At 63.0% G+C, this 54,854-nt stretch carries 55 protein-coding genes and 1 riboswitch (2 of these 56 running past the window's edge); of the genes, 35 read left to right on the top strand and 20 right to left on the bottom strand.

From position 1 onward, the window contains the following. Positions 1-270, top strand: partial view of an MFS transporter gene (locus tag PVW51_RS08915; protein WP_274574616.1) — the 3' end only. The gene continues 933 nt to the left of window position 1, outside the view; the window shows 270 of its 1,203 coding nt (coding positions 934-1,203); its start codon lies beyond the left edge, outside the window; its stop codon occupies positions 268-270. A 6-nt stretch (positions 271-276) separates the two neighbouring features. Here PVW51_RS08915 and PVW51_RS08910 read toward each other — a convergent pair whose 3' ends face one another. From PVW51_RS08910 to PVW51_RS08900, 3 genes are read right to left on the bottom strand one after another with little or no spacing between them, the layout of a single operon-like run. After that, entirely contained in the window at positions 277-1,071 is a 795-nt protein-coding gene (locus PVW51_RS08910) for a metal ABC transporter permease (RefSeq protein ID WP_274574615.1), read from the bottom strand. After that, on the bottom strand, positions 1,071-1,844 hold the full coding sequence (locus PVW51_RS08905) for an ATP-binding cassette domain-containing protein (protein WP_274574614.1): 774 nt from the start codon (positions 1,842-1,844) through the stop codon (positions 1,071-1,073). Before PVW51_RS08905 ends, PVW51_RS08910 begins: the two co-directional genes overlap by 1 nt. Beyond that, positions 1,841-2,359: a transcriptional repressor gene (locus PVW51_RS08900; protein WP_274574613.1), complete on the bottom strand. Its 519-nt coding sequence runs from the start codon at positions 2,357-2,359 to the stop codon at positions 1,841-1,843. Before PVW51_RS08900 ends, PVW51_RS08905 begins: the two co-directional genes overlap by 4 nt. A 56-nt stretch (positions 2,360-2,415) precedes the next feature. Between PVW51_RS08900 and PVW51_RS08895 the strand changes: the two genes are divergently transcribed. The 8 genes from PVW51_RS08895 to PVW51_RS08860 all read left to right on the top strand — a co-directional run bounded on the left by PVW51_RS08895 (position 2,416) and on the right by PVW51_RS08860 (position 10,736). After that, positions 2,416-3,468, top strand: a complete 1,053-nt coding sequence (locus PVW51_RS08895; protein ID WP_274574611.1) for a zinc ABC transporter substrate-binding protein — start codon at positions 2,416-2,418, stop codon at positions 3,466-3,468. Between the two features lie 167 nt (positions 3,469-3,635). Continuing rightward, positions 3,636-4,553, top strand: coding sequence for an NAD(P)/FAD-dependent oxidoreductase (locus tag PVW51_RS08890; RefSeq protein ID WP_274574610.1), 918 nt, complete (start codon positions 3,636-3,638; stop codon positions 4,551-4,553). After that, the gene (locus tag PVW51_RS08885) at positions 4,550-5,761 is read left to right on the top strand and encodes a GTP-binding protein (RefSeq protein ID WP_274574609.1); all 1,212 of its coding nucleotides are present in this window, start codon (positions 4,550-4,552) and stop codon (positions 5,759-5,761) included. Before PVW51_RS08890 ends, PVW51_RS08885 begins: the two co-directional genes overlap by 4 nt. Further along, positions 5,668-6,048 (top strand): DUF6525 family protein, encoded by a 381-nt coding sequence (locus PVW51_RS08880; protein ID WP_338019754.1) that lies wholly within the window; start codon positions 5,668-5,670, stop codon positions 6,046-6,048. Before PVW51_RS08885 ends, PVW51_RS08880 begins: the two co-directional genes overlap by 94 nt. After that, the gene (locus tag PVW51_RS08875) at positions 6,045-7,550 is read left to right on the top strand and encodes an ABC transporter substrate-binding protein (RefSeq protein ID WP_274574607.1); all 1,506 of its coding nucleotides are present in this window, start codon (positions 6,045-6,047) and stop codon (positions 7,548-7,550) included. The genes PVW51_RS08880 and PVW51_RS08875 overlap by 4 nt, the downstream gene beginning before the upstream one ends. Continuing rightward, positions 7,547-8,476, top strand: coding sequence for an ABC transporter permease (locus tag PVW51_RS08870; protein WP_274574606.1), 930 nt, complete (start codon positions 7,547-7,549; stop codon positions 8,474-8,476). Before PVW51_RS08875 ends, PVW51_RS08870 begins: the two co-directional genes overlap by 4 nt. Continuing rightward, entirely contained in the window at positions 8,473-9,291 is an 819-nt protein-coding gene (locus PVW51_RS08865) for an ABC transporter permease (protein ID WP_274574605.1), read from the top strand. Before PVW51_RS08870 ends, PVW51_RS08865 begins: the two co-directional genes overlap by 4 nt. Further along, entirely contained in the window at positions 9,288-10,736 is a 1,449-nt protein-coding gene (locus PVW51_RS08860) for an ABC transporter ATP-binding protein (RefSeq protein WP_274574604.1), read from the top strand. The genes PVW51_RS08865 and PVW51_RS08860 overlap by 4 nt, the downstream gene beginning before the upstream one ends. Here PVW51_RS08860 and PVW51_RS08855 read toward each other — a convergent pair. Further along, positions 10,722-12,362, bottom strand: a complete 1,641-nt coding sequence (locus tag PVW51_RS08855; RefSeq protein ID WP_274574603.1) for a XylR N-terminal domain-containing protein — start codon at positions 12,360-12,362, stop codon at positions 10,722-10,724. The genes PVW51_RS08860 and PVW51_RS08855 overlap by 15 nt on opposite strands. Positions 12,363-12,602: 240 nt before the next feature. Here PVW51_RS08855 and PVW51_RS08850 point away from each other — a divergent pair, with 240 nt between their 5' ends. From PVW51_RS08850 to PVW51_RS08810, 9 genes are all read left to right on the top strand, one after another. Then, on the top strand, positions 12,603-13,118 hold the full coding sequence (locus PVW51_RS08850) for a 2,4'-dihydroxyacetophenone dioxygenase family protein (RefSeq protein ID WP_269360504.1): 516 nt from the start codon (positions 12,603-12,605) through the stop codon (positions 13,116-13,118). A gap of 30 nt (positions 13,119-13,148) precedes the next feature. Beyond that, a complete protein-coding gene (locus PVW51_RS08845; RefSeq protein ID WP_274574602.1) occupies positions 13,149-13,985 on the top strand; it encodes an SDR family NAD(P)-dependent oxidoreductase in 837 nt (278 codons plus the stop codon). Between the two features lie 90 nt (positions 13,986-14,075). Beyond that, positions 14,076-15,374, top strand: coding sequence for an ABC transporter substrate-binding protein (locus tag PVW51_RS08840; protein WP_269360506.1), 1,299 nt, complete (start codon positions 14,076-14,078; stop codon positions 15,372-15,374). A 10-nt stretch (positions 15,375-15,384) separates the two neighbouring features. After that, positions 15,385-16,113, top strand: a complete 729-nt coding sequence (locus PVW51_RS08835; protein ID WP_274574601.1) for an ABC transporter ATP-binding protein — start codon at positions 15,385-15,387, stop codon at positions 16,111-16,113. Beyond that, positions 16,110-16,844: an ABC transporter ATP-binding protein gene (locus PVW51_RS08830; RefSeq protein ID WP_274574600.1), complete on the top strand. Its 735-nt coding sequence runs from the start codon at positions 16,110-16,112 to the stop codon at positions 16,842-16,844. Before PVW51_RS08835 ends, PVW51_RS08830 begins: the two co-directional genes overlap by 4 nt. Next, on the top strand, positions 16,831-17,691 hold the full coding sequence (locus tag PVW51_RS08825; protein WP_269360509.1) for a branched-chain amino acid ABC transporter permease: 861 nt from the start codon (positions 16,831-16,833) through the stop codon (positions 17,689-17,691). The genes PVW51_RS08830 and PVW51_RS08825 overlap by 14 nt, the downstream gene beginning before the upstream one ends. Positions 17,692-17,700: 9 nt before the next feature. After that, positions 17,701-18,702: a branched-chain amino acid ABC transporter permease gene (locus tag PVW51_RS08820; RefSeq protein WP_274574599.1), complete on the top strand. Its 1,002-nt coding sequence runs from the start codon at positions 17,701-17,703 to the stop codon at positions 18,700-18,702. Between the two features lie 2 nt (positions 18,703-18,704). After that, positions 18,705-19,730, top strand: coding sequence for a zinc-dependent alcohol dehydrogenase (locus tag PVW51_RS08815; RefSeq protein WP_274574598.1), 1,026 nt, complete (start codon positions 18,705-18,707; stop codon positions 19,728-19,730). Positions 19,731-19,789: 59 nt separating this feature from the next. Further along, positions 19,790-20,545, top strand: a complete 756-nt coding sequence (locus PVW51_RS08810; RefSeq protein ID WP_269360514.1) for an alpha/beta hydrolase — start codon at positions 19,790-19,792, stop codon at positions 20,543-20,545. A gap of 82 nt (positions 20,546-20,627) precedes the next feature. On the opposite strand, the gene PVW51_RS08805 is transcribed toward PVW51_RS08810, so the two are convergent. The 11 genes from PVW51_RS08805 to PVW51_RS08755 all read right to left on the bottom strand — a co-directional run bounded on the left by PVW51_RS08805 (position 20,628) and on the right by PVW51_RS08755 (position 34,890). Then, complete coding sequence (locus PVW51_RS08805; RefSeq protein ID WP_274574597.1) at positions 20,628-21,728, bottom strand: SAM-dependent methyltransferase; 1,101 nt, start codon at positions 21,726-21,728, stop codon at positions 20,628-20,630. Between the two features lie 10 nt (positions 21,729-21,738). Further along, on the bottom strand, positions 21,739-22,710 hold the full coding sequence (locus tag PVW51_RS08800) for a glycosyl transferase family protein (protein ID WP_274574596.1): 972 nt from the start codon (positions 22,708-22,710) through the stop codon (positions 21,739-21,741). After that, complete coding sequence (locus tag PVW51_RS08795) at positions 22,707-25,349, bottom strand: nitrate reductase (RefSeq protein WP_274574595.1); 2,643 nt, start codon at positions 25,347-25,349, stop codon at positions 22,707-22,709. The genes PVW51_RS08800 and PVW51_RS08795 overlap by 4 nt, the downstream gene beginning before the upstream one ends. Next, complete coding sequence (nirD, locus tag PVW51_RS08790; RefSeq protein WP_269360520.1) at positions 25,349-25,684, bottom strand: nitrite reductase small subunit NirD; 336 nt, start codon at positions 25,682-25,684, stop codon at positions 25,349-25,351. The genes PVW51_RS08795 and nirD overlap by 1 nt, the downstream gene beginning before the upstream one ends. Next, complete coding sequence (gene nirB / locus PVW51_RS08785) at positions 25,681-28,125, bottom strand: nitrite reductase large subunit NirB (RefSeq protein WP_274574594.1); 2,445 nt, start codon at positions 28,123-28,125, stop codon at positions 25,681-25,683. The genes nirD and nirB overlap by 4 nt, the downstream gene beginning before the upstream one ends. 3 nt (positions 28,126-28,128) lie before the next feature. Beyond that, a complete protein-coding gene (locus PVW51_RS08780) occupies positions 28,129-29,808 on the bottom strand; it encodes an ABC transporter ATP-binding protein (protein WP_274574593.1) in 1,680 nt (559 codons plus the stop codon). Between the two features lie 5 nt (positions 29,809-29,813). Beyond that, positions 29,814-30,896 carry an ABC transporter permease gene (locus PVW51_RS08775; protein ID WP_037926870.1) on the bottom strand — a complete coding sequence of 361 codons (1,083 nt, stop codon included), beginning with the start codon at positions 30,894-30,896 and terminating at the stop codon, positions 29,814-29,816. Between the two features lie 63 nt (positions 30,897-30,959). Next, a complete protein-coding gene (locus tag PVW51_RS08770) occupies positions 30,960-32,312 on the bottom strand; it encodes a CmpA/NrtA family ABC transporter substrate-binding protein (protein ID WP_274574592.1) in 1,353 nt (450 codons plus the stop codon). Positions 32,313-32,574: 262 nt separating this feature from the next. Then, on the bottom strand, positions 32,575-33,681 hold the full coding sequence (locus PVW51_RS08765; RefSeq protein WP_269360528.1) for an ABC transporter substrate-binding protein: 1,107 nt from the start codon (positions 33,679-33,681) through the stop codon (positions 32,575-32,577). Next, the gene (locus PVW51_RS08760) at positions 33,678-34,262 is read right to left on the bottom strand and encodes an ANTAR domain-containing response regulator (RefSeq protein WP_114276893.1); all 585 of its coding nucleotides are present in this window, start codon (positions 34,260-34,262) and stop codon (positions 33,678-33,680) included. The genes PVW51_RS08765 and PVW51_RS08760 overlap by 4 nt, the downstream gene beginning before the upstream one ends. Before the next feature lie 223 nt (positions 34,263-34,485). Next, the gene (locus tag PVW51_RS08755; protein WP_274574591.1) at positions 34,486-34,890 is read right to left on the bottom strand and encodes a winged helix-turn-helix transcriptional regulator; all 405 of its coding nucleotides are present in this window, start codon (positions 34,888-34,890) and stop codon (positions 34,486-34,488) included. A gap of 71 nt (positions 34,891-34,961) precedes the next feature. On the opposite strand from PVW51_RS08755, the gene PVW51_RS08750 reads away from it, so the two are divergent. Continuing rightward, on the top strand, positions 34,962-35,765 hold the full coding sequence (locus tag PVW51_RS08750; RefSeq protein WP_274574590.1) for an NAD(P)H-binding protein: 804 nt from the start codon (positions 34,962-34,964) through the stop codon (positions 35,763-35,765). A 30-nt stretch (positions 35,766-35,795) separates the two neighbouring features. Here the strand turns inward: PVW51_RS08750 and PVW51_RS08745 are convergent, their stop codons facing one another. Beyond that, the gene (locus PVW51_RS08745; RefSeq protein ID WP_274574589.1) at positions 35,796-36,851 is read right to left on the bottom strand and encodes an SDR family oxidoreductase; all 1,056 of its coding nucleotides are present in this window, start codon (positions 36,849-36,851) and stop codon (positions 35,796-35,798) included. 1 nt (position 36,852) lies between these two features. After that, positions 36,853-37,269, bottom strand: a complete 417-nt coding sequence (locus PVW51_RS08740; protein ID WP_274574588.1) for an ester cyclase — start codon at positions 37,267-37,269, stop codon at positions 36,853-36,855. Between the two features lie 94 nt (positions 37,270-37,363). Here PVW51_RS08740 and PVW51_RS08735 point away from each other — a divergent pair, with 94 nt between their 5' ends. The 11 genes from PVW51_RS08735 to PVW51_RS08685 all read left to right on the top strand — a co-directional run bounded on the left by PVW51_RS08735 (position 37,364) and on the right by PVW51_RS08685 (position 45,926). Next, entirely contained in the window at positions 37,364-38,218 is an 855-nt protein-coding gene (locus tag PVW51_RS08735; RefSeq protein ID WP_274574587.1) for a LysR family transcriptional regulator, read from the top strand. A 121-nt stretch (positions 38,219-38,339) separates the two neighbouring features. Next, a riboswitch (TPP riboswitch) is annotated at positions 38,340-38,440 on the top strand. A 58-nt stretch (positions 38,441-38,498) separates the two neighbouring features. After that, positions 38,499-39,308: a bifunctional hydroxymethylpyrimidine kinase/phosphomethylpyrimidine kinase gene (gene thiD / locus PVW51_RS08730; protein ID WP_274574586.1), complete on the top strand. Its 810-nt coding sequence runs from the start codon at positions 38,499-38,501 to the stop codon at positions 39,306-39,308. Then, positions 39,305-40,300 carry an FAD-dependent oxidoreductase gene (locus PVW51_RS08725; RefSeq protein WP_274574585.1) on the top strand — a complete coding sequence of 332 codons (996 nt, stop codon included), beginning with the start codon at positions 39,305-39,307 and terminating at the stop codon, positions 40,298-40,300. Before thiD ends, PVW51_RS08725 begins: the two co-directional genes overlap by 4 nt. Beyond that, on the top strand, positions 40,284-40,481 hold the full coding sequence (gene thiS, locus PVW51_RS08720) for a sulfur carrier protein ThiS (RefSeq protein WP_067298097.1): 198 nt from the start codon (positions 40,284-40,286) through the stop codon (positions 40,479-40,481). Before PVW51_RS08725 ends, thiS begins: the two co-directional genes overlap by 17 nt. Positions 40,482-40,484: 3 nt before the next feature. Then, positions 40,485-41,258, top strand: a complete 774-nt coding sequence (locus tag PVW51_RS08715; protein ID WP_274574583.1) for a thiazole synthase — start codon at positions 40,485-40,487, stop codon at positions 41,256-41,258. Next, positions 41,255-41,851, top strand: coding sequence for a thiamine phosphate synthase (locus PVW51_RS08710; RefSeq protein ID WP_274574582.1), 597 nt, complete (start codon positions 41,255-41,257; stop codon positions 41,849-41,851). The genes PVW51_RS08715 and PVW51_RS08710 overlap by 4 nt, the downstream gene beginning before the upstream one ends. After that, entirely contained in the window at positions 41,848-42,834 is a 987-nt protein-coding gene (locus PVW51_RS08705; protein WP_274574581.1) for a HesA/MoeB/ThiF family protein, read from the top strand. Before PVW51_RS08710 ends, PVW51_RS08705 begins: the two co-directional genes overlap by 4 nt. Positions 42,835-42,839: 5 nt before the next feature. Then, the gene (locus PVW51_RS08700) at positions 42,840-43,778 is read left to right on the top strand and encodes an ABC transporter substrate-binding protein (RefSeq protein ID WP_274574580.1); all 939 of its coding nucleotides are present in this window, start codon (positions 42,840-42,842) and stop codon (positions 43,776-43,778) included. Next, positions 43,778-44,458: a thiaminase II gene (gene tenA, locus PVW51_RS08695; RefSeq protein ID WP_274574579.1), complete on the top strand. Its 681-nt coding sequence runs from the start codon at positions 43,778-43,780 to the stop codon at positions 44,456-44,458. Before PVW51_RS08700 ends, tenA begins: the two co-directional genes overlap by 1 nt. Then, positions 44,455-45,180 (top strand): ABC transporter ATP-binding protein, encoded by a 726-nt coding sequence (locus PVW51_RS08690; protein WP_274574578.1) that lies wholly within the window; start codon positions 44,455-44,457, stop codon positions 45,178-45,180. The genes tenA and PVW51_RS08690 overlap by 4 nt, the downstream gene beginning before the upstream one ends. Further along, a complete protein-coding gene (locus tag PVW51_RS08685) occupies positions 45,177-45,926 on the top strand; it encodes an ABC transporter permease (protein ID WP_269360550.1) in 750 nt (249 codons plus the stop codon). Before PVW51_RS08690 ends, PVW51_RS08685 begins: the two co-directional genes overlap by 4 nt. 51 nt (positions 45,927-45,977) lie before the next feature. Here the strand turns inward: PVW51_RS08685 and PVW51_RS08680 are convergent, their stop codons facing one another. Both PVW51_RS08680 and PVW51_RS08675 read right to left on the bottom strand, forming a co-directional pair. Then, positions 45,978-48,131 carry a TonB-dependent siderophore receptor gene (locus tag PVW51_RS08680; protein WP_274574577.1) on the bottom strand — a complete coding sequence of 718 codons (2,154 nt, stop codon included), beginning with the start codon at positions 48,129-48,131 and terminating at the stop codon, positions 45,978-45,980. Positions 48,132-48,242: 111 nt separating this feature from the next. Continuing rightward, positions 48,243-49,184, bottom strand: a complete 942-nt coding sequence (locus tag PVW51_RS08675) for an ABC transporter substrate-binding protein (RefSeq protein ID WP_274574575.1) — start codon at positions 49,182-49,184, stop codon at positions 48,243-48,245. 178 nt (positions 49,185-49,362) lie between these two features. Here PVW51_RS08675 and PVW51_RS08670 point away from each other — a divergent pair, with 178 nt between their 5' ends. The 4 genes from PVW51_RS08670 (at position 49,363) to PVW51_RS08655 (ending at position 53,007) form a co-directional block, all read left to right on the top strand. Beyond that, the gene (locus PVW51_RS08670) at positions 49,363-50,352 is read left to right on the top strand and encodes a FecCD family ABC transporter permease (RefSeq protein ID WP_274574574.1); all 990 of its coding nucleotides are present in this window, start codon (positions 49,363-49,365) and stop codon (positions 50,350-50,352) included. Then, positions 50,349-51,293 carry a FecCD family ABC transporter permease gene (locus PVW51_RS08665; protein ID WP_274574572.1) on the top strand — a complete coding sequence of 315 codons (945 nt, stop codon included), beginning with the start codon at positions 50,349-50,351 and terminating at the stop codon, positions 51,291-51,293. The genes PVW51_RS08670 and PVW51_RS08665 overlap by 4 nt, the downstream gene beginning before the upstream one ends. Then, positions 51,290-52,072 carry an ABC transporter ATP-binding protein gene (locus PVW51_RS08660; protein ID WP_274574570.1) on the top strand — a complete coding sequence of 261 codons (783 nt, stop codon included), beginning with the start codon at positions 51,290-51,292 and terminating at the stop codon, positions 52,070-52,072. Before PVW51_RS08665 ends, PVW51_RS08660 begins: the two co-directional genes overlap by 4 nt. Before the next feature lie 62 nt (positions 52,073-52,134). Next, complete coding sequence (locus PVW51_RS08655; protein WP_274574569.1) at positions 52,135-53,007, top strand: alpha/beta hydrolase; 873 nt, start codon at positions 52,135-52,137, stop codon at positions 53,005-53,007. A gap of 120 nt (positions 53,008-53,127) precedes the next feature. Here PVW51_RS08655 and PVW51_RS08650 read toward each other — a convergent pair whose 3' ends face one another. Next, positions 53,128-53,601, bottom strand: coding sequence for an Lrp/AsnC family transcriptional regulator (locus PVW51_RS08650; RefSeq protein WP_269360560.1), 474 nt, complete (start codon positions 53,599-53,601; stop codon positions 53,128-53,130). A 135-nt stretch (positions 53,602-53,736) separates the two neighbouring features. On the opposite strand from PVW51_RS08650, the gene PVW51_RS08645 reads away from it, so the two are divergent. After that, positions 53,737-54,854, top strand: the 5' portion of a protein-coding gene (locus tag PVW51_RS08645) for a transketolase-like TK C-terminal-containing protein (protein WP_274574567.1). 1,255 nt of this gene lie beyond the right edge of the window; the window shows 1,118 of its 2,373 coding nt (coding positions 1-1,118); the start codon lies at positions 53,737-53,739; its stop codon lies off the right edge, out of view.

Below are 54,854 nucleotides of genomic sequence, written 5' to 3'. Positions count from 1 at the left end.
GGATATCAGATGTTCCAATCTGCCAACAACACGATGGTCATGGCAAATGTCCCTGACGGCGCGCGCGGCGCGGTGTCGGGCCTGCTTGGCCTGTCGCGCAACTTCGGGCTTGTCTGTGGCGCCTCGGTCATGGGCGCCGTTTTCTCCTTCGGTGCGGGGACAAGCATCGTCGAAGCCGCGGCACCCGGTGCGATTGGCAACGGCATGCAACTGACATTTGCCCTTGCCGGAGCAACCATGGTCGCAGCCCTATGGGTGACGCGGCACTGACAGGCCCTAACCTTGGGTTCGCACCCCCTTGAGGATGCTTGTAAGCAGAAAGATGATGGCCGCAACGCAAACGATGGAAGGGCCCGCGGGTGTGTCCAGGGCATAGGCGGCACGCAAACCGGCTATGGCTGATCCGCCACCGATCACGGCGGCGATCAGGGCCATTTCTTCCGGCGTGCGCGACAGCGCGCGCGCGGCGGCGGCGGGGATGATCAGCATCGCCGCGATCAGCAGGACGCCGACAACCTTGATCGCAACGGCGACGGTGATGGCAAGCGCCAGGGTCAGAACCAGTTGTTCGCGCTTGGGGTCGATGCCCCCGGCATAGGCAAGCTCTTCGCTCAGGGTTGCTGTCAGCAGCGCGGACCAGCGCCAGCCGATCAGCCCGACGACCAGAACGGCACCGCCCCAGATCACAGCCAGATCGCCGCGCGACACCGCCAGAATGTCGCCGAACAGATAGGCCATCAGGTCGATGCGGATGCCGGACAGGAACGAGACGGCGACCAGCCCGAAGGCCAGGGCGGAATGAGCCAGGACACCCAGAAGCGTGTCCATTGCGTAACCACGACCGGTCAGCAGCGTGACGGTCAGGGCCATGGCCAGGGCCACAGCCACGGCGCCCGCAAAGATCGACACCTGGAGCGCCAGGGACAATGCCACGCCAAGGATCGCGGCATGGGCCGTTGCATCGCCGAAATAGGCCATGCGGCGCCAGACGACGAAACTGCCCAGAGGGGCGGCGGCACAGGCCACACCGATACCGGCCAGTGTTGCACGGGTCATGAAATCGTCCAGCATTATTCAACGGCCTCGGTTTTGGTCTGTGGTGGATGGTCGTGCCCGTGGTCGTGGTTGCAGGTTTCATCATGCGCGTGATCATGGTCGTGGCGGTACAGCGCAAGTGCCCCGCCGGTGCCGGAGCCGAAAAGGGCACGGTATTCCGGCGCGGCCGATACGATTTCCGGCGTGCCCTCGCAGCAGACATGTCCGTTCAGGCAGATGACCCGGTCTGATGCGCTCATCACCACGTGCAATTCGTGGCTGATCATCAGGACGGCGCACCCGGTGTCTTTGCGCACGTCCTCGATCTGACGATAAAAGGCGGCGGAACCGGGTTGATCGAGACCCTGCGTTGCCTCGTCCAGCAGCAGGATTTCGGGCTCATTGATCAACGCGCGTGCCAAGAGAACACGCTGCATCTGGCCGCCGGACAAGGCTGACATCTGGCGCCGCGACAGGTCCGGGACACCGGCCCGGGCCAGCGCCCGAGCACAGGCGTCGCGCGCGATCCCGCCCGGAAGCCGCAGGAATCTCTCAACCGTGATGGGCAGGGTCGGGTCGATGTGCAGTTTCTGCGGCACGTAGCCGATGCGCAGCGCAGGCTTGTGCGTGATCCGCCCCGATGCGGGGCGCACCGCGCCGATCAGCGCCCGCAGGAGCGTGGTCTTGCCGGAGCCGTTCGGGCCGACAATGGTCACGATTTCACCGGGTTCGATGGCGAGCGATACATGGGCCAGTACCGTTTCGGCCCCGTAGCCGACGCTGATGTCTTCAACGGTGACAAGGCTCATGGTGCGGCATTCTCCGCACAGGCGGGGCATAGGCCGACGGCCTCGACCACGGTCCGTTCGATCTGAAACCCCGTTGCGCGCGCTGCCTCTCCGAGGGAGCCGCGTGCGGGTGCCGATTGTGCTTCGGCAACCGAATCGCAGACTCTGCAGATCATGAAGGCAGGCGAATGGTTGGCACCGGGATGTGCACAGGCAACAAAGGCGTTCAGCCGCTCGATCTTATGCGCGAAACCATTGGCAACCAGGAATTCAAGCGCACGATAGGCGACAGGAGGCTGTGACCCGAAACCGGCGTCACGCAGCCGGTCCAGTGTTTCATAGGCACCTAGGGCGCGATGTTCCTGCAGCAGAATCTCCAGCGCCTTGCGCCGGACCGGGGTAAAGCGCAGCCCGTTGTTGGCGCAATGCGCCTCGGCCGCGGCCACTGCGGTATTGATGCAATCGGCATGGTCGTGCTTGTCGAAACCGACCGGATCTGACGGTGTTTCATGATCTGTCTGCGACCCACTTGTCATGTTATTACATTTCCTGTATCCGACCTGTAACGTTATAAAATCACATGGAGTTGGAGATGTCCAGAAACCTCGCGCCCTGGTCCCTGGCGGCTGTGCTGCTGGCCGGAACGGCCCTCGCGGATGTGCCGAATGTGGCCGTCGATATCGCACCGGTGCATGCGCTGGTCGCCCGCGTAATGGAAGGGGTGGGGGAGCCGTCGCTGATCGTGGCACCCGGTGCCAGCCCGCATGAATACAGCCTGCGCCCCTCCGAGGCGAAGGCCCTGCAGGATGCGGAGCTGGTGTTCTGGGTCGGTCCCGAACTGACCCCCTGGCTGGACGATGCAATCGACACGCTGGCGGACGATGCCACAATTGTGGCGCTGATGGAGTCCGAGGGCACCACGGAGCTGCCTCTGCGCGAGAATGCATTGTTCGAGGCGCATCACCATGGCGATGAGCAACATGCCGAAGATCATGAAGGGCATGATCATGCAGAACATGAAAACCACGATGACCACGCGGATCATGCCGAAGAACACGACGGTCACGATCATGCCGGTCACGAACATGGGGAGCACGATCATGGAGAGCAAGAACATGCAGGCCACGACCACGGCGATCACGACCCGCATGTCTGGCTGTCCCCGGACAATGGTTCGGCCTGGCTGAACACGATTGCTGCCGCGCTTTCAGCGGCTGATCCGGACAATGCCGGAGCGTATTTTGCAAATGCCGCTGCGGGACGCGAGGAACTGGCGGATCTGCGCATTGAAATCAACAGCATCCTGGAACCCCTGCGCGGTGCCAACTTCATCGTTTTCCACGATGCCTACCAATATTTCGAAGCGGCCTTCGATTTTCCGGCATCAGGCGCAATTTCCGTTTCTGATGCCACAGATCCGAGCCCGGCGCGCATTGCCGAGATTCAGGAGCGTGTCGCGGACCAGAAGGTGACCTGCATCATGTCCGAGCCGCAATTCAATCCGGGCATTGTCGCCTCGGTCATGGAAGGCACGGCGGCGCGCACGGGAATTATGGACCCATTGGGTTCTGACCTTGAACCGGGTGCGGACCTTTATCCGCAACTCTTGCGCAACCTGGCGACCTCGCTGGCGGAGTGTCTCTGACGCATCAGGCGTTTCCTGCTGCGGACACCCTGTGGCGCAGCAGGAGGCTCGCGGATTTTCGGGCCTCCAAGATGTGATGTAATTACATAATGAATGGAGCGCGCGGAGGCGTCCCCCAAACAATCAGATGTGGCTTTGGCCGCAGGATCCATGACGAAAGGTAACAGATGTACGATGTAATCGTTATTGGCGGAAGCTTCGCGGGCCTCACCGCTGCCCTTCAGCTTGGGCGGGCCAGCCGGTCGGTTCTGGTGATAGATGCCGGTTTGCCGCGCAACCGAACTTCGGCGGGGGCGCATGGGGTCGCGGGATGGGATGGCATTGCGCCCGCTGAAATCCTTGGCCGGTTCCGAGATGATCTGAAGGCATATCCCCATTTAAGCCGGCGCGGCGGCAAGGTGACGGCCATCGGCGGCCAGATGGGTGGTTTCTCCGTGACGCTGGAAAACGGCGAGGATTTTGCCGCAAAGCGCCTCATCCTGGCCCATGGCGTGCGTGACATCCTGCCGGATGTTCCCGGACTTGCAGAGGGCTGGGGCCGTCAGGTGCTGCATTGTCCCTATTGTCACGGTTACGAGGTGAAAGGCGAACCAATGGCCGTCCTTGCCACCTCTCACATGGGTGCCCATCAGGCGCTGATGCTGCGCGCCGACTGGAGCGACCGCGTAACGCTGATCACGGGCGGGATGGACGGTCTTGACCACGCGGCACTTGAACTGGCCGGTGTCCAGATGGACAGCAGGGCATTGGAAGCCGCGCAGATTGACGAGAGCGGCATTACCCTGAGCCTGTCCGGCGGCGACAGTCAGAGATTTGCCGCCCTGTTCCTGGGGCCCCGGACCACCCTGGCGGAAAGTCCGGCGGCGCATCTGGGATGTGCCCTGTCCGACGGGCCGATGGGGCCTTTCGTGAAAGTGGGGCCGATGGCGCAGACCAGTATTCCGGGCGTCTTCGCCGCAGGAGATGTCGCACGTCCGATGCCCAACATAAACTTCGCTCTTGCCGACGGGGCGCAGGCAGGAAGCGGTTGCCACGCCTCGCTGCTGTTTCCCGAAATCGTCACACCCGTGGAGGCCGCCCAATGACTGACCCGCGTCTGCCCGTAACTGTCCTGTCCGGCTTTCTGGGGGCCGGAAAGACCACCTTGCTCAATCGCGTGCTGAACAACCGCGAGGGGCGGCGTGTGGCCGTCATCGTCAACGACATGTCCGAGGTGAACATCGACGCCGATCTTGTCCGCGAGGGCGGCGCAAACCTGAGCCATACCGATGAAACCCTGGTCGAGATGTCGAACGGCTGTATCTGCTGCACCCTGCGCGATGATCTTCTGCAGGAGGTCCGGCGCCTGGCCGAGGATGGTCGCTTTGACTATCTGCTGATTGAATCCACCGGCATTTCAGAGCCGCTGCCCGTGGCGGCGACTTTCGATTTCCGGGACGAGGCGGGGAACAGCCTCTCGGATGTGTCGCGCCTCGACACGATGGTGACGGTGGTCGATGCGGTGAACCTGCTGCGCGACTACGGCAGCCACGATTTCCTGCGTGACCGTGGCGAGACGCTGGGCGCAGACGACGAGCGCACGCTGGTCAACCTGCTGGTCGAGCAGATCGAGTTCGCCGATGTGGTGATCCTGAACAAGGTCGCGGATGCCGCACCGCATCAGGTTGACGCGGCGCGCAAGATCATCCGCAGTCTGAACGCCGATGCGCGCATCATCGAGACCAGCCATTCCGAGGTGCCCGCCAGTGCCATCCTGGACACGGGGCTGTTCGACTTTGAAAAGGCACATGAACATCCGATGTGGGCAAAGGAGCTATATGGCTTTGCCGACCATGTGCCGGAGACCGAGGAATATGGCGTGGCCAGTTTCGTCTACCGCGCAAGGGCACCCTTCGAGCCAGAGAAGATCCTGTCGGTCCTGAACGGTGCGCTTCCCGGTGTGATCCGCGCCAAGGGGCACTTCTGGATTGCCACCCGTCCCGATTGGGTGGCTGAATTCAGCCTCGCCGGGGCATTGTCATCGGTCAAGCCTCTGGGCACCTGGTGGGCCTCCGTTCCGCGTGACCGCTGGCCGGATCACGAGGGCGCGCGCCAGTACATGGCTTCGCATTGGTCGGAACCCTGGGGCGACCGGAGGCAGGAACTGGTGTTCATTGGTGCCGGTATCGACTGGCCGGTGATCAAGGCGCGGCTTGATGCATGTCTCGTGCCCGAAAACCTTGCACCCGGTCCCGACGCCTTGCCCGAGATGTCCGACCCATTCCCGGTCTGGCGATCTGCGGAGGCAGGGTGATGGCCCCAACCAACCGCGGTGCAACCAGCCTCAGAACCAGGCGCCGTGCCGAAGACCCGATGCAGGTCTTTGATGCGCTGCCGGCCCCGATCCGATCCTGGCTATCCCAGGCGGCGCTGCCGTGGTCCCCGGCGTCCTGCCGGATGATCCTGCGGCGGGCGCGGGCCTGCGGCGAAGGCATTGAGGGCGCCATCGCGCGGCTGAATCGCGCCCAACAGAGAACCCTTTCCCGCGACCGCCACGTCGCACTACCACGCTCTTTCTTCAAACAGGATACCAACAGATGACCAGAACTTTCCTCAAGACGGCCGTGGCTCTCGCATGTTTCGCGATGCCGGTGCTGGCGCAGGCGGACAACAGGCTTGATGTCGTCGCACAATTCGAGATCAAGGCGCCGGAGACCGCGACCAGCGGTTACATCTTTACGCGGATGGGGGTGGCCGAAACACTGGTGAACGCAAATGCCGATGGTGAACTGACCCCCGGTCTCGCCACCTCCTGGGAGGTTTCGCAGGACGGGCTGACTTGGGACTTTGCCCTGCGCGAAGGCGTGGTTTTCCACGACGGCAGCGCGATGAATGCAGAGGCCGTGGTCAATGCGCTTGAGATTGCGCGCGCCAAACCCGGTCCGTTGCAGGACTTGCCGATTACAGGCATCGCGGCGGGTGACGGCGAAATCACTGTCACCCTGTCGGAGCCAATGGCGGCTTTGCCCGCGTTCCTGGCCGAATACCGGTCCCAGATCCTGTCGCCCGCATCATATGCTGCGGATGGCACGGGGGTCGCGATCATCGGCACCGGCCCCTACCGGATCACCGCGATGGAGCCGCCGCTGAGCCTGGATGCGACGGCCTTTGCCGAATATTGGGGGAATGCGCCGCATATCGCGGATGTCAGCTATTCCGGTGTCAGCCGGGTCGAAACACGGGCGCTGATGGCAGAATCCGGCGAAGCCGAATTCGTTTTTGGTCTTGATCCTGCCAGCGTCTCGCGGCTGGGCATGCTGGATGATGTCGAGGTACTCTCGGTTGCCATTCCCCGCACGCTTCTGATCAAGGTCAATGCGGGTCACCCGTTTCTGGCCGAACCCGATGCCCGCCGCGCGCTGAGCCTTGCGATTGACCGTGCCGGTATCGCACAGGCGGTGCTGCGCTATCCCGAAGGGGCCGATCAGTTGTTCCCGCCTTCCACCGCAGACTGGCACAACGATGCGCTTGCCCCTCTCGCCTATGAGGTGGAGGAGGCCAAGAAGTTGCTCGCCGGCCTGGGATGGGAACCGGGCAGCGACGGTATCCTCACACGGGACGGGGCGCGTTTCGCGGTCACCCTGACAACCTATCCTGACCGGCCGGAACTGCCGCTGGTTGCCGCGGTGCTGGAACAGCAGTTCCGCACGATCGGTATTGACCTGACCGTCAACACGACCAACTCCTCAGAAATTCCCGCAGGGCATCAGGATGGCTCGCTGGAGCTTGGCCTGATCGCGCGCAACTTTTCTCTTGTCCCAGATCCGATTGGCACAATCCTGTCCGACTACGTTGGCAATGGCGACTGGGGGGCGATGAACTGGCAGAACGAAGAATTCGCAACGCTTCTGCGTGGTCTGGCGCGGGGTGACGGCGGAAACGCGGAACGTGCCAGGGCATCTGAAATCCTGCAATCGGAGCTGCCGATCATCCCGATTGCCTGGTATCGGCAGACGCTGGCCGTATCAGACAGGGTGACAGGCGCGGAAATCGACCCGTTCGAGCGCAGCTTCGGCCTGGAGAACATCCGGTGGGCGGAATGAAGGTGCTTGTTTCGCGCCTGGTGCAGGCGGTGATGGTCGCGATCCTGATCGGCACCGCCACATTCATCATGATGCGCAGCCTGCCCGGCGATGCGGCCTGGCGCATTGCTGCGGGCCGTTACGGCTATGACAACGTCGATGCCGCTGCCGCCGATACGGTGCGTGGGGAACTGGGCATTGACGGCCCGGCGCTGCCTGCCCTGCTGCAATGGCTGAGCGATCTGGCGCGGTTCGATTTTGGAAATTCGCTTGTCAGCGGCCAGCCCGTGATGGACGAGATCGTGCATCAGCTGGGCGCGTCGGCCTCCCTCGCGCTGGTGGCGCTTCTGCTGTCGCTGGTCATCGGGCCACCCCTTGGCATTCTTGCGGGGCTCAGGCCGGGCGGGATGCTGGACCGTGTGCTGTTGGTCGCCTCGACCGGGGTAAAGGCCGTTCCGCAGTTTCTCATGGCGCTTGTCCTGATCGTGCTGCTTGCCGTGCACCTGCGATGGCTGCCCGCGGCAGGACACGGCGAGCTGCGCCATTTCATCCTGCCGGGCCTGACACTTGCCCTTGGACTGGCGGCGGTCAATGCGCGCATCACGCGGGACGCCATGGCACGTATTGCGGATATGCCTTTCTGGCGGTTCGCCCAATGGAAGGGGCTGTCCGAACGGCAAACCCTGCTGCGGCACGGGCTGCGCAACGTCTCTGTGCCGCTGATCACCTATCTTGGCCTGCAATTCGTGACACTTGTCGAAGGGGTGATCATCGTTGAATCGATCTTTGGCTGGCCCGGCATCGGACACGCACTGGTTCACGCCATATTCTCACGGGATGTGCCGATGGTGCAGGGCACGGCGCTGGTGCTGGGGCTCGGCTTTGTCATCGTCAACAGCGCCATCGACCTTGCCGTGCGGCGTCTTGATCCGAGGGTTGCGGGATGAGCAGTATTGATTTCCAAACAACGCACCGCCTGCCGCTGTCGCCAATGCGCACGGTCGGCATCGGCCTGATCGCGCTGGTGGCTGCCATTGCATTGCTTGGCCCCGTGATCGTTCCGGGCAATCCCCTTGCGCAGTCCCTGATCAAGGCATTGGCAGGGCCGGAAACCGCCGCGCCGCTGGGCTATGATCACCTTGGCCGGTCGGTTTTTCACCGTCTGGCCGATGCGCTGCGCCTGTCGCCTGTCATCGCCCTGGCCGCGGTGGCAACAGCCGGCGCTGCGGGGCTGGTCCTGGGCACGCTTTCGGCGGCCAAAGGGGGCTGGATCGACCGGATTTTCGTCATGCTGGCGGATGCGCTGCTGGCGCTTCCGGGCCTGTTGCTGGTTCTCATTGTGCTGGCCATGGTGCCGGGGACGGCGCTTGGGTTCTGGGCGGGACTGTCGCTGGTGCTTTGGGTCGAGTTCTTTCGCCTGACCCGTGCGGCCACGCGCGAAACCCTGACCTCGCCCGCCGTGCAGGCGTCCAGGCTTCTCGGGTTCGGTCCGGTCTATCTTTTCCGCGTCCATATCTGGCCCGAAATCGCGCCGATGATGCTGACCGCCGCTGCCTTCGGAACCGCCACTGCGATCATGGCCATTGCGGCGCTCGGGTTTGTGCATGTGGGCATGCGCGCGCCCACGCCTGAACTGGGCCTGATGATGGTTGAACTGCTGCCCTACTGGCGCGAGGCGCCGTTGGCGCTCCTGTCGCCGGTCGTGGCCACATTTGCCCTGCTGCTGGGCCTTACCCTTCTGGCCGGGAGCCGTGAAACATGAGCCTGTTGATTGCCGAAGACATCACGGTCCGGGACGGGGCCACATCCCTTTTGTCGCCGATATCGCTGCACCTCGATCCGGGAGAACCACTGGTCATCCTGGGTGAAACCGGATCGGGCAAGAGCCTGCTGGCGCAGGCCCTGATGGGCACGCTGCCCGAGGGGTTGGAGGCAAAGGGCCGTGTCGCCATTGGCGACCGTGTCCTGAATGCCGGAACCCCGGATCGGTTCCGGGGGCTTTGGGGCCGTGAAATAGGCGTTCTGCCGCAAGAACCGTGGCTGTCGCTTGATCCCCTGATGCGGGCCGAAACGCAGATTGCCGAGGCACATCGTCTGGTGCGCGGCCTGTCGCCCCGGGTCGCACGGGCCCGCGCCGCTTCCGACCTGTCGGAGCTTGGTCTTGCCGAGGCCGGATCACGGTTTCCGCATCAACTGTCCGGCGGCATGGCGCAGCGGGTGGCCATCGCCGCCGCCCGTGCCGGGGGTGCCCGCATCGTGATTGCGGATGAACCGACCAAAGGGCTGGATGCCGCGCGCCGGGACGAGGTCGCCGATCTTCTGTTGTCCGAAATGGGGCAGGCGGGCGGATTGCTGATCATCACCCACGATCTGTCACTGGCCCGCCGGATCGGCGGCAGGCTTATTGTCCTGCGCGCCGGTCAGGTAGTCGAAAGCGGCACGACCCGAGACATCTTTGCCGCGCCGGGTCAGGCCTACACACGGGAACTTTTCGCCGCCGACCCGGAAAGCTGGAGCCCCCGTCCGTCAGCGGCGCATCCCGGCCCTGCGGTGGTCAGCGCCGAAGACCTCGCGCTGGTCCGGGGTCAGCGGACCTTGTTCCAAGGTGTTTCGCTTGAGATAGCGGCGGGGCAGGTATTTGGCGTCACCGGCCCCTCCGGATGCGGCAAATCCTCGCTTGGTGATGCCATTCTTGGGCTGATGCCGCCCGCCCATGGGCGGATCAGGCGGCAAGGTGGCGCGCATCCCTTTGCCTTCCAGAAACTCTATCAGGATCCCGTCGCGGCCTTTCCGCGCAAGCGCAGGATTGGCGAGGCTCTGGCGGATGTGGTGACAATGGCGGGCTGTGCTGCGCGCGAGGTTGATGTGCTGATGGAGAGCCTTGGCCTTGACCCCAAATTGCTGCGGCGCAGGCCCGGTGCCGTGTCGGGTGGGGAGTTGCAGCGTTTGTCCTTGCTGCGCGTCTTGCTGCGCAAACCCGCCTTCATATTCGCAGATGAACCGACCTCGCGGCTCGACCCCATCACGCAGGCCAGTGTGATAAGGCTTGTGACGGGCGCTGCGGATACCGACGGTATCGCCGTGATGATTGTCAGTCACGATCAGGCCCTGATCCGCAATACCGCAGACAACGTGCTGTCACTGTCGGAGCCTGGCAACGAGGAGACCGCCCCGCGCCACCGGCGCCGTGCATCATCGCTGTCGTGAGGTTCTGGCACCCTGCGCGGTCAGGCGATAATCCAGCTTCGCCCGGGTAAGACCAAGGCGACGGGCGGCGGCTGACACGTTGCCGCCCGCTTCCTGCAGCGCAAGCTGTTCAAACTGCGCGACGACGCCATCTATGGACATATCCTGATCCAACAGCGCCTTGAGGGAGGTCCAGACCGCTTCGATTTCGTCCTCGGTTGGCAATCTGCCGACCCCGGTTGTCTCCAGCGGGGACGGGTCAACCGCCAGGGATCGGGCGATATCTTCGGCTGTGATCGCCGTGGGGGTCGCCGATTGAAGGGCCGCCCTCAGGATCGTGCTTCTCAGCTCGGGCAGGTTGCCGGGCCAGCTCTGGGCCCGGATGAAAGTACGCGCATCCGGGGTAAGGTGACCTTCGAACCCGGATTTCTGCGTGCTGAGGTGAGACAGGTAAATGTCGCCGAACAGCGCAATGTCATCCTCCCGCGCAGCCAGCGCCGGCAATGTAACGGGCAGAATGGACAGCGCATGAAGGAATTCTGCCCGCAAATTGCTGCTGCGCTGTAACCGGGGCAAGGACAGATGCGATATACCGATCAGCATGAAGTTCTCGGGCGCCGCGCCGTCGGTGTGCACCAGATCCACCAGCTCAAGCTGCGTGTCGAGGGGCAGATCCTCCAGCGTTTCGATCACCAGGGTCTGTTCCCGCGCCCCCTTTTTGGTCAGCGTATGGCGAATGTTCTGTATCAGCGCCGGCAGGGTATCAGATGCGCCATGCACACGGTGCAACTGGCCGGATGGAAACCGCCTTGTGTGAAGCCAGGCCGCAGCCTTGAAACACCCTGCGCCATCAGGCCCGGTGATCAACGTGCTTAATCCCGCCCTCGCCAGTTGCTCAAGCTCCCGGTGCACCGGGGCCACGATCATGTCTTCCAGAATGCCCGCTGCCTTGCTGCCCTGTGCCACGCCTTCCTTGCGCATGCGCGGCGAAGTCTCGGGCCGTGTGACCAGCACTTCGTCCAGAAAAATGCGCACGAAGGGGTCGTCCTTGCCCCAATCGTCGACGGTCTTGCCCACGACACGGCAGGATTTGTCGCCCATCGCCGCGCAGCTTACCTCCTTGTAAAGGATCAGCTTGCTGAAAAAGACACTGGCGTATCCGGCGGCATATCCCGTCTGCGCCCAGCACACCGGTTTGGTCGCGCGCCCGTGACGCCGCGCGTATTCCATCGCCTCGACGGAATCGTGCCAGAGAAAATCACCGGAAAACCGGTTGTTCTTGAAATCGAAATCATTGTGAAGCGTTTCAACGCGCACGGTGCCTGTCACCATGTGAATGCGCGTGCCCGCCGTGAAGGCATCTCCGATGTCGAGATTGGGCCAGGCGCGCCGGATGAATTCCGCATCCTCGCGGCCGTTGCGATAGCCAAGGCGCAGCAGCAGCACCATTGCCTCATGTTCGCCGAAGCGCCGGATGAGCTCGTCCTGCAGGTCTGCGCCAAAGGTCGCCCGGGAAAGCACCATGCGCGCGCCGTTCAGCTCGATGCTGCCGCGCGAAGGCCGGAACGTCATCCGGTCCAGCATGTCAGCCAGGGTCGGACGCCCGCCGCGGTCCAGAAATTCCAGTTCGTCACGATGTGTCTTCATCGGGGTACTTAACCATATCATCAGACGATTTCATCATATAATTAAGCCGCGATGCAGAAATGTGGGCCTGCATCCATTCTCTGTCCCAGCCCGGCCAACAAATCTTTCCCTGTATTCCTTACTAAAGGCCGCTCAAAACGCGGTTGCTGCGTTGCGGCACGAAAAAAGATTTTGACGCCATGACGGACTCGACTGTTTTCTGTGTGTCGCTCCTGAAATCGGGGCCATAGGGAGGAAGACATGAACGATCAAAAGCTGATTACAAAACTGCCGGATGAACCCCACGAAGCGATGATCCATCGTTTTGGCAAAGAGGGTGCTTTCATCCCCGGCGATGACGAGAACAACCCCTGGGTGCCTTTCGGTGAGCAAGCTGCGATCAAGCATCTGGCATTCGACGTCCGGCAAAACTCCGCGGCGAACATCCTTTGGGTCAAGGGCGGCGGACGCATTGGAACACACCGTCACCGCGGCGTCGTATCCGCCGTCACGCTTGAGGGCTCCTGGGGCTATCACGAATATGACTGGGTCGCGCGCCCGGGTGATTTCGTCTACGAGCTGCCGGGCACGGCGCATACGCTCTACTCGGACGATCCGAACGGCATGAAGGCACTTTTCTGGCTGAGCGGCGCGATCGAGTTCTTTGACGATCAGGCAAATTTCGAATTCACGGCGGACGTGTTCTGGTTCATCGACCATTATGTCACCTACTGTGAAGCCAACAACATCCCCGTCAACAAAGACATGTTCATCTGATCCGGAACGCGATCAGTGAGGGAGGAATGCATGTCGCTTGAGACGATGTTTGATGTGGCGGGAAAATCCGTCATCGTGACCGGCGCCGCCTTTGGTCTGGGCCGGGCCTATGCCGAGATCATGGCCGAGCGTGGGGCCAATGTGACCTTGTTCGACCTGGACAAGGATCAGTTGGACCGCACTGTCGCCGAGATCCGCGAACTTGCCCCGAGGGGCAGAGTGACCGGTGCCGTGGTCGACGTGACGGACCGCGCGACGCTGAGCGCGGCCTTCGACGACGCGGCCAGGGCGCAATCGGGCATTGATGTCGTCTTTGCCAACGCCGGGGTGGACGCGGGTCCGGGGTTCCTGACCCCGGAGGGCAAGCGCAATCCGGAGGGCCAGATCGACACGCTGGACGACGCCCATTGGGACAAGGTGATCGGGGTCAACCTGACCTCCGTCTACAACACGATGAAACTGGCGGCGCGCCATATGAAGCAGCAGAACCGTGGCGGTGCGATCATCGCAACATCGTCCATCGCGGCATTTTACGTCGACGGGATCGTGGGCACACCCTATATGCCGGCGAAGGCGGGGCTCAGCCATCTGGTCAAGCAGCTGGCGATGGAACTGGGGCGTTACCAGATCCGCGTGAACGCCATCTGTCCGGGGCCCTTCATCACCAACATTGCGGGCGGGCGCATGGCCAATGTCGAGGACCGGCAGGCGTTTATCCGTTGGTCCTGTCTTGGACGCGTCGCGGAGGCGGATGAGATCAAGCCCCTGGCGCTGTATCTTGCGTCCAACGCATCGGCTTATGTCACCGGATCGCAGATGGTGATCGACGGTGGCCTGATCCTGCGACCGGCCCAGGAAATAGAATGAATTTCGGACAGGCGGCCTGCAGCCGCCTGCCGCCACTCGTCACCAACCGGGAAGGAGGAGCCCGGCGTGACGTCATCAAGGAGGATTACCATGACACTCGAAATCAATCCAAAGACCTATATGGACCGGCGTTCGCTGCTCAAGGGGCTGGGGGCAGTGACCGCTGCAACCATCGCACTGCCACATGCGGCACGTGCGCAAGATTCCAAGACGATCAAGATCGGCGTCATCAGCCCGTTGACCGGGCCGTTGTCCCTGTTCGGGGAGACCGACGAATATACGGTGACCAAGATCATGGCCCTGGTTGCCGACGGGATCAGCGTCAACGGCGAGACCTACAATATCGAGATCCTTATACGGGATGCACAATCCAACCCCAACCGGGCGGCGGAACTGGCCGGCGATCTGATCCTCAACGATGAGATCGCGCTGATGCTGCCGGCCTCGACCACCGACATCAACAACCCGACAGCCGATCAATGCGAGCTTTATGGCGTGCCCTGCATCTCGTCGAGCTCTCCCTGGCAGGCCTTTGTGATGCCCCGCGGAGGGGCTGACAGCCCTTTCACCTGGACCTACCATTTCTTCTGGGGTCTCGAAGACGTGCTTGGCACCTTTACCGGCATGTGGCGGTCGATCGAAACCAATGGCAAGGTGGGGATGCTGTTCCCGCGCAATGCCGATGGCGAGACCTGGGGCAACGAAGAATACGGCCTGCCCAATGCCGTGCGCGAAGCCGGCTTCGAGGCATTCGCCCCATCCATGTTCGAACCGCGGACCAACGATTTCTCGGCTCAGATTGCCGAGTTCAAGGCGAACAATTGTGATATCGTCGGCGGCATCACCTATGTGGCGGACCTCAAGACCTTCATCACGCAATGCAGCCAGCAAAATTACAAGCCCAAGGTGGTGACCGTGGCCGCGGCGCTGCTTTTCCCGTCCGGCATCGAAGCCATGGGGGATCTGGGCGAAGGCATGTCATCCGAAGTCTGGTGGACCCCGGCATTCCCCTACAAATCGTCGCTTACCGGTCAAACCAGCAGTGAAATCGCGGAGGTCTGGGAAACGGAGACCGGCAAGCAATGGACCCAGCCGCTGGGGTATTCACATGCCCTGTGGGAGGTCATCCTGGACACGCTCAAGCGCTCCGCCGATCCGCTGGACCGCGACGCCAACCGCGCAGCGCTGGCGGCCACCAATCTGGACACCCTCGTCGGCAACATCAACTTCACCGAAGGTCCGCACCCGAACATCTGCAAGACGCCGATCTTTGGCGGCCAGTGGGTCAAAGGTGAAAAGTGGCCCTTCGATCTGGAGATCGTGGACAATACGCTTTATCCCGACGTGCTGGACCCGGATACTGTGATGAAACCTCTCGACTGGTCCTGAGGGGGATCACATGACTGATCAGATGCTCTTGTCAGCGCGCGGTCTGACCAAGCGTTTCGGCGCTGTCACCGTGGTGGACGACGTGACCTTTGACGTGCCAAGCGGGACGGTGCTTGGCATCCTTGGTCCCAATGGTGCAGGCAAGACGACGCTGTTCAATCTGATCAGTGGTGATCTTGCTGCGAATGCGGGGGAGCTGTCTCTGGACGGCTCCCAGCTTTCCGCCGAACCGCCCTACGAACGGTGCAAACGCGGGATTGGCCGCACCTATCAGGTGCCCCAGCCTTTCGGCAATATGACGGCCTTCGAGAACCTTATGGTTCCCGCGATGCTGAGTGCCCGGATGAGCGAGGCGGAGGCAAGCGCACATGCCGCCGAGGTCTTGCGTGATTGCGGGTTGCTTGCGCAGGCCAACAAGCTTGCGGGGGGTCTGACACTGCTGGACCGCAAACGCCTTGAACTGGCGCGCGCGCTTGCGGGCAAGCCAAAGCTTTTGTTGCTGGACGAAATTGCCGGCGGCCTGACGGAGGCGGAGGGTGCTGCGCTTGTGACCCTTGTCCGGCGGGTGCGCGACCAGGGCGTTACCATCATCTGGATTGAACATGTGCTGCACGCGCTCATGGCGGTCGCGGATCAGGTTCTGGTGTTGAACTTTGGCAGGAAGATCGCCGAGGGCAGCCCGGATACGGTGATGCAGGATGCCGAGGTGCAGCGCGTTTACATGGGGATCGAAGCATGACCGGCACAGCCATTCTTTCGACGCATGGCCTGGTCGGCGGATACGGCGACTTTCAGGCCCTGTTCGGGATCGACCTGCATCTGCTGCAGGGGGAGGTCATAGCGCTGATCGGCGCAAATGGCGCGGGCAAATCCACATTTCTCAAATCGGTCTTCGGGCTTTTGCCGGTTGGCCGCGACATGGTTCGCTACGAGGGGGTGCCCGTTGGCGGCACGCCGGCGCACAAGATGGTCGGGCGCGGTCTGGCCATGGTGCCGGAAGGCCGCAGACTGTTTGCCGGCATGACCGTCGAAGAGAACATGCGTGTCGCCATCGACCACGCGCGCCTTCCCGAAAGCGAGGGGCAATGGACCCGGGACCGCTTGTTCGAGCTGTTTCCCATCCTGCGCGAGAAACGCGACCAGCCAATCGAGGACCTGTCGGGCGGTCAGCAGCAGATGGTCGCCATTTCGCGCGCACTGCTCTGCCAACCCAGGGTGCTTTTGTGCGATGAGCTGAGCCTTGGTCTGGCACCCAGGGTGATCCGGGAAATCTATGCGGTCTTGCCGGAAATCATCTCGGGGGGCACATCCATCGTTCTTGTGGAGCAGGACGTGACGCTGGCGCGAGAGGCGTCAAACCGCCTGTATTGCATGCTGGAAGGACGGATCACGCTGACCGGCGATTCTAACGAAATCACCCGCGATGAGATCGCCGCGGCCTACTTCGGAGCGTCCAATGCAGTGGCTTGATGCAATTGTCCAGGGGGTGCTTCTGGGGGGCATGTACGCCCAATATGCGCTTGGCATGGCGTTGATGTTCGGTGTGATGCGGATCGTGAACATCGCCCATGGTGATGTGATGATCCTGCTGTCGCTCATCGCGGTGTCATTGGCCGGGGTGCTTCCGTTCGGCAACATCGGTCTGGTCCTCGTGATCGTGCCAATCGCCGTGGCCATCGGCTGGATCTTGCAAAAGGTTATCCTGAACCGGGTGGTCGGGGCCGATCCGCTGCCGTCACTGATCGCGACCTTCGGCCTGTCGATCGCGCTGCAGAACCTGATGCTGGAAATCTGGTCCGCCGATACGCGCAGTTTGCCGAATTCCGATATCGCCAGCGCAAGTTTCCAGATTGGTCCGATTTACCTGGGTCTGCTGCCGGTGATCGTTCTGGTCTGTGCATTTGTCATTGCCGGCGGCCTGGATGCCGTGCTGCGTTACACAAGGTTCGGGCGCGGCCTGCGGGCGGCGGCCGCCGATACCGAAGCGGCGGCAATGACCGGCGTCGATCCCAAACGTATCTATGCGACGGCAACGGCGATTGCCGTGGGCATCCTGGGCCTTGCGGCGATCTTTGCAGCGCTCCGGGCGACGGTGTCCCCGTCTGACGGGCCGGCGCAGCTGATCTATGCCTTCGAGGCGGTCATCATCGGGGGCATGGGCTCAATCTGGGGCGCGTTCCTTGGGGCAATGGTGCTGGGGATCGCGCAGGCCGTTGGTTTGCGGGTCGATCCAGGGCTTGGAATTCTCTTCGGCCATCTTGTGTTCCTTCTGGTGCTCGCAACGCGCCCCGAAGGCATCATGGCGCGTAAGAAGTAGGGGCGGAAAATGAACACGATCAAACAGATGCGCGTCCAGCGCGCGACCACCTCCAGCCGGATTGCCATGACCATCGGCCTCTTCCTGCTTCTGGCGCTGGTGGCCATGCCCTGGTGGGCGACATCGGGCAACATCCGCTGGGCGATCGAGCTGTGCTGCTATATCGCCATCGCCCAGATGTGGAACCTTCTTGCCGGATACGCCGGGCTTGTTTCGGTCGGGCAACAGGCCTTTATCGGTGTGGCAGGCTACATGCTGTTTGTTCTGGCACAGAACTTTGGCGTCAACCCGTTTGTCGCGGTGATCCTGTCCCTGATCGCACCTGCGGTTCTGGCGGTGCCGACCTATTTCCTGCTCAGGCGTCTGGACGGTCCCTATTTCGCCATCGGCACCTGGGTTGTCGCAGAGGCCGTGCGATTGGCGACCTCAAACATCGACTATGTGAATGCGGGGGCCGGCATGACCCTGCGCGTCATGACGCAATACAGCCAGCACGAACGCGAGGTCGCCTTTGTGATCTTATGTGCAATCCTGCTGATCGTGACCATCGGGGGCAGCTACTGGCTGCTCAGGTCGCGACACGGTCTGGCGCTGACCGCGATGCGGGACAATCCCGTTGCCGCTGCCAGCCAGGGCGTCAATGTCGGCAAGCTGCGGCTCTATATATTTGTCGCCGCAGCCGTGGGAACGGGGTTCGCGGGGGCGATCTATTACATGGCGCAGTTGCGGATCACCCCCTCTGCCGGTTTCGATCCGTTCTGGGCCTCGATGGCGATCTTCATCGTGATGGTCGGCGGGATCGGTTCCATCGAAGGGGCCCTCATCGGCGCGCTGATCTATTTCTTCGCGGATCGGTTGTTCGGTGAGTTCGGCTCTGCCTACCTGATCGTGCTCGGCATCCTCACCCTCATCATCGCGCTCTATGCCCGGGGTGGCGTCTGGGGGCTGCTGCAGAAACTCGGGGATCATCCCTGGTTCCCGGTGCGTCGCAAACTGATCCTGGAGGAGTGATCATGAAAGCCGCTATCTTCGACGCCCTGGGCAAACCGCTCCGGATCGGCGACGTGAAACTGCCCGAGGCCGGGCGGGGACAGGTGCTGCTCAAAGTGTGCCGCTGTGGCATCTGCGGCTCCGACCTGCACATGACCGAAGACCCGACTTTCGGGCTGGAAGGCGGCGAGGTGATCGGCCACGAGTTCTCCGGCGAAGTGATCGACGTGGGCTCTGGCGTCACGGGCCTCAAACCCGGCGATCACGTTTCGGCTGCTCCCCTGCGGGGCTGCGGCACCTGTGCGTCCTGCAAACGGGGCGAGCCTGCGTGGTGCGCGAACTTCGATCTGATCGGCGGCGGGTTTGCCGAGTTTGCGGCGCTCGACGCGGTGCAATGCCGAAAGCTCCCCTGGGGCATTTCCGCCATCGACGGCGCGCTCGCGGAACCGCTGAGCGTGGCGCTTCACGGCATCCGGCGTGCGCGTATGCAACCGGGTGCCCGGGTGCTTATCGTCGGCGCCGGTGCCATCGGGCTTGCCGTCGCCTTCTGGGCGCGACGCATGGGGGCGGCGCATGTCGTGGTTGCTGACCTTCATGACCATCAACGCGACCGCGCCATGGAACTGGGCGCCACGGATTTCATCCTGTCCGGCAAAGACATGGCCCGACGCCTGGCCGAAAGCTGCGGCGGGAGCGCGCCGGAGATCGTCTTTGAATGCGTTGGCAAACCGGGGCTGATTGACCATTGTGTCGACCTTGTCGCGCCGCGCGGCAAGGTGCTTGTCCTCGGGCTTTGCACCGCGCCCGATCACATGAACAGCTTTCGCGCAATCTCCAAGGAGGTCGACATCGTAATGTCGGTGTTCTTCACGATGCCGGAGTTCGAAATGGCCATCCGCGCCCTGGACGGCGGCACCCAGACGCCGCACCATCTGATTTCCGACCATGTGAGTCTGCTTTCGATGCCAGCGGCTTTTGAGGCATTGAGAAGCCGCACAACCCAATGCAAGGTACTTGTCGATCCAAGTGGCTTTGTGGCGCAAAACTGATCAAGGCTGGGCATTGCCCCCGCACCGGAGGATCGGCAGATCATGGAGGAGAAAATGACATGGTAGATGTTCTTGAAGGAGCCGAAGCATTCGAGTTCGAGGGAAACGACATCGGCGTGCTTGTAATTCATGGCTTTACCGGCAGCACCCAAAGCATGCGTTACCTTGGCGAGCAATTGCACAAGAAATTCGGCTTTACCGTGGTGGGTCCGCGTCTGCCCGGTCATGGCACATCGGTTGCCGATATGGCGACGACCGGTGCCACCGATTGGGTCGGAGAGGCAGAGCGGGCGCTGAAGGCGCTTGCCGCGCGCAAGTCTAAGGTCTTTGTGACGGGTCTTTCCATGGGTGGCACGATTACTCTCAACCTGGCATGGCGGCACAAGGAGATTGTCCAGGGCATCGCGCCGATTGCCGGTGCGGTCGGCATCCTCAACGACCCGATGTCAGGTGCCATGTTCCTTGACCCGATGCCGGAGCTGTTGCCAGGCGTGGGATCGGACATCAAGGCGCCGGATGTCAAAGAGCTGGCCTATACCGAAGTACCGACCGTCTGCCTTGGGGAACTTACCAAGCTGATCATGGCGACCGGCACCATGCTGCGGGAAATCACCTGTCCGACGCTGGTGATCCAGGGCCGCGAAGATCATGTGGTTCCGGCCGCGAATGCGAATTTGATCGTCAACGGCGTATCGTCGGATGAGGTGCGTCTGCTTTGGCTGAATGAATCATATCACGTCGCCACGCTCGACAACGACAAGGATTTGATCGTGGATTCCGTGGGTGCCTTCTTTGAATATCTGGCCGGTAAATAGCAGGGTTTTGCGGTGCCGTCTCGCAACCGCTGAAAGCCCGGGCGCTGCGCCGGAAAGGCGCTTTTGTCATTCTGACTTCAGGTCAAACGCCAATGTTCTGCCCGGCAGCGATTGCCGAGCGAAAGGCAGGTTGCGGGTCTCTTCCCCCGCTCAGCTGCTGACCTGAGGCGGCGGCAAGGGCGCTTGCCGCCGTGACACCGGGAACAATCTCGACGCGGATATTGGCGGCGGTGGCGGCGTCCAATGTTTCTTTGGCATGACCGGAAATGCCCGCGTCGCCGGATTCCAGGCGGACGACGCGGCGGCCCTTGGCGGCTTCGGCCAGGATCAATCTGCTGATGCGTTCCCCTGGCCAGATATGCGTGCCAGGGACATTCCCCACAAAAACACGCTCTGCATCCCGGCGGGCGAGTTCCAGCACATCAGGATCGACACGCCCGTCGTAGAAGATCACATCGGCCTCTTGCAGACGCTCGACAGCACGGAGGGTCAGCAGATCGCGCGCACCGGGGCCAGCGCCCACAAATGCAATCTGACCCTGCCGGTCAGGCACCTCTTTTGTTGCAATTGTGCGTTTCAGCAGATCGGCGGCGGCGCGTTCCTGTCCGGTCTTGTGCAACTGCCAGGGGGCATCGGCAAATGCCCATCGCCAGAATGCCCGACGGTCCGGTTTTGGGATATGTGCCGCAACCGCGCCGCGCAGCCGCCCGGCAAGGGCTGCAAAGCTGCCAAGCCGGGGGTCCAGCATCTGCTCGACCTCTGTCTTGATCCGGCGGGCAAGCACCGGGGCGGTTCCTTCGGTGCCAATGGCCACGACCACCGGATCGCGGTCCACCAGTGACGGCGTGGTCATGTCGCAAAGCGACGGCTGGTCCACCACATTGACCTGCGCCCCCGCTGCTTTTGCGAGCGCATGCAGCGCCGCATCGAGGCCGGGGCAACCGCTCGCGATAAAGACAAGCGCCGCATCGGCAAAATGTTCCGGTGTGAAGGGCCCGGCATCCTGTGTCGCACGCCCTGTCGCCACCAGATCCGCCAGTTCAACGTCAAGGACCGGTGCCAGCAGCACCAGCTTTGCATCGGTCTTGAGCATCAGGCGCGCCTTTTGCGCGGCCTGCTCCCCACCGCCCGCAATCACAACGCGGCGGTTTGTGGTGCGGATGAACATGGGAAAGCTGTGCATGATGGTCCCCTCAGGCGGCTTTGGCGTCGTGGCGGCGCAGCCACAGGTCCCGTGCCAGCCGGGCCGGGTCGGCAATGCCGCAGGCCTCCAGCGCAAGGGCTGCGGTGCTGATGATGATGGCCATGGCGAACGGGTCCTGGATGCGGCCCTGCCAGACATCGGCCAATGTGCTGTCGGTTTCGGACAGGCGCTGGTGGCCGCTCAGCACCGTGCCGGTCTGCCCTTCCCAGATGGCGCCGTCCTGCAATCCGTGCAGGGTGATGTCCTTGGTCGGGTGATGTTCGAACTCGCCGCCACCACCCTTGAGCACGCGCAGGCCGGGCTGGTTCAGCAGCAGCGCCGCATCGCGCTGCAATTCGCGGTAGGAGGGATGAAAGACCCCCTGCAAGGCAATTGGCGCGTTGGCCGGGTTCAACATGCGCAGCACGGTGTTGATGCAGGACCGCAGGCCCAGAACATCACGCAGGCGCAACAGGTTCAGCAGAGCAGGGCAAAGCGCTTCCAGCGGGACATAGGCAATACCGGTTTGCGCCAGTGTTCCGGGGGCGTCGGCCCATGGCACTTGCGGGATACCAACATCGGCGAGCGCGGCACGTACGCTTGCCCCCGTCGCCTGATGTGAATTCCAGCCGTGCATCAGCACCGGATAGCCCGCCTGGGCCACCAATTTCGCTGCGGCCAGAAACCACGGCTGCCCACGGGTGCGCCCGGCGGCATAAGACGGCCAGTCAACAGCGGGGGCGGGCCCTGTCCAGAGCGCAAGTGCGGCCCGCGCCCCGTCGGTCAGCCCGGCGATTTCTTCGGCGACCTCGCCCTTCATCCGCATCAGCATCAGCATCGCGCCGATGGCTTCGGGGGCGGCATCCCCCGACAGGATCACCGACATTGCCGCCCGCGCCTCGGGCATCGTCAGCGACCGCGCGCGGCCCTGTCCGCGACCAAGGATGGCAACATAGGGTGCCAGTGCGGTGGGTTCGGTCATTCTGCGGCCTCCACCTGTCTGGCACCGGCCAGCAGAGCGGCGATTTCCGGGCGGCAGGAGCCGCAGGTCATCCCCGCGCCGGTACATTCGCCCACCTGCGCGACGGTTGTTGCCTGTCCGCTTGCGATGGCGGCACCGATGGTGTTCAACCCGACACCCAGACAGGCACAGACCACGGGGCCGGGGTCCGGCATATCGGCACCGGGGCGTCCCGACAGCGGAGTTCCGGCAACCTGCCCCAGCTGCGCGGCCAGAAAGTCGCGCGACAGTGTCACTGGCTTGGGCGAAACGAACAATGCGGCCAGCAGGCGGTTGTCGGGGTCCAGAAAGGCCAGGCGCGCGGTGCCGGTCGCGGGGTCCGCGACGGATTGACAGCGGGCATGGGGCAGGGCGAACAGGCGGCGCGCCTCGGCCTCCCAGTCCTGCGTTGCGATGTCGCCCGCCAGTTCCGCCCGCCAGCCGCCGGTCACGCGGCTGCGCGCCCAATAGCTGCAGTCGGGGGTCAGGGCGCCGGTGCTGACCGCAAAGCCGAACCAGGCGGCATCATGGGGGGCAAGCGCCACCACGGCAGCCTTGCTTTCGGGCTGGCCCGACAACGGGTCCACGACGCCGGGGACCAGCGCGTCGATGCGCCCGGTGGGGGCGGTTTCGCCGGTCCAGTGCATCGGGGCAAAGACCTGCCCACGCTGCACCCGGTCTGTAATGAGCGCCCGCAAGATGCAGCGGCCTGTCGGGCTGGTGGCTGCGACCAGTGAAGCAGGCGCGATGCCAAGCGCCCGAGCGTCCAGCGGATGAATTTCCAGGAAGGGCTCGCCCAGGTGCTGGTTCAGGCGCGGAGCTTTGGCAGTGCGGGTCATCGTGTGCCATTGGTCGCGGATGCGGCCGGTGTTCAGCACGAAAGGGTAGCGCGGGCCGGTACGGGCCATGGGCGCACGGGCGGTCACGGGAATCATCCGGGCGCGGCCCTGCGGAGTAAAGAACCGGCCATCGGCAAAGAACCGTTCGGTGCTGCCCTGCTTGGTCACGGGCCAGCGCGTGGGTGCCAGATCGGCATAGCCGTCGGCCCCCAGCCCGGTCAGCCCGGATATGTCAAAATCGCGCCCCGCCGTGGCGGCGGCCAGACCCGACAGTCTGGCATGTTCGTCAAAGATCTGGGCCGGGGTGGTAAAGTCAAACGCCTCGGGCCAGCCCATGCGACGGCCCACGTCGCAGATGATGGCCCAATCGGGCCGGGCCGCGCCGGGGGCGGGCAGCACAGCGCGCTGGCGGCTGATCGTGCGGTCGGAATTGGTGACGGTGCCGTCTTTCTCCCCCCAGCCGGTTGCCGGCAACAGCACATGGGCTAGCCGCGCCGTATCGGTCCGGGCTGTCACATCGCTGACCACGACGAAATCGCAGCCCGCAATCGCCTCGCGCACCGCATCGGCATCCGGCATGGAGACGGCGGGGTTGGTGCACATGATCCACAGCGCCTTGATCCGGCCGGCCCGTACCTGCCTGAAGAGGTCAACCGCCTTCAGCCCTGCGCCCTCGGCCATGGCAGGGGCTTTCCAGAACTCGCCAACCAGCGCGCGGTGACCCGCGTCTTCGAGGTCAAGGTGACAGGCCAGCGCATTGGACAGGCCACCGACCTCGCGACCGCCCATGGCATTGGGCTGGCCAGTGACGGAGAACGGCCCCATCCCCGGTTTGCCAATACGGCCTGTGGCAAGGTGGCAGTTGATGATCGCATTGACCTTGTCAGTGCCGGAGGAGGATTGGTTCACACCCTGGCTGAACACGGTCACGACCTTCTCGGTGCGCAGCCACATCGCGCAGAAGGCAGCCAGTTGCTCTGCGGGCAGGTCGGTCACCTCCGCGCGCTGTGCCTGTGCCGCCTGCAAGGTCTCTTCAAAGCCGTCGACATGGTTCAGATAGGTCGGGTCCAGCGCGCCGCCTTCATGGATCGCGGCCAGCAGACGGTTGAACAGGGCAACGTCACTGCCCGGCGCAAGGGCCAGATGCAGGTCCGCCAGATCGCAGGTGGCGGTGCGGCGTGGGTCGACCACCACGACCTTCATCGTGGGGCGCGCGGCCTTGGCCGCCGCAAGGCGCTGGTAAAGGACCGGATGGCACCAGGCCAGGTTGCTGCCCACAAGCACCACCAGATCGGCCAGCTCAAGGTCCTCATATGTGCCGGGCACGGTATCTGTGCCAAAGGCGCGTTTTTGCCCCGCCACGGTCGAGGCCATGCAGAGACGGGAATTGGTGTCGATATTGGCCGAGCCGATGAAGCCTTTCATCAGCTTGTTGGCGACATAATAATCCTCGGTCAACAACTGCCCCGAGACATAGAAGGCGACCGAATCCGGGCCATGCTCCGCGATGCTGCACGAAAACCGGTCCGCGACCAGTGTAAGGGCGCTGTCCCAATCGGTATCTGCGCCAAAGGCGCGCGGTGACAGCAGCCGGTCGTCCAGCGACAGGGTATCCCCCAGCGCCGTGCCTTTGGAACACAGCCGTCCGAAGTTGGCCGGATGCTCCGGATCGCCGCGCACCGACAGGCCGCCCTTGCCATCGGGCCGCACCAGAACGCCACATCCGACGCCGCAATAGGCGCAGGTGGTGCGCAGCTCTTCGCGATGCGCCGATCCGTCCATCAGGCCACCCGCTCGCGGCGCAGCTGCGTGGTATCCAGCAGGATGCGCCCACCGTCGATCCGCGTGGCATAGGTATTGACCGCACCGCTGTCGGCGCCCTGCGCCAGCCCGGTGTCCAGCCGCAGCACCATGTTGTGCAGCGGGCAGGTGACGGATCTGCCATGCACGATACCTTCGCTCAGCGGTCCGCCCTTGTGCGGGCAGGCGTCGTCGATGGCAAAGACTTCGTTCTCGGCGGTGCGAAAGATGGCAATGCAGCCGATGTGGGTCTTGATGATGCGCGCACCCCGTTCGGGGATGTCTTCCAGTGCGCCGATATCTGTCCAGTCGGTCATTCCGCAGCCTCCAGGGTAAGATCGGCCAGCGGCGCATAGAGCGCGCGATAGGCCGGTTTGGTACGTTCCGCCCAGGGGTCCTGCTGCATGAACTTTTGCGCGTAGTAAAAACGGTCGGCCAGTGCGCGGCGGCTGTCGGCATCGGTCACGACCCGTTCGACGATGTGATCCAGTCCGACGTTGTCCATCCACTTGTACATCCGTTCCAGATAGGCGGCCTCTTCACGGTAGAGCTGTACCACCGCGGCGGTGTATTCCAGAACCTCGTCCTCGGTCCTAACGGTGCACATCACCTCGGTGCCCTGAATGTGCAGCCCCGCAGCGCCGCCGATGTGCAGCACATAGCCGCTGTCGACACAGATCACGCCCACGTCCTTGCAGGTGCTTTCGGCGCAGTTGCGCGGGCAGCCCGACACCGCCATCTTGACCTTGGCCGGTGTCCACGACCCCCACAGCGCCTTTTCCATGCGGATGCCAAGGCCGGTGCTGTCCTGTGTGCCAAAGCGGCAATGATCGCTGCCGACGCAGGTTTTCACCGTGCGCAAGCCTTTGGCGTAGGCCTGACCGCTGACCATGCCTGCGGCATTCAGATCGGCCCAGATGTCGGGCAGGTCCTGTTTCTTGACGCCCAGCAGGTCGATGCGCTGGCCGCCTGTCACCTTGACGGTCTGCACCGCGTATTTATCCGCCGCATCCGCAATCGCGCGCAGCTCGTCCGGGGTGGTGATGCCTCCCCACATGCGCGGCACGACGGAATAGGTGCCGTCCTTTTGAATGTTCGAATGCATCCGCTCGTTCACGAAACGGCTTTGATCGTCGTCCTGATATTCGCCGGGCCAGTCGCACAGCAGGTAATAGTTCAGCGCCGGACGGCAGGAGGCGCAGCCGCAGGAGGTGGTCCAGCCGCATTCCTGCATGACGGCGGCCATGGACTTCAGCGCGCGTGACTTGATCAGGCGACGCACGTCCATATGGGTCAGCGGCGTGCAGGGGCACATCGGCTTGACGGTCTGCGCCTCGAACCCGTCCCCAAGTGTCAGTGCCATGACCTGTTCGACCAGCCCGGTGCATGTCCCGCAGGAGGCGCTGGCCTTGGTCTGGGCGCGCACATCGGACAGCGTGGTGGCGCCGCCGTTAATTGCGTCGACAATGGTGGATTTGCAAATGCCGTTGCAGCCGCAGATTTCTGCGTCACCCGGTAAGGCTGCAACGGCTGCCAAAGGGTCCGAGGGGGCACCCCCCTGAAACGCTGGTCCGAATATCAAGGTGTCGCGCATGTCGGACACGTCGCTGTGGTCCTTGATCAGCCCGTGAAACCAGGCGCCGTCACCGGTGTCGCCATACATGACCGCACCGATCAGCCGGGATCCTTCCAGCACCAGCCGTTTGTAGACGCCGCGCGCGGGGTCGCGGAAAACGATGTCTTCGCGGCCCTCGCCTTCGGCAAAATCGCCCGCGCTGAACAGGTCGCAGCCGGTGACTTTCAGCTTGGTTGCCACCTCCTTCGGGGTGAAGGCCGCTGGCCTGCCGCCCAGGGTTTCGGCGGCGACCTTGGCCTGATCGTAAAGCGGGGCAACAAGGCCGAAGACCGCGCCCTGATGTTCCACACATTCGCCCAGGGCCAGGATATTGGCGTCGGAGGTGACCATGGCATCGTCCACATGGATGCCGCGCCCGACCGCAAGTCCCGCTTCCTGCGCAAGCGCCACGTTCGGACGGATGCCCACCGCCATGACCAGCAGGTCACAGGGCAATTCGGTGCCGTCGTCCAGCCGCAACCCGCTGACGCGCCCGTCGGTGCCAAGGATTTCCTGAGAATTGGCCGAGGTCAGGACATTGATGCCTTTCTCCTCCAGCGACTTTTTCAGCAGATAGCCTGCGGCCTCGTCCAGCTGGCGTTCCATCAGGTGACCCATGACGTGAATAACCGTCACATCGACGCCCTGCGCCTTCATGCCTGCGGCGGCTTCCAGCCCCAGCAGGCCGCCGCCGATGACGATGGCCCGCGCGCCGGGTCTGGCACCCAGGGCCATCATCGTTTCGGTGTCGTCCAGATCGCGGTAGGGGATGACACCCTCCAGGTCATGGCCGGGCAGGGGGATCATGAAGGGGTTCGATCCGGTGGCGATGACGACGCGGTCATAGGGCACCGCGCCGTTCTCACCGACAACGACCTGCGCCTCGCGGTCGATCCGCAGCACCCTTTCGCCAAAACGGCAGGTGACACCGTGGCTTTCGTACCAATCGGCATCATGGGTGACGATCTCCGCATAGGTCTTGTCCCCCGCCAGCACGGGCGAGAGCATCAGCCGGTTGTAGTTGCCGCGCGGCTCGGCATTGAACAGGGTGACGTTCCACACGCCGGGCTGGGTTTCAAACAGATGCTCCAGCATCCGGCCCGAGGCCATTCCGGCACCGATAACAATCAGATTTCTGGTCATGACTTACTCCGCCGCAAGGGGTTTTGGCTTGGGCGCGGGCTTCGCGCCATGTTCGTATTCAGTCAGAAAGTCGAGGACTTCCTGCCGGTACGCATAGTAATCGGGGTGGGCCAGCAGCGCCTTGCGGGTGCGCGGGCGCGGCAGCTTTACATCGGTGATCTTGCCGATGGTGGCCTGCGGTCCGTTGGTCATCATCACGACGCGGTCCGCCAGCAGGATCGCCTCGTCCACGTCATGGGTGACGCAGATCGCCGTCACCTTGGTGCGCGACCAGACCTCCATAAGCACCTCCTGCAACTCCCAGCGGGTGAGGGAATCCAGCATCCCGAATGGCTCATCCAGCAACAGCAGCTTGGGGCTGAGGGCAAAGGCCCGCGCGATGCCGACGCGCTGCTTCATCCCGTTCGACATGGAATGCGCGCCACGGTCCATCGCATCGGCCAGCCCCACGCGTTCAAGGTAGTATTCGACCACCTCCTGCCGCTCGGATTGGCTCGCCCGGGGATAGACCTTGTCCACGCCAATCGCGACGTTCTCCTTGGCGGTCAGCCAGGGGAACAGATTGGGCGACTGGAACACGACGGCACGTTCCGGGTCGGCGCCCTCGACGTGGCGGCCGTCCAGCTTGATCGCGCCTTGGGAAATGTCATTCAGGCCGGCCGCCATGGTCAGCACGGTGGATTTGCCGCAGCCGGAATGGCCGATCAGGCTGATGAATTCGCCCTGATTTACCTTGAGGTCGAAATCCTCGACCACCGTCAGCGGCCCTTTGGGCGTGGGATAGACCTTGTGCAGCTGAGAGAAGTCGAGGAACCGCTGCTCGATCATGCCTTCGCGGGCGCCCCGGACGGCAGCCGGGATCATCTGGTGAACCGGTTTCACGTCCGGCAGGTGGCGTGTTTCGGCAACCTTGGCGGCAATGCCCACATCCATCAGGTATTGCGTGACCTCTGCGCGCAGCTTCTTGAAGCCCGCATCATGGTTCATCGCGTCACGGTTCCGCGGGCGCGGGATGGTCACCGGGATCGGCGCTGCCAGCGTGCCGTCGGGGTTCAGCACGATGATGCGGTCGGCCAGCAGGATCGCCTCGTCCACGTCGTTGGTGATCAGGACGCAGGTCTTCTTGTCGGCCTCCCAGATCTCCAGGATCTCATCGGCCAGATTGGCGCGGGTCAACGCATCGAGTGCCGACAGCGGCTCGTCCAGAAGCAGCAGGTCAGGCTCCATCGCCAGCGCCCGCGCCACGGCCACCCGCTGACGCATGCCCCCCGACAGTTCCGCCGGGCGGCGGTGCGCGGCATGTGCAAGGCCAACCATGGTGATGTAATGATCCGCCTTGGCAATCTTTTCGGGCTTCGACAGCTTGCTGTGCACCGCTTCGATGGCCAGCATGATGTTGCCGCGCACGGTCAGCCAGGGCATCAGGCTGTAGCTTTGAAAGACCAGACCCCGGTCCGGTCCCGGCCCCGTGACCGGCGCCTCCCGAAAGGTCAAGGTGCCGCTGTCGGGCATCTCAAGCCCAGCGATCAGGTTCATCAGGGTGGATTTTCCAGTGCCGGAGAACCCCAGGATGGCCAGGAACTCGCCCTCCTTCACGCTCAGGGTGATGTTTTTCAGAACCTCGGCGCGGTGCGTGCCTTCGCCAAAGCCTTTGTTCACGTTCCTGAATTCAAGAATACCCATGCCGCTCACCGCTGCGCCGAGAAGGTAAAGAACGACTGCATCGCGTACATCACCCGGTCCAGAAGGAAGCCGATGATGCCGATGGTCAGCACCGCCACGATGATGCGCGCCAGCGATTGCGACGATCCATTCTGGAATTCATCCCAGACGAATTTGCCAAGGCCGGGGTTCTGCGCCAGCATTTCCGCCGCGATCAGCACCATCCAGCCCACGCCAAGGCTCAGCCGCAGTCCGGTAAAGATCAGCGGCAACGCCGAGGGCAGAACCAGCTTGGTGATCTTGGCGTAGGGGCCCATCTTCAGCACCCGGCTGACGCTGATCAGGTCGCGGTCGATGGAGGCGACGCCAAGGGCGGTGTTGATCAGCGTGGGCCAGAGGGAACACAACGTCACGGTGATCGCGGAGACCAGGAAGGATTTGGAGAACATCCCGTCGTTGGTGGCATAGACCGCCGATACCACCATGGTGACAATCGGCAGCCATGCCAATGGCGACACCGGTTTGAAAATCTGGATCAACGGGTTCAGGGCCGCATTGGCCGTGGGCGACAGGCCCGCAGCAATGCCCAGCGGGATCGCAACCACCGAGGCCACCAGAAAACCGAAGAACACGGTCTTGATCGAGGTCCAGATCTGGTCGTAATAGCTGGGCGCGCCGGTATAGGCGATCTGCTTGACCTCATCCGCGCGCCCGGCTTCGATCAGCCGCGCGTTGCGCTGGTCCAGCCGCTCGTGGAACATTGCTGCCTTGGCGCGCTTGTCGATGGCATCCGCGTTCAGCTCCTTGGCCTGTTCCCAGACCGCAACGGGGCCGGGGATCGCGCCCAGTGATGTGACGACACGCGGGGCGAGGGTGGCCCAGAGCATCAGGAAGACGATGATGGACAACAGCGGCACACCCAGCAGCCGCCAGACATCGCGCATCTGTCCGCGCGGATTGTCGCCCGCCGCGGCCTTGAGCAGGGGGGTCAGCCAGGCAAGACCAAGAACGGAAAACCAGGCGTCTGCCTTGTTGATGCGGGTGAACCAGACGGCGCGGCGCGCCTCTTTGTGCTTGGTGTCCAGGTGATCGGGATCGACGACTGTCATTGCGGTCTCCGGTACGTAAAAGGGAAAGAGGCACCGCCCCGCAGGCAGGGCGGTGCGGAAGGGTCAGCCACCGGCAACCTCACCGGACTTCAGTCCGATGGGCAGGCTGTCGATATAGGCGTTGGGCGCTTTGCCATCGAAGGGGATGCCGTCGATGACATCTGCGGCGGGTGTCGGCGCCTTGTAGCCGTCGCTGTCCCAGGGGAAATCGGCCTCGGCGGCATTGCCTTCGTCCACCAGCAGGCGTGCGGCATCCAGATAGATGTCGGGGCGGTAAACCGAACGCGCAGTTTCATCGAACCATGTGTCGTCCTTGGTTTCGGCGATCTGGCCCCAGCGGCGCATCTGCGTCAGATACCAAACCGCGTCCGAATAGAACGGGTAGGTGGCGTTGTAGCGGAAGAAGACGTTGAAATCGGGCACCTCGCGCACATCGCCTGGCTCATATTCGAAGGTGCCGGTCATCGAGGCGGCGATCACCTCGGCATCGGCGCCCACGTATTCCGGGCGGCTCAGGATTTCGACCGCGGCCTCGCGGTTTGCATTCTCGTTCTCGTCCAGCCAGATGGCGGCGCGGATCAGCGCCTTGGTCAGGGCCAGTGTGGTGTTTGGATTTTGCTCGGCAAATTCGGCGGTGATGCCGAATACCTTTTCCGGGTTGTTTTTCCACAGCTCATAGTCGGTGATCACCGGCACGCCGATGCCCTTGACCACCGCTTGCTGGTTCCACGGCTCGCCCACGCAATAGCCGTCGATCGTGCCGGCCTCCAGCGTGGCGGGCATCTGCGGCGGCGGGGTGACGGACAGGAATACGTCCGCGCCAATCTGCCCCGAGGTGTCATCGGGGCTGTAAAGACCCGGGTTCAGCCCGCCGGCAGCCAGCCAGTAGCGCAGCTCGTAATTGTGGGTCGAGACCGGAAAGACCATGCCCATGTTGAAGGGTTTGCCATCGGCCTTGTAGCGTTCCACCACCGGGGCCAGCGCCTTTGCCGAGATCGGATGCTGCGGCAACCCGTCGGCATTGGTCGGGATATTCGGTTTCATCTCTTCCCAGACCGCATTGGAAACGGTGATGCCATTGCCGTTCAGGTCCATCGAGAAGGGGGTGATGATATGGGCCTGCGTGCCATAGCCGATGGTCGCTGCCAGCGGTTGACCGGCCAGCATATGCGCCCCGTCCAGCTGACCGCCGATCACCCCGTCCAGAAGCACTTTCCAGTTTGCCTGTGCTTCAAGCGTGACGAAGAGCCCCTCATCCAGGAAATAGCCGTTCTCATAGGCCACCGCGAGCGGGGCCATATCGGTCAGCTTGATAAAGCCGAGTGTCAGTTCATCCTTTTCAAGCGCCAGCATCTCGGCAAAGGCCGGGCCGGTCAGCAGGGTGGAGGCGAGTAGGCAGGTCGCAAGTCTGTTCATGTACTTTGTCCCTTGTGTGATCCGGAAGGCAGGCGCCCCGGACAAACGAAAATAACCGCTGACCAGCCCCATGCGCATGCACGAGGGGTCGAGCGGCTGTGCTCGGATTACCCGGACTTTGGGAATTGGATTTCGGAAGACGCCATTGTCTTCCTGAGCTTCAGGTTGGGAAAAGCAGAGGGTTAAATCAATACCGAAGGGGAATTTGCGGCCGCAGAAAGGCAGTTTTCTGCGTTGCAGCGGAAATCTGCTGCATTTTCGGTCACTCCTGCAGGGAGGGGCTGAATTCTTGACCATCAAATGAATGCGTCATCGCATCCGGACGCGGGCTGTAACCGGGAATCGCCCGCAGCGCCGTGTCGTGCAGATCGGTGCGCCAGGTGGCAATTGCGGCCTGGCGCGCGGTGGCCCGGTCCAGCCCCAGCCGCGCGGCCAGACGTCCGGCGATCCAGGCGGCATGGTCTTGCTGCGGGGTGTTCTGGGCAAAACCGACAAAGTCGGGCACGATCCGGCTGTCACCGCGTGACGTGAGGGTCAGATGACCGGACAGGGCGCGGTCGATCATCTCGGCGGGAACATCGACATAGTCGCGCCGGGACAGGAACGCGCAGGCGGTCGTGCGGCTTTGCGGATCGCTGAGCCACTCGCCCGCGCGCCACAGGGCGCGGATCATCGCGCGCAGTGGCTCGGGGCTGGCGTCGGCCAGGTCCGCCCGCACGCCCAGCACCTTCTCCGGCGCGCCGGGCCAGATCGCGCTGCCGGGCAGCAACAGGGCCCCCGCATTGGTTTCAACCGCCATCGACCCCCAGGGTTCGCCCACGCAAAAGGCGTCCAGCTCGCCCGCCGCAAGGGCACTGGCCATCAGCGGTGGCGGCACTGTGCGGATGTCGACGGCGGCGGGGGCGGGCAGGCCCAGGGCGGTCAGCCAATGGTACAAAAGCTCTGCATGCATCGAAAAAGGAAAGGGCACGCCGATCCGGAGCGGCCCGTCTGCTGCAGCGATCAGCGCCTGTCCGGCGGCGCGGGCATCGCCAAATCCTGTGGCAAAGCTGTATCCGGTGTCGCGGATGCGCTGCGCCATGGCGTTGCTGACGCCGATGACCTCGCCATTGGTGGACAGCACCGCAACGCTGGCAAGCGCCGCACCGGTGCCAACAAGCCCCAGCGCCGTTGCCACCGGCATCGGTGCCAGCATCTGCGCTGCCGTGACCTGACCAAAGGACACCATATCGCGCAGGCTGGACCAAGAATGCGCCCGCCTCAGGTCCAGGGCGATCCCTTCGTCCCTGTCAAAGCCCAGCTCGACCGCAACGATCAGCGGCGCGGCGTCGATCAGCGGCAAGAATGCGACGGGCAGCTTCGCGGTCATGACAAAAGCCCGGCAGTGGTCACCAGCGCCTCGGCAACGTCATAGACCTTGCGGCCCTGATCCATCGCCGCGCGCCGCAACAGGTCATAGGCGGCTTGCTCATCAATGCCTCGGGCCTTCATCAGCAAGCCCTTGGCCCGGTCGATCACCTTGCGTTCTTCCAGGGCGCGTTTGGTGGTCGCCAATTCGTTGCGCATCTGGCGGAACATGGTGAAGCGGGCCACAGCGGCATCAATGATCGGTTTCAACCGATCCGCGCGCAACCCGTCGACGACATAGGCGGAAACACCCGCCTCTATCGCGAGTTTGGTCAGGTTTGCGTCGCTTTGATCAACGAACAAGGCCACCGGGCGTTCCAACGGGGCCGAGGCGAGCCTCAGTTCCTCAAGCGAGTCGCGGGAGGGATTGTCCAGATCGATCAGGATGATATCCGGATTATGATCCGCAATCGCCGCCGTCAGCCGGGACATATCGGTGATCGTTAGCAATTCGTACTGCCCCGCATGCGCGAGGCTTTCCTCGATCAACGCGGCGCGCGAGGGGTCTGTTTCAACGATGATGATCTTGAGAATCCGCTGCATGGGCCGGACGTCATCACGCAGAGGAATGCGACGCAATTTGAATTCAACCGATCCGGGCCGCTTTTCAGCACTCTGCCTATGGATTGGGCGTTATGCATTTCACATGTGCATATCCAACGCGTCAGCAATAAACCAACTTTCAGCCAACTCCGCCCGGAACCGGTGTGGCGCGCTGGTTCAGCCTGTGGAAATGGAGGGGGCAGGGCGCCATGCGGGCTGCCGGTCAGTCCCGTCCCGACGCGTCAAATGTATCCTGGGCAGCATTGATCGCCTCCTTGTGTTGCCGGCTCCACTCCACCAGCGTCGCGACCTGCGTCGCAAAGGCATGGCCCAGTTCCGTCAGTTCATAGGTGACCTTGGGCGGCACGGTCGGCTCGACATGCCGCAGCAGATGGCCGTCACGTTCCAGGCGCCGCAGGGTCAGGGTCAGCATCCGCTGGGAAATGCCATCCAGCGCCCGTTCAAGCACCCGGTAGCGCAGCGGTCCGCCTGCCAGTTCCGCCAGGACCCTGACCGTCCATTGCTCGCCCAACCGGACCAGGATCAGCTCCAGCCCGCAATCTTCGTGGTCGTCCGACCCGCAGGATTCCAACGATGCCCTGCGCACAACCGTGTTCGTAACCGACATCCAAGTGCCTCCTTACGTGCCCCTGATGGCCTCCCTAGGTTAGCCGGGAACCAACACGGAAAGGAAGCATCATGATATTGATTACCGGCAGTTCGGGGCAACTCGCCTCGCAAATTGCACACCAGGCCAGTGAGGCAGGTTTGGACCTGCGGACCGCAAGTCGCGCGCCGGAGGCCGACAGGCAAATGGATTTCGACCACCCCGAAACATTGGATTTTTCCGGCGTCGACACGCTTTTCCTGACCTCGGCCGGCTATGCCGAGGACGATGTCGTCATGCGCCGTCACGGCGCCGTGATGGAAGCGGCGCGTGCGCAGGGTGTCGGCCATGTCATCTACAGCAGTCTGCACGCGAGTGGCGCGCATCTCGGCTTTGCACTGGCGCACCGCTGGACCGAGCGCGCGCTGCAGGCCAGCGGGATGAAATGGACCATTCTGCGCAACGGACTTTACGCCGAACTGGTCGGTGCGCTTGTGGCTCCGCGCGGCGGGAAGATCACCACGCCATTCGGGAACGGGGGCATCTCTGCCGTTGCGCGCAACGATCTGGCCGCCGCTGCGGTGAGCGTGCTCAAGGCGCCGGATGCCCATGTCGGCCGCAGCTACGAGCTTGCCGGGACGTCGGCGATTTCGGCGGCGGACATCGCCGGGACCCTCGGTGTTCCATATGTCCCGAATACATTCGAGGCAGAGCGGGAACTGCTTGGGCAGATGCCGTTGCTCCCCTTCCAGGCCCCGATGCTGATGTCCATCGCCTCCGCCGCAACCGCCGGATACCTTGCGGTCGAAAACACCGATCTTGTTGAGTTGGTGGCAGAGCCGCAGGACGCTTTGACAATTGCCAGCGCGGTGGCGCAGGCGATGGCCCAGCCCTGAGCGAAACAGCCGTGTTCCGGGTGCGCCCGTTCATGCCCGGCGCGCGCGCCCGGAACCGGCAGGCAACATGCCATTGTCCCGGTACCAGGCGACTTCGTCGGCAATGGTCTGCGCCATCGGGCGGAACGACAGCCCCAGTTCCGAGCGCGACTTGGCCGGATCAAAACGGCTGTGGTCAAATTCCTTGCGCATGTTGCGCACCGCAGCGAGGCTCAGCAGGGCCGGGCGGCCGGTCAGGCGGGCCACGCCCTCCTGCATGCCCGCGATCAGCCAGAGGGCGGCTGCCGGAATCCGCCGCTTTGGCGCGGCGACGCCGGTGGTCTTTTCGTAAAGCTGCATCAGCTCTGCCATCGCCACATGTCGCCCGGCGGCCAGATAATGCTCGCCCCTGCGGCCTTGCCGCAGCGCGCGGATCTCGGCCTGGGCCACGTCGCGCGCATCGACAAAGGCAAAGGTGGCAGGCGGGATGCCGGGCAGCTTGCCCTGCATGAAGTCCAGGGTGAATTGCCCTGCCGCAGTTGGCCCCCGGTCACCCGGTCCGTGCATCCAGCCGGGCATGACGAAAACGCCGAAAGTGTCGGCATGTTTCTCCAGATGTGCCATGACAATCTGGTCCGACAGGATCTTGGACCGGTAATAATCATCCGCACCCTTGGCGGGCCGTTTCATGGTTTCGTCCACCACCTGTCCCTTTTTGCCGTCCACCACGGCAATGGAACTGGTATGCACGATCTGGCGGATACCGGCCTCATGCGCCGCCGTCAGAAGCTGGCCGGTTGCATCGACGTTGATCGCCTTCAGCATCTCCCAGTGCCTGCCCCCGTAGTAGCTGTCGCGGAAATAGGCCGCGGTGTGGAACAGCGTGTCGCAGCCTGCCAGGGCCCCGGCGAACCCCGGTATGTCCTGCATGTCGCCTTCGATGATGTCGAGCCCCTCCAACGCCCCGAATTGCTGCCGCGCCTTCCCGGCCGAGCGGGCCAGACCCCGCACCTGAACCCCCTCTGCCAGCAGCGCGCGGACCAGATTGTTGCCCAAGAGCCCGGTCGCCCCGGTGACGAAGGCAACTTTTGTGTCGCGTCCCACCATCTCAGCCCAGGTCCTGGCCAAGGGCCTGCATCAGGGCAATACGGTCGTAAAACACCTCTTCGTGGGTCGCATGTTCATCGTTGAAGGTGAAGAACCCGGCAAAGCGGAACCGGAAGGGCTTACCGCTTGGCTGGATCATGTGACCCCCCATGGCGAAAGGCCCTGTGAAGGTGCCGGTGAACTCGGCGGTCATTGCCAGATGCCGGTTGTTCCAGACAATGGGTGACATCTGGACCTTCACATCGGGAAAGGCATCGAACAAGGCCTGTTCGCGTATGCGGGTCTCCTCGCGGCCACGGGTTTCGGTCATCGGATCGACGAAGTGGAAATCTTCCGACATCAAGGCAAGCAGCGCGTCAAGGTCACGTGTGTTGAATGCCTTGGTGGCGCGGTCGGTAAAGTTGAATGGGATTTGCATCTGTGTCTCCTTTGCCGGTCCAATCTACGACGGGCAGCGCATTCCAAGAACACACAGCAATGGACAATCGTTTTGCGTGCATGCAAAATGAACCATGACCGATTGGGATGATCTTCGCGTACTTCTGGCCATCTCGCGGCGGGGCAGTTTCCTGCAGGCAGGCCAGGTTCTGGGCATGGCGGCCTCGACTCTGTCGCGGCGCATCACCCGGCTGGAGGAAGAGATCGGCGAACCCGTGGTCGAGCGCAGCGTCGAGGGCCTGCGCCTGACCGCAAGGGGGGCCGCTTTGACCGCCACCGCAGAGCGGCTTGAACGCGATCTGCAGCAACAGACCGTCAGCAGCAACGGCGAATTGTCCGGCGGTGTGACGGTCACAGCAGGCGACGGCTTCGTGCCCGTGCTGACGCAGGCAATAGACCGCTATATCGATCTGCATCCGCGATGCAGTGTCGATCTTTTGGTGGATGCGACCCTGACAAAGGTCGCGCGCGGCAGTGTCGATATCGCGGTCCGCACCATTCACCTGGGCGAACCATCGCTGATTTACAACAAGGTCGCGTCGCTTTCCTATGGCGTCTATTGCGCGGCCGAATATGCCAGCCGCCTGCCTGCCAATGCCGGGCCGGGCGATGCCGCGATGATCGACCTTTCGCCGCCCTTTGATCAGACCCCCCATCTGCGCGCGGCACGGGCAGCAGGCTTTGTATCCTCGCGTTTCCGGGTCTCCTCCTTTTCGGCCCAGCTTCAGGCCTGCGCCAGCGGATACGGTGCGGCGGTTCTGCCTGATCTGCTGGCGGCGGGTCTGGTGCAGCCTTTCGGCGCGGCAGACCTGCCGCCGATGGATGTGTTTCTGGTCACCCGCCCCCAGACCCTGCGCCAGCCCCACCTGCGCGCGTTTTTCGATGTGCTGCGCGATACGTTGCTTCGGGCCGGTGCGCGCGGGCGCTGAAGTGCCGTGCGCGGCGATCTGAGGGGCCGGAAAATCGGCTGTTGAAGTTCGCGACATCCTGTCCTACCCATGTCACAGAATTGCATTGCTTCGCCCGTCAGCGACGACGAAGCGATAACGAAATCATCCGTCGGGGGGCCCATCCGGGCTGAGAGGTGCATGCACCGACCCGTCGAACCTGATCCGGGTCATACCGGCGTAGGGAACGGGTAGATTGTGCGAAACAGATCGCACAAAACTCATTCTTGCGTTGGCACGCCCGTACCCTGGAGACGTGCCCGTGACGAACCACACACCGATTGTCCTGACCATTGCCGGCTCTGACAGTGGCGGCGGGGCTGGCATTCAGGCGGACATCAAGGCGATCTCGGCAACCGGGGCCTATGGCGCGAGTGTCATCACCGCGGTGACCGCCCAGAACACAACAGGCGTGACAGCGGTGCATGAGATCCCCGCCGATGTTGTTGCCGCGCAGATCGACGCGGTCCTGTCGGATCTGGATGTCGATGTGATCAAACTGGGGATGTTGTTCTCCGTACCGATCGTTGCGGCCACCGCGGAACGCCTGGCTTTGTTCGACGGGTTGAGTGTCGTTGATCCGGTGATGATCGCAAAATCGGGTGATGCGCTGTTGCAGGATGCCGCCGTGACGGCCCTGATCACGCAGATCCTGCCGCAGGCTGGCCTGCTCACCCCGAATTTGCCGGAGGCCGCGCGGTTGCTGGGCACAACCGCCGCCACAACGCTCGAAGAGATGGTGCAACAAGGGCAACGGCTGGTCGGGTTGGGGCCAAGGAACGTATTGATGAAAGGCGGGCATAGCATTGGCGGCATCTGCACCGATGTGCTGGTCAATGAAAGCGGCCTGGTCGCGACGTTTGCCGCGCCCCGGATCGACACGCGCAACACCCATGGCACGGGATGCACCTATTCCGCCGCGATTGCAGCCTATCTTGCACAGGGGCGCGACCTTGAGGATGCCGTGAAAGCGGCGCACGGATATCTTCATGCGGCGATCAGGGCCGCCGATACCCTGCACATCGGAAAGGGTCATGGCCCCGTTCATCACTTCCATGGTCAATGGAAATGACCGAAGTCACGATCATAGGGGGCGGCGTTGCCGGTCTTTGCGTCGCGCGGACACTGCTGGATTGCGGGGTCGGTGTGGTCTTGGTGGACCGGCACAAGGATATTGGCCCCCATGCCTGTTCCTGGTGGGCGGGCGGCATGCTTGCCCCGTTCTGCGAAGGCGAAAGCGCCGAGGAACCCGTTGTCAGGCTGGGACGCGAAGCCGCAGACTGGTGGGAGGCCAAGACCGGCGCGGTCCACCGGTGCGGCTCGCTTGTCGTATCGTCGATGCGCGACACAGCCGATCTTGCCCGCTTCGCCCGGCGCACCACGGGTTTTCGCCATGTGAGCGGAGCAGAGATTTCAGACCTGGAACCCGATCTGGGCGGAAGATTTACCAAAGGATTGTTCTTTGAGAGCGAGGCCCATCTTGCCCCCCGCCGCGCACTTGCCCGATTGCGCGCCAGTCTCCTGGCGGATGGTGCGGTATTTGTTCAGGAAGATGCCGACCCCGACAGATATGCACAACGCGGTCTGACCATTGATTGCCGGGGATATCAGGCCAGGGACAGACTGTGTGACCTGCGTGGTGTCAAAGGCGAAATGCTGGTTCTGTCCTGCCCCGATGTCAGCATATCGCGCCCGATCCGCCTGCTGCATCCCCGGGTTCCGCTGTATCTGGTGCCCCGTGGCGACGGTGTTTTCATGCTGGGTGCGACGATGATCGAAGGGCAGGCAGGCAAGTATGTTACCGCACGTGCCTTGCTGGAATTGCTCAGCGCCGCCTATGCGCTGAACCCCGCCTTCGGGGAGGCCGAGGTGCTGGAAATCGGCGTTGATAGCCGTCCTGCCTTTCCCGACAACCTGCCGCGCATCCGGCGCAACGGAAACCTGATCCGGGCCAACGGCCTGTTCCGGCACGGCTTTCTTCTGGCCCCGGCGCTGGCGCGGATGGTGGCCGATCTGATCATTGACAACAAAACGCCTGAGGTGATGGATGAAACTGCTGCTTAACGGAGCCCCGATCGACGCGCAGGTTGCGACCCTGGCCGATCTGCTTTTGGCCGAAGGCTTTGGCGATGCCAAAGTTGCCACTGCCGTAAACGGCGAATTTGTGCCCGCACCGGCCCGCCCGGATCATGCGCTTTCGCCGGGCGATGCGGTTGAGGTCCTTGCCCCGATGCAGGGGGGCTAGGCCATGTCGGAATTTTACGGCACGACATTGCCCAATGGCCTGATGCTGGGGACCGCACAATATCCGTCCCCTGCAATCCTGGCGGATGCCTTCAAACGCAGCGGCGCCGGCGTGGCGACCGTATCCTTGCGTCGTGAAAGCGGTCAGGACCGCGCCGGTCAGGACTTCTGGCAGCTCATTCGCCAGCTCGGTGTGCACATCCTGCCCAATACCGCCGGGTGCCACAGTGTCAAAGAGGCGGTGACAACTGCACATATGGCGCGTGAAGTGTTTGATACCAGGTGGATCAAGCTGGAAGTCATTGGCGAAGAAGACACCTTGCAGCCCGATGTCTTTGGCCTTGTCGAAGCCGCGCGCATTCTGTCCGAGGACGGGTTTCAGGTGTTTCCCTATACCACGGAGGATCTGGTCGTGGCCGACAGGCTGCTGCACGCGGGTTGCGAGGTGCTGATGCCATGGGGTGCGCCGATCGGGTCGGGGCTCGGGCTGAACAATGTCTTTGGCCTGCGCGCCATGCGAGCCCATTTCCCGGATGTGCCATTGGTCATTGATGCGGGCCTTGGCCTGCCGTCCCATGCAGCCGCCGCGATGGAGATGGGCTTTGACGCTGTTCTGCTGAACACAGCCGTGGCCAAGGCAGGTGACCCCGCCGCCATGGCAGAGGCTTTTGCAAGTGCGATCCGGGCCGGACAGCTGGCCCATGCCGCCGACCCGATGGGCCCGCGCGACATGGCGGCCCCGTCGACCCCGGTGATCGGAAAGGCGTTCCTCGAATGACATTGGATCGCTTTTGTCCGATTTTCGACAGTGCGGATTGGATTGAACGGCTTGTTCCGCTTGGCATCAAACTGGTGCAATTGCGGATCAAGGACGCAGCGCCGGATGTGATAGGCGACCATATCCAGCGTGCGAAACGGATCTGCGTGGCGCATGGCTGCACCTTGATCGTCAACGATTACTGGCAGGCCGCAATTGATGCCGGTTGCGATTACATCCACCTGGGGCAGGAAGACCTGGATGACGCAGACATGGCTGCCATCCGCGCCGCAAAGCTGCGGCTGGGGATCAGCACCCATGACAGGGCAGAGCTGGCGCGCGCGATGGCGCTGGCCCCTGATTACATCGCCCTGGGTCCGATCTATCCGACGATCCTGAAGAAAATGAAATGGCATGAACAGGGTCTTGCAAAGCTGACCACCTGGCGCGGGCTGATCGGGAAGACACCCTTGATCGCAATCGGCGGCATGTCGGTCGACCGCGCGCCGGGGGCATTCGAGGCAGGCGCCGATGTGGTCGCCGCTGTCACCGACATCACCTTGAACGAAAACCCCGAGGAGCGTGTCCGCGCCTGGTTGAGGGCGACAAGATGAGCCGATATGCGCGTCAGATCTGCCTGCCCGAAGTGGGTCTTGCGGGGCAGGGGGAAATCCAGGCTGCACATGTCCTTGTGGTGGGTGTCGGCGGCCTGGGGGCACCGGTACTGCAATATCTGGCTGGCGCAGGGGTGGGGCGGCTGACCCTGGTGGATGGTGACCTGGTTTCGCTGTCCAACCTCCACCGGCAGACCCTGTTCCGCGAGGCGGATGTCGGTCGGGCCAAGGTCTCTGTCGCCGCCGCAACCCTGCGGGCGTTGAACGGGGCCTGCGCAATCGACACTGTCGAGACCCCGCTGGACCCCGCGAATGCGGCTTCACTGGTGTCCCGGGCCACGCTTGTTCTGGATTGCGCCGACAGTTTTGCCACCAGTTATATCCTGTCCGATACCTGCAAGGCACTGGGCGTCCCCCTGATCAGCGCATCTGTCTTGCGACTGGGCGGCTATGTGGGCGGCTTTTGCCAAACGGCACCCTCCTTGCGTGCCGTGTTTCCTGACCTGCCTGACCGCGCGGAAAGTTGTGCCACTGCCGGGGTCATGGGCCCCGTTGTCGGCATGATCGGGGCCGCTCAGGCACAGATGGCCCTGGCATATCTGATCGGCCAGAAACCATCCCCATTGGGCCAGCTGATCCGCTTTGATATGCAGAATTTCCGATCCAGCGGGTTCCGGTTTGACACCGCACCGGACCCTGAAGCGGATTTCACCTTCGTCGCCGCCTCCGAGGTGACCGGCGGCGATTTTGTCGTCGAGCTGCGCGGCAAGGATGAAGCCGTGATCCCGGTCACCACAGATGCGCGGCGCCTCACCGTGGCGCAATTCGCCGATCAACGGCCAACGCCAACCGCCGGTCAGCGCGCGGTCTTTGCCTGCCGAACCGGTTTGCGCGCCTGGCAGGCCGCCCGTCATCTTCGCTCCTATTGGGGCGGCGACATCACCTTAATCGCAATGGGCGACAGCCCGCCAACAGGAAGATAACCGATATGAAACTGACCCATTTGACTGCCGCTCTTTCCTTTGCGGCCTCTCCCCTGATGGCCGCCGATGAGATGAGTGTGCTGCTCGATTGGTTCATCAACCCCGATCACGGACCGATCATTCTGGCGCAGGAACTGGGATATTTCGCGGAACAGGATCTTGAAGTTGCAATCATCGCCCCAGCCGATCCGTCCGATCCGCCAAAGCTGGTGGCTGCCGGACAGGCCGATCTGGCGGTGTCCTATCAACCGCAGCTTCACCTGCAGATACATGAAGGCCTGCCGTTGCAACGTGTCGGCACCCTGGTCGCCACACCGCTGAACTGCCTTCTGACCCTCGCGGACGGACCAATCCGGACCCCTGCTGACCTGGCAGGCAAAAAGGTTGGTTATTCCGTCGGCGGGGTCGAAGAGGTGGTGCTGGGGACAATCCTGCGCCACCATGGGCTGTCCCTGGAAGATGTGGAAATGGTCAATGTAAACTGGTCGATGTCCCCCTCCCTGATGTCTGGTCAGGTCGATGCGGTCATCGGTGCCTATCGCAACTTTGAACTCAATCAGATGGAAATCGAAGGCGTCGGGGGCAATTGCTTTTTCGTCGAGGAAGAGGGCCTTCCTTCCTACGATGAGCTTATCTACGTCGCCAACTCCGAGACGATGGACAAAGACAGGATTGCCCGCTTTCTGGCCGCGACCGAAAAGGCGACGCAGTACATGGTGAACAATCCCGAGAAGAGCTGGGAAATCTTTTCCGGCACCTCGGCCGAGTTGCAGGACGAGCTGAACGCCAGGGCCTGGGTTGATACATTGCCACGTTTTGCCCTGCGCCCAACAGCCATGGATGAGGGTCGGTATGCCACGTTCGAGGCCTTCTTGCATGAGGCCGGGCTGATCCCGTCGCAAAACCCCGTGTCCAGCATCGCCATCGACGTGACGGCGAACTGATGGCACCGGATTATGGCAAGACATTCGCGCATTGGCGCGCGGGGAGCGCTGCTGCGTGGCAGAAGTACACGCATCACGCATTCGTCGAGGGCCTGGGCGATGGCACCCTGCCGCGTACCGCGTTCCTCCATTACCTGATCCAGGATTATGTGTATCTGGTCCATTATGCCCGCGCGTGGTCGCTGGCTGTGGTCAAAGCGGAAACGCTTGAGGAAATGAAAATCTGCGCCCGCACGGTTGACGCATTGGTCAATCACGAGATGTCGCTGCATGTAGAGACTTGCGCGGCCGAAGGGATTGACGAGGCCACCTTGTTTGCCGCGCCGGAAGCTGTCGAAAATCTGGCCTACACCCGTTTTGTGATGGATGCCGGCGTTCAGGGCGACTTTCTGGATCTCATGGCGGCATTGGCCCCTTGTGTCATGGGCTACGGTGAAATCGGCTTGCGGTTGGCGGGCAGCAAAGCCACGGACACACCCTATGCCGCATGGATCGAAACCTATGCGGACCCCGAGTATCAGGCGGTATGCGCCAGGGTCGGCGCGATGATCGACGCTGCCGTGGCGCGCCGGGTCGGTGATCTGCCCCAATCGCCGCGGGCCGCGGCGCTGCAGGACCGGTTTACCAAGGCGACAAAACTGGAAGTCGGGTTCTGGCAAATGGGTCTGGACGGCGCATGACCAAGGCACCGGGGATCATGTTGAAGGGCCAGCACCGGATCGGCGACCGGGTTCTGTTTGACACCGACCTGCAGATCCCCGGTGCACAATGGACCTGTCTTTTGGGTCGGTCGGGTGTCGGCAAATCGACGATCCTGCGGCTGATCCTTGATCTTGAGACGGGCGGCACATTCAACGGCTCAATTGCGGCCACGGATGGCATGCCATTGGCAGGCCGTATCAGCTATATGGCACAATCGGATCTGTTGCTGCCCTGGCTCTCGGTGCTGGACAATGTCTGTATCGGCGCGCGGTTGCGGGGCACGGCCCCGAACATCGGGCGTGCCCGCGATCTTTTGCACCGGGTCGGGTTGTCAAACCATGCAGGCCAGAAACCCGCCTCCCTGTCCGGCGGGATGCGGCAACGCGCGGCCCTCGCGCGCAGCTTGTTCGAGGATCGGCCAATCGTCTTTCTGGACGAGCCGTTTTCGGCGCTTGATGCCGGCACACGTGCCGACATGCAGGAACTGGCGGCCGAGGTTCTCAGGGGCCGCACCGTTTTGCTGATCACCCATGATCCCGCCGAGGCCGCCCGTCTGGCGGATCAGATTACCGTCATGTCGGCGCAAGGGACGCAAAACTGGCCACCCCCTGCAACTGCCGCATTGAGAGAAATCAACGCCGCCGAAACGCTCGCCTGCCAGGCCCGGTTGCTTGCCCATTTGCGGGGTATGGCCGCATGAAGCTGCGCGATACCTTGCTGGCCCTGGTGATCGGGCTAGGCCTGTGGCAGGTGCTGGTCGTTGCCACCGGCGCCCCCCATTTCATCCTGCCGTCGCCCTGGCGGGTCGCACAGGCCGCATACAAGAGCCGTGTGATTATCGCCGAAAATGCCTGGATCACGGCAATCGAGGTCATGCTTGGGTTGCTGATCGGCACGGTACTTGGTGTCGCAACAGCCATTCAGCTGGCGATCTCAAAGACCGCCGAACGGCTGATGCTGCCCATTCTTGTCTTCACCCAGGCCGTGCCGGTTTTTGCGCTGGCCCCCTTGCTGACGCTCTGGTTCGGTTATGGCATGGGATCGAAAATCGTCATGGCGGTGCTGATCATCTACTTTCCTGTCACCTCCGCCTTCCATGACGGGCTGACGCGCATAGATGCCGGATACCGCGATCTGTCGGTTTCGATGCGCGCCGGCACCTGGCAATTCATGCGGCACATTCAGATACCCCAAGCACTTCCCAGTCTTGGCACCGGTCTGCGGCTTGCCGCGGTCTATGCGCCGATCGGGGCGGTGATCGGCGAATGGGTCGGGGCCTCCCGGGGGCTTGGCTATTTGATGCTGCTCGCCAATGGCCGCGCGAAGATTGACCTGATGTTTGCCAGTCTGATCGTGCTCGCATGTCTGACCGTGATCCTGCATGTCTCGGTTGGCATCCTGGCCAACAGATTGACCTGGTATGCTCAGGGCAGGTCGCGGTCATGAAAGCATCCGGAGGCGGGCCGGGGTCAACGGCCCGGCCCTGCGCCATCGAACTCAGAACTGGCGGCTGATTGAAACCTTGATCGCCCGGCCCTCACCTTTGGCACAGCCATAGCCGTCATAGCAGACGCCAAAGTAGTCATGGTCAAACAGGTTGCTGATGTTCAGGTTGATGTCAAAGTTTCTTGTGGCATAGGTCACCGCCATGTCCGCCACGGTATGGCTGGGTGTGATCCGCAGGTTGTTCTGTGTCGAGTAGGACTCCGAAACATAGCGGATACCCGCGCCAAGGCTCAGACCCTGAACAAGCGCCGAAGCATCGTAATCCAGCCAGAGCGACAGCTGATGCATCGGGGCCATCGCATTGGCATTACCGAGCTTGGACGGATCCGAAGACCTGGTGATTTCCGAGTCGAGGTAGCTATAGCTCAGAATGCCCTGGGTATGGGCGGCCAGCCGGCCCCGTGCTTCAAGCTCAAGCCCTTTGGAGCGGACTTCGCCCACCTGTGTAAAGCTTGAGAAGGTCGGGTCTGATAGGTCGTAATCTTTCACATTTGTCTTGCGCAGATCAAAGACAGAGGCGCTGAACATAAGATCGTTCGTCGGTTGATAGCGCAGACCTGCTTCCCACTGCCGGCTTTTCGACGGATCCAGGGTCTGGCCGGTGATCGTTGTGCCGACGTTCTGGATAAAGCCTTCGGAATAGCCCAGATAGGGCGTCAACCCGTTGGCGAATTCGTGGGTGATGCCGATCATGCCTGTTGCCGCGCTGTCGCTTTGGCTGCTGGTGGTGCCGGACAACAGGTCGGTGGCTTCGTTTTCGAACCGGCTGTAGCGCAGCCCGGCGGTAAGCGCGGTGCCATTGGCAAACTTCATGTGGTCCTGAAGGTAGACGCCGGTTTCTTCGTAAACACTGCGGTCGCGCGAAGACAATGCCGGATCGGCCACGGGAAAGTCAAAGACCGGATTGCCGTAGGGCAGGGTATAGATGGTGCCGTCGTAGAATTGTGTGACATTGGCGCGGCTGTATTGGTAGTCGACGCCGGCAATCAGGCTGTTGTCCGCCCCGAACAGCTGGCTGTCCCATTTCACGTTGTTGTCGATGCCAAAGGTCCTGGCGTCTTCGTCATTCCGGAACGCGTAATAGTGCAGGCCCGCGGCATCCGCATAGCTGTAATCAAGATGTGCGTAATCGGTGGTCTGATGGGCGAAACGGACGCGTTGGTTAAAGAGGAAGCCTTCTCCAAACTGATGGCTCAGCTCCCAGCCAAGTGATTCCTGGGTGGTCTCGAAGTGGTTGTAGTCCGATTGCCGATAGGCAAAATCAGCGGGCAACGAGCCAAAGGCGGGGTCAAAGTCTTCTCCTGCGATTGGCGAGAAGATCAGCGGTGTCCTGGCGTCCTGCTGTACGTGGCCCAGCAGGGTGAGGGTGGTGTTATCCGTCGGCGCCCAGGTGAACCCGCCCGCCAGGAACGCGCGGTCATTGTCCGAACCGTCGATCTCGGTTTCGCCGTTGCGCAGCAGGGCGGTGACGCGCGCGGCCATGGTGCCATCGGCGCTGATTGTATCGGACCAGTCGAAACCGGCCTCGGCAGTGTTATTGCTGCCATAGCTCAGCCGCCCTTCCGCCAGGCGGTCAAAGACCGGCCGTTTGGTCACCAGATTGACCATGCCGCCGGCATCGTTCGACCCGTACAGAACACCCGCCGGGCCGCGCAGCACGTCGACCCGGTCGATCATGAAGGGATCGGTCGTAAAGCCCGAAAAGCTCAGCGCCTTCTGCGGCAGCCCGTCGCGGTAGAGTGCATTTGTGCCCATGTCGAAGCCACGGATCGAAAACTGATCGAACCGGTCGTCGGTGCCCCAGGTCGAGGGGTTGATCCCCGGGACATAGGCAATTGCGTCTTCGACCTCGTCGGGTGCGCGGGTCTCAAGCTCGGTCGAGGTGACAACGGATATCGACTGGGGAACTTCGCTGAGCGGCACGCCGGATTTCACGCCGGTTTCGGTGGCAGGCGCCAGATATCCGTCCACCCGGCCCGAGTAATCCAGTTCATAGCGCAACAGGATCGAGGGCAATTTTACCGCATCGCCATCCTGCGCCTGCGCGGTCTGCGCCGCCAATGCAATACAGGTTAGCGCCGTGCAGCCTGCCAGAATGCCATTCAGCGATATGCGGGGGAAACGGGGGGCGGGGAAATCTGTCATCTCGGGTCCTGTCAAGCGGCGCATGTGTCATGCGGGATATGCTGATGAAGAGATCAGCACTCGCCTGGGAGTGACCTGGGTGGGCGCAACCTACGGCTCTGATTGCGGGTGTCAATCCGCTTTTCCCCCTTGCAGCGCGCGTTGAAGTTTCGGGGCGAGGCGCTGTGCGGCCCAGGGGATCGACAGCGGTGTCTGAAAGCTCATCGCGCCGGTTTCGTCCTCATCGGCCCAGACCGACCGGCCCGCTTGCGCAAGGGTGCTGGCCTGATAGGCGGGCAGCGCCTCGATCAGTTCTCGCCCCGCTGTATCGCCCAACCACAGGGCCAGATCGCGCTCAAACAGGTCGATCCGTTCCAGGCTGACCAAAAAATTGCCTGCCGCACTTGCCAGGGTTTCGAATTCCGTGGGGATCTCAAACCCCAGATCGGCCATGAAGCGGTTGGCGCCGTCCGCGGGGCCATATCCCACCAGCTTGGTGCCCGCCACATGGGCCACCGCCACGCTGGCCCCGTCAAAGGCCGGGAATTGGGCGCGGGTGTCGGCCAATACGGCGTCAACATCGGCAATCACCGTTTCGGCGCGGTCCTCTCGGCCCGTGGCGCGGGCAATCAGGCGCAGTTCTTCTTGCCAGGGCGCGCCCCAGTCGGGGAAACCCTCCGGCGGGCCAACCACGGGCGCGATGCGCGACAGTTGCGCATAGGTGGCCGCGTCCATCGGTGCAAAGCTGGCCACGATCAGATCGGGCTGCAATTGCCAGACCCATTCCAGATCAATCTCGAACCCGCGCTGCACCTGTGGCGCTGCACCGACAGCCTTGCGCGCGGCATCCGCCCAGATCCAAGTCGCAAAGGGGCGCGCGCCGAACCATTCGTGCACCCCCACCGGCGCAAGGCCCAGAGCATAGAGAAAATCCTGCTCGTGATAGCCAACCGAGACGATCCGCTGCGGCGGCGCGTCAATGCGGGTGGTGCCGAAACGGTGGATGATCTGGACCGGCTCTGCCAGGGCAGGCACGGACATCATGAACAGGCAAAACAGCAGTACGGCGCGCATCAAACTCTCCTCGGGTCGGGATGCTTGGCACCTGGCGTCTGCTGGGTGCGCGGACATTCCATGGGCGCCGTTGCGCTGTCAAGCCATTGGCAGGGGTTGCAGGAGCAGGGTTTCCGGGGCTATCTGCAGCACAGCCAGCCCTGCGCCCGCCAACACCCTCTCTTGCTGTTGGATTGTCATGGCCCCGCTGCGCCCCCTGTACATATACCTGTTGTTGTGGAGTGTTTTTGCGCTGGCATTGCTGTGTGCCTTGCGGTTCGGCACGGCGCAGATGTCGGCCGAGGCGCTGTTGCACGGCGATGCAGGATTGCTGTCGGCGCGCGGATTTCGTGCCCTCTGTGCAATGGCGGTGGGCGCGGCACTGGCGGTGTCAGGGCTGATGCTGCAAAGCCTGACGGGCAATCCGCTGGCCGATCCGGGCATCACCGGCATCAATGCCGGGGCGGCGTTGATGGCCGTGGCAACGGCGCAATTCGTGCCGTCGGCCAGTGCGGGGATGGTGATGGTCTCCGCCATAGCGGGGGCCGGGCTGGCCGGGCTGGCATTGTGGCTGCTGGCCGGTGGTGACGCCGGGCTGGGCGGCGAAGGCATCGCGCTGCGCCTGCCCTTGGCGGGGCTTGCCATCGAGGCATTGTGCCTGTCGCTGGCGATGATGCTGATCCTGACCGATGCGCAATCGCAGGCGCGCTATCTGCACTGGATTTCGGGGGCGATACCGCCTGTGTCACGGGGCGAAGCTGTGCCCCTGCTGACCATCTGCGGCGCTTTGGTTGCAGGCATCTTCCTGTGCAACAGGCTGGCGCTGCTGACGCTGGGCGCGGATCAAAGCCACAGTCTGGGGCGTAATCCACGGGTGACCATCTCGCTGACGCTGGCACTGGTCACCGTGTTATCCGGCGCATCGGTGGCCATTGTCGGGCCGATTGCCTTTCTGGGCCTGCTGGTGCCCTTTGTCGCGCGCGGGTTGGCGGGGCCCGCATTGCGGCGGGCCTATGGCTATTGCGTTCCACTGGGCGCGGCGGTGTTGATGGCCAGCGATGTGGCGGGGCGGGTGATCGTGCGCCCGGGCGAGATTGATGCCGGTCTGATCCTGGCCATGTTCGGCGGCGTCGGGCTGGTTATGGTGCTGACCCGGCTGCTGCCGCGCGGCGCAGGGGTGCGGACATGAGGCGGGCGGTTTTGCTGCCCGCAATGTTGCTGGTGCTGGTCTGGCTGGCACTGGCGGGCGGGCGCAACTGGCTTGGCCCCTCGGCGTTGGTGCAGGGGCTGTTGGACCGGCAGGATTTCCTGATCTACGGGTTGCGCCTGCCGCGCCTGCTGATTGCGGTCGGGGCCGGCATGGCGCTGGGAATGGCGGGTGCGCTGATGCAGGGGCTGACGCGCAATCCGCTGGCGACGCCGGATATCATCGGGCTGACGCAGGGGGCGGGGCTTGGTTTTGCCATCGCGCTGTTGATGGACCTGCCTTTGCTGGCGGGGGCGGCCTGTGGTGCGGCGCTTGCGGTGGTTTGCGTGGCGCTGTTGGCACAGGGGCGCGGGGCGCTGGCCTTTGTGCTCTTCGGCATCGGGATCGGTGCCACAGCCGCCGCTGCCACAACGGTTTTGTTGGTGCTGGCACCGGATGCCAAGGCCGCCCGCGCGATGATCTGGCTTTCGGGGTCTCTGGCGCGTGCCGATCTGGCGACGGCGGGCTGGGTCTGGCTGGTGTTGCTGGCAGGCGGGGCGCTGATTGCCCTGCGCGCGCACCGGCTGGGATTGCTGTGGCTGGGCGATGACGTGATGGCGTCACTCGGGGTTGATCTGTCACGGATGCGGTTTCTGGTGCTGGGCCTTGTCACCGCGTTGACAGCGGCCAGCACATTGGCCGTTGGTCCCATCGGTTTCGTGGCCTTTGTCGCCGCCCCGCTGGCGCGCGCAATCAGCGGCGCCGAAGCACCGGCCATATGGCCCGCCGCGCTGACCGGCGCCTGTTTGCTGGTGGCGGCGGATTTGGTGGCACGCCTGGTCGCCCCTGTTGCCGTCTTTCCGACGGGTCTGGTCATGGGCGTGATCGGCGCTCCCTATCTGATCTTCTTTCTGTGGCGCGACCGGCAGGAGGCCCGGGCATGAATGATCCTCTTTTCAACGTCGAAGACCTGTCGCTGCGTCTTGGGAACCGCCCTGTCTATGACAGTTTTTCCGTCGCTTTGCCCAAGGGCGGGCTGACGGGGATTGTCGGCCCGAACGGCTGTGGCAAATCCACCCTGCTGCGGTGTCTTGCGGGCATACAGCACCCTGATGCGGGGCAGATTGAATTTCAGGGCCATCCGCTGACAGACCAGGGTGCGCGCGAACGCGCGCAAAGCATCGCCTATCTGCCCCAGAACCCGCCGCTGGTGCCGGATATGAGCGTGGGGGGGCTGGTCGCCAAGGGGCGCACACCCTGGCGCAAGGCGTTCCGGCCGCTGTCGGACACCGATCATGATGCCATCGAAAGCGCGCTGGCCGCGACGGGCCTGTCCGATCTGCGCGCCACCCGCCTGAGCGCCCTGTCGGGCGGGCAGCGGCAACGGGTCTGGCTGGCATTGGCGCTGGCGCAGGACACGCCGGTGATCCTGCTGGACGAACCCACTGCTTTTCTGGACTTGCAGCATCAACTGTCGCTGTTGCGCCTGCTGCGCCAGCTTGCGGACGAACGCCAGCGCAGCATTGTCATGGTGCTGCACGAGCTGACCCTTGCAGGGCGGTTCTGCGATCATCTGCTGGGGCTGCGCGACGGCCAGCTGGTCTGCGCGGGACCGGCAGAGCAGGTGATCACACCGGATACGGTTGCAGCGCTCTATGATTTGCAGGCGGAAGTGGCCCGCGACCCCGTCTTCCAAAAACCCGTTGTTTATCCACGCGAATAGCAGGGGTCTGGCCGGGCATACCGTTGCGCCGCCGGACCCCATTCAACCTCAGGAGCTTTAGCATGATGCAAAACGTAGTGGCAGAAGGTCTGGCCATATCAGGCGGGACACGATGGTTTGATCTGAGGGACCGCGTGACAGGCGAAATCCGTCGCGTGTTCCTTTGGGTGCCACCCGGCAAAGCACCCGCCTCGGGCTGGCCGGCGCTATGGCTGCTGGATGGCAATGCCGTGATTGGCACAGCCGTAGATGCGATGCGCGCACAGGCCTTCTGGCCCACTGGCACCAACCTTGGCTGGGGTGTGTTGATTGCCGTGGGTTATCCGACCGACGACGCTTACGATTCCTTTCGCCGTAGCTGGGACCTCGGGCCGCCACCGGGGCAGGTCTATCCGCCCTTCACCCCCGATGGCCCCAAGGTCAGGACCGGCGGCGGCGCCGAGATGGCACGGTTCTTGCTGGAGGACGTGCGCAGCTTTGTCGAGTGCCGGACCCCGCTCGATCCCCAGCGGCAATCGCTCTTTGGCCATTCCTTTGGCGGGTTGTTCGCGCTCTGGCTGATGTTTACCCGCCCCGATGCCTTTGCCAACTGGATCGCGGCAAGCCCGGCAATCACCTGGGAAGACAGCTTTCTCCTCGATCATCTGGACCGCTTTGATGCCGATGGTCGGCCACTGCGGGTGCATCTTTCGGCTGGCGAATGGGAAGGTGATGCGCTGGCACCGTTTCAGGCCAATGGACCCGAAGCCGAAACGCGCATGGCGGAAAAGGCCAGGACCCGCACCGTCGCCGCCGCGGAAGAGATGGCCGCAGCGCTCTCGGCGCGGGGGGTCACGACCCGGTTCGAGATTTATGCAGGCGAGACCCATATGTCCGTATTGCCCGTGGCGGTGAACCGCGCGCTAAGCTGGGCCTTTGCCCTTTCAGTCGATTAAGGCGCCCGACCTTACATCTGAATCACCCTGTGTCACGAATATCCCGGGAGCGCCGCAGGCGCGGCAGGGTATTCGTGTTTCAGGTTTAAGGTCGGGCGCTCTAACCCGCCGCTGGGGCTGCTACCGGTCCAGCGTGCGTGACAGCCCGGCTTTGACACGCCGCAGGGGAATCGAGCTTTCGATGGAGGCGACGCCGGGAACCTTGGTGAATTTGCCGGTCAGAAACCGCTCGAAATCAGCCGGGCCGCGTGTCGAGACGCGCAGGAGGTAGTCGCGATTGCCTGTCATCAGCCAACAGTCAACGACTTCGGGAAAGCCGCGCACAGCGGTTTCGAACCGGGCCAGGGCATCATCGACCTGACGGTCCAGCTTGACCGAGACAAAAACCGAAAATTCGAAACCCAGCGCCGCCTCGTCGATCAGGGCGGCATAGCCGGAAATCACCCCCGCCTTTTCAAGGTTTCGCAACCGCCGCGCGACGGGCGAGGGGCTGAGGCCGATCTTTTCCGCAAGATCGTTTATTGTGGCACGCCCGTTGCGCTGCAGCTCGTGCAGGATTTCGATGTCGAAACTGTCCAGGTTGGTGGATAACATCGGAGAATAGCCAAATATTGGTGATAATAATCAACCTAGCATATAATCGAATGAATAATAGGTGAGAAACGGCATATCCGTGGTGCTAATATCGCGTGGATACGCAACCCGAACTGTCGCCCCGGAGCAAGCACAATGTTACAACAAGCCACCGCGTTGAAAATACTGGAGGATCGTCTCCTGTGGCTGTCGCATTGGATGATCCATCACGCCAATCACATCCGCCCGAAACAGGACGGGATCAAGGTGGGCGGGCATCAGGCAAGCTCGGCTTCGATGGTGTCGATCATGACTGCGCTCTACTTTTCCGCGCTCAGGCCCGAGGACCGGGTGGCGGTCAAACCGCATGCCTCGCCGGTCTTTCATGCGATGCAATATCTGATGGGCAACCAGACGCTGGAAAAGATGCAGAACTTTCGCGGCTTTCAGGGTGTGCAAAGCTATCCCAGCCGCACCAAGGACGTGGATGATGTGGATTATTCCACCGGTTCTGTCGGGCTGGGTGTGGCGATCACGGCCTTTGGCGCGCTGGTTCAGGATTACATCACCGCCAAGTCCTGGGGTGGTGAGCTGACCCAGGGTCGGCATGTGGCGCTTGTGGGCGATGCCGAACTTGACGAAGGCAACATCTACGAGGCCTTGCAGGAAGGCTGGAAGAACGACCTGCGCAATTGCTGGTGGATCATCGACTATAACCGCCAGTCGCTGGACGGCGTGGTTCGCGAGGGCCTGTTCGAACGGATCGAAAAGATTTTCGAGGCATTCGGCTGGAACGTGATCCGCGTGAAATACGGTGCCCTGCAGCGCGCGGCATTTGCCGAAGAGGGTGGCGATGCGCTGCGCGCCTGGATCGACGCCTGCCCGAACCAGCAATATTCGGCGCTGACCTATCAGGGCGGCGCGGTCTGGCGCAAACGGCTGATGGAGGACCTGGGCGATCAGGGGCCTGTGTCCCGCCTGCTCGACAAGCGTGACGACGAGGCGCTTGCCGCGCTGATGGAGAACCTTGGCGGCAATTGCGTGACCACCATGGCGGAGGTTTTTGCAAGCGTCACCGACGAAAGGCCCACCTGTTTTCTGGCCTATACGATCAAGGGTTGGGGAACACCGATTGCCGGACACAAGGACAACCATGGCGGTCTGATGACCAAGGCCCAGATGGCAGGTTGGCAGGCGCACATGGGCGTGCCGCAAGGACAGGAGTGGGAGAAATTTGCCGCAGTGGAAGATGTGGCAGCCCTGCAATCCTTCCT

Source organism: Sulfitobacter sp. PR48, from assembly GCF_028807335.1.
Lineage (GTDB): Bacteria > Pseudomonadota > Alphaproteobacteria > Rhodobacterales > Rhodobacteraceae > Sulfitobacter.
Note: the sequence above shows the minus strand (reverse complement) of the source record. Positions and strands in the feature narration are given on the sequence as shown.

What these genes read in the sequence shown, in the direction of transcription:
- PVW51_RS08910 (WP_274574615.1), bottom strand. Translation starts at nt 1,071, where the DNA reads ATGCTGGACGATTTCATGACCCGTGCAACACTGGCCGGTATCGGTGTG.
- PVW51_RS08905 (WP_274574614.1), bottom strand. Translation starts at nt 1,844, where the DNA reads ATGAGCCTTGTCACCGTTGAAGACATCAGCGTCGGCTACGGGGCCGAA.
- PVW51_RS08900 (WP_274574613.1), bottom strand. Translation starts at nt 2,359, where the DNA reads ATGACAAGTGGGTCGCAGACAGATCATGAAACACCGTCAGATCCGGTC.
- PVW51_RS08895 (WP_274574611.1), top strand. Translation starts at nt 2,416, where the DNA reads ATGTCCAGAAACCTCGCGCCCTGGTCCCTGGCGGCTGTGCTGCTGGCC.
- PVW51_RS08890 (WP_274574610.1), top strand. Translation starts at nt 3,636, where the DNA reads ATGTACGATGTAATCGTTATTGGCGGAAGCTTCGCGGGCCTCACCGCT.
- PVW51_RS08885 (WP_274574609.1), top strand. Translation starts at nt 4,550, where the DNA reads ATGACTGACCCGCGTCTGCCCGTAACTGTCCTGTCCGGCTTTCTGGGG.
- PVW51_RS08880 (WP_338019754.1), top strand. Translation starts at nt 5,668, where the DNA reads ATGTCTCGTGCCCGAAAACCTTGCACCCGGTCCCGACGCCTTGCCCGA.
- PVW51_RS08875 (WP_274574607.1), top strand. Translation starts at nt 6,045, where the DNA reads ATGACCAGAACTTTCCTCAAGACGGCCGTGGCTCTCGCATGTTTCGCG.
- PVW51_RS08870 (WP_274574606.1), top strand. Translation starts at nt 7,547, where the DNA reads ATGAAGGTGCTTGTTTCGCGCCTGGTGCAGGCGGTGATGGTCGCGATC.
- PVW51_RS08865 (WP_274574605.1), top strand. Translation starts at nt 8,473, where the DNA reads ATGAGCAGTATTGATTTCCAAACAACGCACCGCCTGCCGCTGTCGCCA.
- PVW51_RS08860 (WP_274574604.1), top strand. Translation starts at nt 9,288, where the DNA reads ATGAGCCTGTTGATTGCCGAAGACATCACGGTCCGGGACGGGGCCACA.
- PVW51_RS08855 (WP_274574603.1), bottom strand. Translation starts at nt 12,362, where the DNA reads ATGAAGACACATCGTGACGAACTGGAATTTCTGGACCGCGGCGGGCGT.
- PVW51_RS08850 (WP_269360504.1), top strand. Translation starts at nt 12,603, where the DNA reads ATGAACGATCAAAAGCTGATTACAAAACTGCCGGATGAACCCCACGAA.
- PVW51_RS08845 (WP_274574602.1), top strand. Translation starts at nt 13,149, where the DNA reads ATGTCGCTTGAGACGATGTTTGATGTGGCGGGAAAATCCGTCATCGTG.
- PVW51_RS08840 (WP_269360506.1), top strand. Translation starts at nt 14,076, where the DNA reads ATGACACTCGAAATCAATCCAAAGACCTATATGGACCGGCGTTCGCTG.
- PVW51_RS08835 (WP_274574601.1), top strand. Translation starts at nt 15,385, where the DNA reads ATGACTGATCAGATGCTCTTGTCAGCGCGCGGTCTGACCAAGCGTTTC.
- PVW51_RS08830 (WP_274574600.1), top strand. Translation starts at nt 16,110, where the DNA reads ATGACCGGCACAGCCATTCTTTCGACGCATGGCCTGGTCGGCGGATAC.
- PVW51_RS08825 (WP_269360509.1), top strand. Translation starts at nt 16,831, where the DNA reads ATGCAGTGGCTTGATGCAATTGTCCAGGGGGTGCTTCTGGGGGGCATG.
- PVW51_RS08820 (WP_274574599.1), top strand. Translation starts at nt 17,701, where the DNA reads ATGAACACGATCAAACAGATGCGCGTCCAGCGCGCGACCACCTCCAGC.
- PVW51_RS08815 (WP_274574598.1), top strand. Translation starts at nt 18,705, where the DNA reads ATGAAAGCCGCTATCTTCGACGCCCTGGGCAAACCGCTCCGGATCGGC.
- PVW51_RS08810 (WP_269360514.1), top strand. Translation starts at nt 19,790, where the DNA reads ATGGTAGATGTTCTTGAAGGAGCCGAAGCATTCGAGTTCGAGGGAAAC.
- PVW51_RS08805 (WP_274574597.1), bottom strand. Translation starts at nt 21,728, where the DNA reads ATGCACAGCTTTCCCATGTTCATCCGCACCACAAACCGCCGCGTTGTG.
- PVW51_RS08800 (WP_274574596.1), bottom strand. Translation starts at nt 22,710, where the DNA reads ATGACCGAACCCACCGCACTGGCACCCTATGTTGCCATCCTTGGTCGC.
- PVW51_RS08795 (WP_274574595.1), bottom strand. Translation starts at nt 25,349, where the DNA reads ATGGACGGATCGGCGCATCGCGAAGAGCTGCGCACCACCTGCGCCTAT.
- nirD (WP_269360520.1), bottom strand. Translation starts at nt 25,684, where the DNA reads ATGACCGACTGGACAGATATCGGCGCACTGGAAGACATCCCCGAACGG.
- nirB (WP_274574594.1), bottom strand. Translation starts at nt 28,125, where the DNA reads ATGACCAGAAATCTGATTGTTATCGGTGCCGGAATGGCCTCGGGCCGG.
- PVW51_RS08780 (WP_274574593.1), bottom strand. Translation starts at nt 29,808, where the DNA reads ATGGGTATTCTTGAATTCAGGAACGTGAACAAAGGCTTTGGCGAAGGC.
- PVW51_RS08775 (WP_037926870.1), bottom strand. Translation starts at nt 30,896, where the DNA reads ATGACAGTCGTCGATCCCGATCACCTGGACACCAAGCACAAAGAGGCG.
- PVW51_RS08770 (WP_274574592.1), bottom strand. Translation starts at nt 32,312, where the DNA reads ATGAACAGACTTGCGACCTGCCTACTCGCCTCCACCCTGCTGACCGGC.
- PVW51_RS08765 (WP_269360528.1), bottom strand. Translation starts at nt 33,681, where the DNA reads ATGACCGCGAAGCTGCCCGTCGCATTCTTGCCGCTGATCGACGCCGCG.
- PVW51_RS08760 (WP_114276893.1), bottom strand. Translation starts at nt 34,262, where the DNA reads ATGCAGCGGATTCTCAAGATCATCATCGTTGAAACAGACCCCTCGCGC.
- PVW51_RS08755 (WP_274574591.1), bottom strand. Translation starts at nt 34,890, where the DNA reads ATGTCGGTTACGAACACGGTTGTGCGCAGGGCATCGTTGGAATCCTGC.
- PVW51_RS08750 (WP_274574590.1), top strand. Translation starts at nt 34,962, where the DNA reads ATGATATTGATTACCGGCAGTTCGGGGCAACTCGCCTCGCAAATTGCA.
- PVW51_RS08745 (WP_274574589.1), bottom strand. Translation starts at nt 36,851, where the DNA reads ATGGTGGGACGCGACACAAAAGTTGCCTTCGTCACCGGGGCGACCGGG.
- PVW51_RS08740 (WP_274574588.1), bottom strand. Translation starts at nt 37,269, where the DNA reads ATGCAAATCCCATTCAACTTTACCGACCGCGCCACCAAGGCATTCAAC.
- PVW51_RS08735 (WP_274574587.1), top strand. Translation starts at nt 37,364, where the DNA reads ATGACCGATTGGGATGATCTTCGCGTACTTCTGGCCATCTCGCGGCGG.
- PVW51_RS08725 (WP_274574585.1), top strand. Translation starts at nt 39,305, where the DNA reads ATGACCGAAGTCACGATCATAGGGGGCGGCGTTGCCGGTCTTTGCGTC.
- thiS (WP_067298097.1), top strand. Translation starts at nt 40,284, where the DNA reads ATGAAACTGCTGCTTAACGGAGCCCCGATCGACGCGCAGGTTGCGACC.
- PVW51_RS08715 (WP_274574583.1), top strand. Translation starts at nt 40,485, where the DNA reads ATGTCGGAATTTTACGGCACGACATTGCCCAATGGCCTGATGCTGGGG.
- PVW51_RS08710 (WP_274574582.1), top strand. Translation starts at nt 41,255, where the DNA reads ATGACATTGGATCGCTTTTGTCCGATTTTCGACAGTGCGGATTGGATT.
- PVW51_RS08705 (WP_274574581.1), top strand. Translation starts at nt 41,848, where the DNA reads ATGAGCCGATATGCGCGTCAGATCTGCCTGCCCGAAGTGGGTCTTGCG.
- PVW51_RS08700 (WP_274574580.1), top strand. Translation starts at nt 42,840, where the DNA reads ATGAAACTGACCCATTTGACTGCCGCTCTTTCCTTTGCGGCCTCTCCC.
- tenA (WP_274574579.1), top strand. Translation starts at nt 43,778, where the DNA reads ATGGCACCGGATTATGGCAAGACATTCGCGCATTGGCGCGCGGGGAGC.
- PVW51_RS08690 (WP_274574578.1), top strand. Translation starts at nt 44,455, where the DNA reads ATGACCAAGGCACCGGGGATCATGTTGAAGGGCCAGCACCGGATCGGC.
- PVW51_RS08685 (WP_269360550.1), top strand. Translation starts at nt 45,177, where the DNA reads ATGAAGCTGCGCGATACCTTGCTGGCCCTGGTGATCGGGCTAGGCCTG.
- PVW51_RS08680 (WP_274574577.1), bottom strand. Translation starts at nt 48,131, where the DNA reads ATGACAGATTTCCCCGCCCCCCGTTTCCCCCGCATATCGCTGAATGGC.
- PVW51_RS08675 (WP_274574575.1), bottom strand. Translation starts at nt 49,184, where the DNA reads ATGCGCGCCGTACTGCTGTTTTGCCTGTTCATGATGTCCGTGCCTGCC.
- PVW51_RS08670 (WP_274574574.1), top strand. Translation starts at nt 49,363, where the DNA reads ATGGCCCCGCTGCGCCCCCTGTACATATACCTGTTGTTGTGGAGTGTT.
- PVW51_RS08665 (WP_274574572.1), top strand. Translation starts at nt 50,349, where the DNA reads ATGAGGCGGGCGGTTTTGCTGCCCGCAATGTTGCTGGTGCTGGTCTGG.
- PVW51_RS08660 (WP_274574570.1), top strand. Translation starts at nt 51,290, where the DNA reads ATGAATGATCCTCTTTTCAACGTCGAAGACCTGTCGCTGCGTCTTGGG.
- PVW51_RS08655 (WP_274574569.1), top strand. Translation starts at nt 52,135, where the DNA reads ATGATGCAAAACGTAGTGGCAGAAGGTCTGGCCATATCAGGCGGGACA.
- PVW51_RS08650 (WP_269360560.1), bottom strand. Translation starts at nt 53,601, where the DNA reads ATGTTATCCACCAACCTGGACAGTTTCGACATCGAAATCCTGCACGAG.